Origin of the sequence: Pantoea sp. ICBG 1758 (assembly GCF_002928325.1) — a bacterium.
In the GTDB taxonomy this organism is placed as follows: Bacteria; Pseudomonadota; Gammaproteobacteria; order Enterobacterales; family Enterobacteriaceae; genus Pantoea; species Pantoea eucrina.
On record NZ_POWL01000003.1, the window covers coordinates 286,544 to 342,920 of the forward strand.

Annotated in this window: 53 protein-coding genes and 1 tRNA gene (2 of these 54 cut by a window edge); 31 read left to right on the forward strand and 23 right to left on the reverse strand. The window is 56.5% G+C overall.

Annotated features, from left to right (window positions below; translation table 11 throughout):
* Positions 1-150 carry the beginning of a phospholipid ABC transporter ATP-binding protein MlaF gene (gene mlaF / locus C1Y41_RS13070; protein ID WP_039382224.1) on the reverse strand. The gene continues 666 nt to the left of window position 1, outside the view, so only the first 150 of its 816 coding nucleotides appear in the window; its start codon is at positions 148-150; its stop codon lies beyond the left edge, outside the window.
* Positions 151-376: 226 nt separating this feature from the next.
* On the opposite strand from mlaF, the gene C1Y41_RS13075 reads away from it, so the two are divergent.
* The 11 genes from C1Y41_RS13075 (at position 377) to npr (ending at position 8,348) form a co-directional block, all read left to right on the forward strand.
* Complete coding sequence (locus tag C1Y41_RS13075) at positions 377-1,360, forward strand: calcium/sodium antiporter (protein ID WP_104085590.1); 984 nt, start codon at positions 377-379, stop codon at positions 1,358-1,360.
* A gap of 12 nt (positions 1,361-1,372) precedes the next feature.
* The gene (kdsD, locus tag C1Y41_RS13080; RefSeq protein ID WP_039382218.1) at positions 1,373-2,353 is read left to right on the forward strand and encodes an arabinose-5-phosphate isomerase KdsD; all 981 of its coding nucleotides are present in this window, start codon (positions 1,373-1,375) and stop codon (positions 2,351-2,353) included.
* A 13-nt stretch (positions 2,354-2,366) separates the two neighbouring features.
* Positions 2,367-2,933, forward strand: a complete 567-nt coding sequence (gene kdsC, locus C1Y41_RS13085) for a 3-deoxy-manno-octulosonate-8-phosphatase KdsC (RefSeq protein ID WP_039382215.1) — start codon at positions 2,367-2,369, stop codon at positions 2,931-2,933.
* Positions 2,930-3,502, forward strand: coding sequence for an LPS export ABC transporter periplasmic protein LptC (lptC, locus tag C1Y41_RS13090; protein ID WP_065650292.1), 573 nt, complete (start codon positions 2,930-2,932; stop codon positions 3,500-3,502). The genes kdsC and lptC overlap by 4 nt, the downstream gene beginning before the upstream one ends.
* Complete coding sequence (lptA, locus tag C1Y41_RS13095; protein WP_039382207.1) at positions 3,477-4,031, forward strand: lipopolysaccharide ABC transporter substrate-binding protein LptA; 555 nt, start codon at positions 3,477-3,479, stop codon at positions 4,029-4,031. The genes lptC and lptA overlap by 26 nt, the downstream gene beginning before the upstream one ends.
* Before the next feature lie 3 nt (positions 4,032-4,034).
* Positions 4,035-4,760 (forward strand): LPS export ABC transporter ATP-binding protein, encoded by a 726-nt coding sequence (gene lptB / locus C1Y41_RS13100; protein WP_039382204.1) that lies wholly within the window; start codon positions 4,035-4,037, stop codon positions 4,758-4,760.
* A 48-nt stretch (positions 4,761-4,808) separates the two neighbouring features.
* A complete protein-coding gene (gene rpoN / locus C1Y41_RS13105) occupies positions 4,809-6,242 on the forward strand; it encodes an RNA polymerase factor sigma-54 (protein ID WP_039382200.1) in 1,434 nt (477 codons plus the stop codon).
* Positions 6,243-6,263: 21 nt separating this feature from the next.
* Entirely contained in the window at positions 6,264-6,551 is a 288-nt protein-coding gene (hpf, locus tag C1Y41_RS13110; protein ID WP_039382198.1) for a ribosome hibernation promoting factor, read from the forward strand.
* Between the two features lie 137 nt (positions 6,552-6,688).
* Positions 6,689-7,171, forward strand: coding sequence for a PTS IIA-like nitrogen regulatory protein PtsN (ptsN, locus tag C1Y41_RS13115; RefSeq protein ID WP_039382195.1), 483 nt, complete (start codon positions 6,689-6,691; stop codon positions 7,169-7,171).
* Positions 7,172-7,224: 53 nt separating this feature from the next.
* Positions 7,225-8,079, forward strand: coding sequence for an RNase adapter RapZ (rapZ, locus tag C1Y41_RS13120; RefSeq protein ID WP_039382191.1), 855 nt, complete (start codon positions 7,225-7,227; stop codon positions 8,077-8,079).
* Complete coding sequence (gene npr, locus C1Y41_RS13125) at positions 8,076-8,348, forward strand: PTS phosphocarrier protein NPr (protein ID WP_039382188.1); 273 nt, start codon at positions 8,076-8,078, stop codon at positions 8,346-8,348. The genes rapZ and npr overlap by 4 nt, the downstream gene beginning before the upstream one ends.
* 5 nt (positions 8,349-8,353) lie before the next feature.
* Here npr and mtgA read toward each other — a convergent pair whose 3' ends face one another.
* Entirely contained in the window at positions 8,354-9,031 is a 678-nt protein-coding gene (gene mtgA / locus C1Y41_RS13130; RefSeq protein WP_369826812.1) for a monofunctional biosynthetic peptidoglycan transglycosylase, read from the reverse strand.
* Positions 9,032-9,960: 929 nt separating this feature from the next.
* Positions 9,961-12,303, reverse strand: a complete 2,343-nt coding sequence (arcB, locus tag C1Y41_RS13135) for an aerobic respiration two-component sensor histidine kinase ArcB (RefSeq protein WP_104085592.1) — start codon at positions 12,301-12,303, stop codon at positions 9,961-9,963.
* A gap of 887 nt (positions 12,304-13,190) precedes the next feature.
* Here arcB and C1Y41_RS13140 point away from each other — a divergent pair.
* Positions 13,191-18,722, forward strand: coding sequence for a glutamate synthase-related protein (locus tag C1Y41_RS13140; RefSeq protein WP_039382177.1), 5,532 nt, complete (start codon positions 13,191-13,193; stop codon positions 18,720-18,722).
* 64 nt (positions 18,723-18,786) lie between these two features.
* Positions 18,787-20,541, forward strand: a complete 1,755-nt coding sequence (locus C1Y41_RS13145) for a sulfite reductase subunit alpha (protein WP_039382173.1) — start codon at positions 18,787-18,789, stop codon at positions 20,539-20,541.
* Positions 20,542-20,593: 52 nt separating this feature from the next.
* On the opposite strand, the gene sspB is transcribed toward C1Y41_RS13145, so the two are convergent.
* From sspB to zapE, 5 genes are all read right to left on the reverse strand, one after another.
* Positions 20,594-21,079 carry a ClpXP protease specificity-enhancing factor gene (sspB, locus tag C1Y41_RS13150; RefSeq protein WP_039382169.1) on the reverse strand — a complete coding sequence of 162 codons (486 nt, stop codon included), beginning with the start codon at positions 21,077-21,079 and terminating at the stop codon, positions 20,594-20,596.
* 2 nt (positions 21,080-21,081) lie between these two features.
* A complete protein-coding gene (gene sspA, locus C1Y41_RS13155) occupies positions 21,082-21,723 on the reverse strand; it encodes a stringent starvation protein SspA (protein WP_039382163.1) in 642 nt (213 codons plus the stop codon).
* Between the two features lie 327 nt (positions 21,724-22,050).
* Positions 22,051-22,443 carry a 30S ribosomal protein S9 gene (gene rpsI, locus C1Y41_RS13160; RefSeq protein ID WP_039382160.1) on the reverse strand — a complete coding sequence of 131 codons (393 nt, stop codon included), beginning with the start codon at positions 22,441-22,443 and terminating at the stop codon, positions 22,051-22,053.
* A 15-nt stretch (positions 22,444-22,458) separates the two neighbouring features.
* Positions 22,459-22,887 (reverse strand): 50S ribosomal protein L13, encoded by a 429-nt coding sequence (gene rplM, locus C1Y41_RS13165; RefSeq protein WP_039382157.1) that lies wholly within the window; start codon positions 22,885-22,887, stop codon positions 22,459-22,461.
* Positions 22,888-23,125: 238 nt separating this feature from the next.
* A complete protein-coding gene (gene zapE / locus C1Y41_RS13175; protein ID WP_094110669.1) occupies positions 23,126-24,253 on the reverse strand; it encodes a cell division protein ZapE in 1,128 nt (375 codons plus the stop codon).
* A 189-nt stretch (positions 24,254-24,442) separates the two neighbouring features.
* On the opposite strand from zapE, the gene zapG reads away from it, so the two are divergent.
* The 3 genes from zapG to degS all read left to right on the forward strand — a co-directional run bounded on the left by zapG (position 24,443) and on the right by degS (position 27,499).
* The gene (gene zapG, locus C1Y41_RS13180) at positions 24,443-24,853 is read left to right on the forward strand and encodes a Z-ring associated protein ZapG (protein WP_094110668.1); all 411 of its coding nucleotides are present in this window, start codon (positions 24,443-24,445) and stop codon (positions 24,851-24,853) included.
* Positions 24,854-24,962: 109 nt separating this feature from the next.
* A complete protein-coding gene (gene degQ / locus C1Y41_RS13185; RefSeq protein ID WP_104085593.1) occupies positions 24,963-26,333 on the forward strand; it encodes a serine endoprotease DegQ in 1,371 nt (456 codons plus the stop codon).
* 86 nt (positions 26,334-26,419) lie between these two features.
* Entirely contained in the window at positions 26,420-27,499 is a 1,080-nt protein-coding gene (gene degS, locus C1Y41_RS13190) for an outer membrane-stress sensor serine endopeptidase DegS (protein WP_039382147.1), read from the forward strand.
* Positions 27,500-27,538: 39 nt separating this feature from the next.
* Here the strand turns inward: degS and epmA are convergent, their stop codons facing one another.
* From epmA to efp, 3 genes are all read right to left on the reverse strand, one after another.
* On the reverse strand, positions 27,539-28,516 hold the full coding sequence (gene epmA / locus C1Y41_RS13195) for an elongation factor P--(R)-beta-lysine ligase (RefSeq protein WP_039382145.1): 978 nt from the start codon (positions 28,514-28,516) through the stop codon (positions 27,539-27,541).
* A 136-nt stretch (positions 28,517-28,652) separates the two neighbouring features.
* A complete protein-coding gene (locus tag C1Y41_RS13200) occupies positions 28,653-28,787 on the reverse strand; it encodes an entericidin A/B family lipoprotein (RefSeq protein ID WP_039382142.1) in 135 nt (44 codons plus the stop codon).
* Positions 28,788-28,950: 163 nt separating this feature from the next.
* A complete protein-coding gene (gene efp / locus C1Y41_RS13205) occupies positions 28,951-29,517 on the reverse strand; it encodes an elongation factor P (RefSeq protein WP_039382139.1) in 567 nt (188 codons plus the stop codon).
* 40 nt (positions 29,518-29,557) lie between these two features.
* Here efp and epmB point away from each other — a divergent pair, with 40 nt between their 5' ends.
* Both epmB and C1Y41_RS13215 read left to right on the forward strand, forming a co-directional pair.
* A complete protein-coding gene (gene epmB / locus C1Y41_RS13210; protein ID WP_039382136.1) occupies positions 29,558-30,586 on the forward strand; it encodes an EF-P beta-lysylation protein EpmB in 1,029 nt (342 codons plus the stop codon).
* A 54-nt stretch (positions 30,587-30,640) separates the two neighbouring features.
* Positions 30,641-30,910 (forward strand): hypothetical protein, encoded by a 270-nt coding sequence (locus C1Y41_RS13215; RefSeq protein WP_104085594.1) that lies wholly within the window; start codon positions 30,641-30,643, stop codon positions 30,908-30,910.
* Here the strand turns inward: C1Y41_RS13215 and C1Y41_RS13220 are convergent.
* The 4 genes from C1Y41_RS13220 to C1Y41_RS13235 form a co-directional block, all read right to left on the reverse strand.
* Positions 30,895-31,242, reverse strand: a complete 348-nt coding sequence (locus C1Y41_RS13220) for a DUF4156 domain-containing protein (RefSeq protein ID WP_039385686.1) — start codon at positions 31,240-31,242, stop codon at positions 30,895-30,897. The genes C1Y41_RS13215 and C1Y41_RS13220 overlap by 16 nt on opposite strands.
* A gap of 198 nt (positions 31,243-31,440) precedes the next feature.
* On the reverse strand, positions 31,441-33,090 hold the full coding sequence (gene groL / locus C1Y41_RS13225; protein WP_104085595.1) for a chaperonin GroEL: 1,650 nt from the start codon (positions 33,088-33,090) through the stop codon (positions 31,441-31,443).
* Positions 33,091-33,136: 46 nt separating this feature from the next.
* Complete coding sequence (locus C1Y41_RS13230; protein WP_039382130.1) at positions 33,137-33,430, reverse strand: co-chaperone GroES; 294 nt, start codon at positions 33,428-33,430, stop codon at positions 33,137-33,139.
* Between the two features lie 194 nt (positions 33,431-33,624).
* A complete protein-coding gene (locus C1Y41_RS13235; protein ID WP_039382127.1) occupies positions 33,625-34,077 on the reverse strand; it encodes an FxsA family protein in 453 nt (150 codons plus the stop codon).
* Between the two features lie 376 nt (positions 34,078-34,453).
* Here C1Y41_RS13235 and aspA point away from each other — a divergent pair, with 376 nt between their 5' ends.
* The 5 genes from aspA (at position 34,454) to C1Y41_RS13260 (ending at position 39,900) form a co-directional block, all read left to right on the forward strand.
* Positions 34,454-35,890 (forward strand): aspartate ammonia-lyase, encoded by a 1,437-nt coding sequence (gene aspA, locus C1Y41_RS13240; RefSeq protein WP_039382126.1) that lies wholly within the window; start codon positions 34,454-34,456, stop codon positions 35,888-35,890.
* Positions 35,891-36,005: 115 nt separating this feature from the next.
* A complete protein-coding gene (locus C1Y41_RS13245; RefSeq protein WP_071669144.1) occupies positions 36,006-37,307 on the forward strand; it encodes an anaerobic C4-dicarboxylate transporter in 1,302 nt (433 codons plus the stop codon).
* Between the two features lie 82 nt (positions 37,308-37,389).
* Positions 37,390-39,075 (forward strand): protein-disulfide reductase DsbD, encoded by a 1,686-nt coding sequence (locus C1Y41_RS13250; protein WP_104085597.1) that lies wholly within the window; start codon positions 37,390-37,392, stop codon positions 39,073-39,075.
* A gap of 64 nt (positions 39,076-39,139) precedes the next feature.
* Positions 39,140-39,718: a transcriptional regulator gene (locus tag C1Y41_RS13255; protein ID WP_104085598.1), complete on the forward strand. Its 579-nt coding sequence runs from the start codon at positions 39,140-39,142 to the stop codon at positions 39,716-39,718.
* Positions 39,719-39,824: 106 nt separating this feature from the next.
* Positions 39,825-39,900: transfer RNA gene (locus tag C1Y41_RS13260), tRNA-Phe, on the forward strand.
* A gap of 48 nt (positions 39,901-39,948) precedes the next feature.
* On the opposite strand, the gene C1Y41_RS13265 is transcribed toward C1Y41_RS13260, so the two are convergent.
* The 3 genes from C1Y41_RS13265 to C1Y41_RS13275 all read right to left on the reverse strand — a co-directional run bounded on the left by C1Y41_RS13265 (position 39,949) and on the right by C1Y41_RS13275 (position 43,220).
* Positions 39,949-41,118, reverse strand: coding sequence for a Gfo/Idh/MocA family protein (locus C1Y41_RS13265; protein ID WP_104085599.1), 1,170 nt, complete (start codon positions 41,116-41,118; stop codon positions 39,949-39,951).
* Between the two features lie 10 nt (positions 41,119-41,128).
* Positions 41,129-42,052 (reverse strand): TIM barrel protein, encoded by a 924-nt coding sequence (locus C1Y41_RS13270; protein WP_104085600.1) that lies wholly within the window; start codon positions 42,050-42,052, stop codon positions 41,129-41,131.
* 145 nt (positions 42,053-42,197) lie between these two features.
* The gene (locus C1Y41_RS13275; protein ID WP_104085601.1) at positions 42,198-43,220 is read right to left on the reverse strand and encodes a LacI family DNA-binding transcriptional regulator; all 1,023 of its coding nucleotides are present in this window, start codon (positions 43,218-43,220) and stop codon (positions 42,198-42,200) included.
* A gap of 267 nt (positions 43,221-43,487) precedes the next feature.
* On the opposite strand from C1Y41_RS13275, the gene C1Y41_RS13285 reads away from it, so the two are divergent.
* Entirely contained in the window at positions 43,488-44,372 is an 885-nt protein-coding gene (locus tag C1Y41_RS13285; protein ID WP_039382117.1) for a sugar phosphate isomerase/epimerase family protein, read from the forward strand.
* Between the two features lie 54 nt (positions 44,373-44,426).
* Here C1Y41_RS13285 and C1Y41_RS20040 read toward each other — a convergent pair whose 3' ends face one another.
* On the reverse strand, positions 44,427-44,597 hold the full coding sequence (locus C1Y41_RS20040; RefSeq protein ID WP_158249869.1) for a hypothetical protein: 171 nt from the start codon (positions 44,595-44,597) through the stop codon (positions 44,427-44,429).
* Between the two features lie 4 nt (positions 44,598-44,601).
* Between C1Y41_RS20040 and C1Y41_RS13295 the strand changes: the two genes are divergently transcribed.
* The 3 genes from C1Y41_RS13295 (at position 44,602) to C1Y41_RS13305 (ending at position 46,894) form a co-directional block, all read left to right on the forward strand.
* On the forward strand, positions 44,602-45,621 hold the full coding sequence (locus tag C1Y41_RS13295; protein WP_104085603.1) for a LacI family DNA-binding transcriptional regulator: 1,020 nt from the start codon (positions 44,602-44,604) through the stop codon (positions 45,619-45,621).
* A 101-nt stretch (positions 45,622-45,722) separates the two neighbouring features.
* Positions 45,723-46,604, forward strand: coding sequence for a glutathione-dependent disulfide-bond oxidoreductase (gene yghU / locus C1Y41_RS13300; protein ID WP_104085604.1), 882 nt, complete (start codon positions 45,723-45,725; stop codon positions 46,602-46,604).
* The gene (locus tag C1Y41_RS13305) at positions 46,604-46,894 is read left to right on the forward strand and encodes a DUF1330 domain-containing protein (protein ID WP_039382107.1); all 291 of its coding nucleotides are present in this window, start codon (positions 46,604-46,606) and stop codon (positions 46,892-46,894) included. Before yghU ends, C1Y41_RS13305 begins: the two co-directional genes overlap by 1 nt.
* A 76-nt stretch (positions 46,895-46,970) precedes the next feature.
* Here C1Y41_RS13305 and C1Y41_RS13310 read toward each other — a convergent pair whose 3' ends face one another.
* Complete coding sequence (locus C1Y41_RS13310; protein WP_039382105.1) at positions 46,971-48,212, reverse strand: MFS transporter; 1,242 nt, start codon at positions 48,210-48,212, stop codon at positions 46,971-46,973.
* Positions 48,213-48,630: 418 nt separating this feature from the next.
* On the opposite strand from C1Y41_RS13310, the gene C1Y41_RS13315 reads away from it, so the two are divergent.
* Both C1Y41_RS13315 and C1Y41_RS13320 read left to right on the forward strand, forming a co-directional pair.
* Complete coding sequence (locus C1Y41_RS13315) at positions 48,631-49,224, forward strand: hypothetical protein (RefSeq protein WP_039382101.1); 594 nt, start codon at positions 48,631-48,633, stop codon at positions 49,222-49,224.
* Between the two features lie 289 nt (positions 49,225-49,513).
* On the forward strand, positions 49,514-51,892 hold the full coding sequence (locus C1Y41_RS13320; RefSeq protein WP_071669153.1) for a glucose/quinate/shikimate family membrane-bound PQQ-dependent dehydrogenase: 2,379 nt from the start codon (positions 49,514-49,516) through the stop codon (positions 51,890-51,892).
* A 48-nt stretch (positions 51,893-51,940) separates the two neighbouring features.
* Here the strand turns inward: C1Y41_RS13320 and C1Y41_RS13325 are convergent, their stop codons facing one another.
* From C1Y41_RS13325 to C1Y41_RS13335, 3 genes are all read right to left on the reverse strand, one after another.
* Complete coding sequence (locus tag C1Y41_RS13325; protein WP_104085605.1) at positions 51,941-53,161, reverse strand: MFS transporter; 1,221 nt, start codon at positions 53,159-53,161, stop codon at positions 51,941-51,943.
* A 108-nt stretch (positions 53,162-53,269) separates the two neighbouring features.
* Positions 53,270-54,160 (reverse strand): LysR family transcriptional regulator, encoded by an 891-nt coding sequence (locus C1Y41_RS13330; RefSeq protein WP_071669146.1) that lies wholly within the window; start codon positions 54,158-54,160, stop codon positions 53,270-53,272.
* An 85-nt stretch (positions 54,161-54,245) separates the two neighbouring features.
* Positions 54,246-54,614 carry a helix-turn-helix domain-containing protein gene (locus tag C1Y41_RS13335; RefSeq protein WP_039382095.1) on the reverse strand — a complete coding sequence of 123 codons (369 nt, stop codon included), beginning with the start codon at positions 54,612-54,614 and terminating at the stop codon, positions 54,246-54,248.
* 176 nt (positions 54,615-54,790) lie between these two features.
* On the opposite strand from C1Y41_RS13335, the gene C1Y41_RS13340 reads away from it, so the two are divergent.
* Positions 54,791-55,450: a response regulator gene (locus C1Y41_RS13340; RefSeq protein WP_039382093.1), complete on the forward strand. Its 660-nt coding sequence runs from the start codon at positions 54,791-54,793 to the stop codon at positions 55,448-55,450.
* Positions 55,447-56,377 carry the 5' portion of a HAMP domain-containing sensor histidine kinase gene (locus tag C1Y41_RS13345; RefSeq protein WP_071669147.1) on the forward strand. 428 nt of this gene lie beyond the right edge of the window, so only the first 931 of its 1,359 coding nucleotides appear in the window; it begins with the start codon at positions 55,447-55,449; its stop codon lies off the right edge, out of view. Before C1Y41_RS13340 ends, C1Y41_RS13345 begins: the two co-directional genes overlap by 4 nt.

The window sequence follows — 56,377 nt, forward strand, 5'->3', positions numbered from 1 at the left end:
CAGCGTTGTTTTTCCGATGCCGGAAGGTCCCATAATCGCGGTCACTTTGCCCGCCGGAACCGTAAGTGAAATATCATCGAATATCGTGCGATCGCCACGGGTGAAACTCACACCGCGCACCTCGACCAGATTCGTTTGCTGCTGAGTCATTATTACCTCGTTAAGCGGGTCGGGCGTACTAAATGGGGTGGATGGTAGCCTGGTAAACCGCAATTCACGATAGTTTTACAGAAACTTACCGGTTCAGTGTGGCGAAAACGGTCATTAAATTTACTTTTGTCGCTCAGAGAGTCAAAATCAGCGGCTGACTCTCCCCACATCTCAGGTTTTTTTGCCGGCCAGGGTCCGCCGGCACCGTATCCATCAAGGATTTTTCATGTTTGTAGCTACCGCCCTGTTGTTTATCGGATTGCTGTTACTGGCTTACGGGGCCGATCGACTGGTCTTCAGCGCCGCCATTCTGTGCCGCTCATTCGGTATTCCGCCGCTGATTATCGGCATGACGGTAGTCAGTATCGGCACATCGCTACCGGAGCTGATTATTTCGTTTTCAGCTGCGCAACATGGACAGATGGATTTGGCCGTAGGCACCGCGCTGGGCTCAAACATTACGAATATCCTGTTAATTCTGGGTGGCGCCGCGCTGCTTCATCCTTTAACCGTACACTCCAATTTGATTCGGCGCGAACTTCCGCTGCTGCTGCTGGTCTCTTTGCTGAGCGGCATTATGCTGTTTGATAATTACCTGAGCCGGCTGGATGGTGTCGCGCTGTTGCTGATGGCGCTGTTCTATCTGCTGATCGTGATCCGCATTGCCCGCCGCGCCGGACATGACAACAGCGATACACTCACCCGGGAACAGCTGGCAGAACTGCCGCGCGATGAAGCGGGTAACACGGTAGCCTTTCTCTGGCTGGCGGTCGCGCTGATTATATTGCCGATGTCGACCCGTATGGTCATCGACAATGCCACCGTCTTTGCTGATTACTTTGGCGTAAGCGAGCTGGTGATGGGGCTGACGCTTATCGCGGTAGGGACCAGCCTGCCGGAGCTGGCCACGGTTGTCGCGGGTGCGCTGAAAGGTGAAGATGATATGGCGATTGGTAATCTGATCGGCGCCAATATTTTCAACCTGGCGATTGTTCTTGGCCTGCCCGCGCTGTTTCATCCGGGCGAGGTCAATCCGCTCGCGTTTAGCCGTGATTACTGGGTCATGCTCGGCGTCAGCGTAGTGTTTGCCCTGTTTTGTCTGCTGCGTAAGCGGCGCGTCGGCCGGATAGCCGGCGCGCTGTTACTGAGCGGATTTCTTCTCTGGGTGCTATGGCTGTGGCTCAGCCCCACCCTTCTTACTGGCTATTAAGGATGCACTGATATGTCACAGCAGCATGCAGAGTTTGATTTTCAGCAGGCGGGTAAAAAGGTTCTGCGCATCGAACGTGAAGGACTTGAACAGCTTGATCAGTATATCAATGACGACTTCAGCCGCGCCTGCCAGCTGCTTTATGCCTGCCAGGGAAAAGTCGTGGTGATGGGCATGGGCAAGTCAGGACATATCGGTAAGAAAATGGCCGCGACCTTTGCCAGCACCGGCACCGCCTCCTTTTTTGTGCATCCGGGCGAGGCGAGCCATGGCGACCTCGGCATGGTGAGCGCCAGCGATGTGGTTATCGCCATCTCGAACAGCGGCGAGTCGGCAGAGATCCTGGCGCTGATCCCGGTGCTGAAGCGACAGAAAGTGCAGCTGATCTGTATGACCAGCCGCCCGGAGAGCGCCATGGGCCGCGCGGCAGATGTTCACCTGTGTGTGAAAGTGCCGCAGGAAGCGTGCCCGCTGGGACTGGCACCAACGTCCAGCACCACGGCAACGCTGGTGATGGGCGATGCGCTGGCGGTGGCGCTGCTTGAGGCGCGCGGTTTTACGCCAGAGGATTTTGCTCTGTCGCATCCTGGCGGCGCGCTGGGTCGTAAACTGCTGCTGCACGTCAGCGACATTATGCACAGCGGCGATGAAATTCCGCACGTCACGCGCGAGGCGTCGCTGCGTGATGCCCTGCTGGAGATCACGCGCAAAAACCTCGGTCTCACGGTGATCGTCGATGACTTAATGAAAATTGAAGGGATTTTTACCGATGGCGATCTGCGCCGTATTTTTGATATGGGCGTCGATTTTCAGTCAGCGCGTATTCAGGACGTCATGACGCGTGGCGGCATCCGCGTCCGGCCAAATATGCTGGCGGTAGAGGCCTTAAATCTGATGCAAAATAAAAATATCACTGCCGTCCTGGTAGCCGATGAAGATCGGCTGCTGGGCGTCGTCCACATGCATGACATGCTGCGCGCTGGCGTAGTCTGAACAGGAAATGTAAATGAACGCTGAAAATGCGCTGGTTGCCACCTGCTATGGTCCGGTATCAGCTGAAGTCATGGCACGGGCAGCGCAAATCCGCCTGCTGATTTGTGATGTCGATGGCGTCATGTCAGACGGCCTGATCTATATGGGAAACAGCGGTGAAGAGCTGAAGGCGTTTAATGTGCGGGATGGCTACGGCATACGTTGCCTGCTGACCTCCGGCATCGAAGTCGCTATTATAACCGGCCGTCGCGCTAAGCTGCTGGAAGATCGCTGTGAAACGCTGGGCATTACGCATCTTTACCAGGGACAATCAGATAAGCTTTTGGCGTGGCGCGAACTTCTGGATAAACTGTCACTGGACAGCACGCAGGTTGCCTATATTGGCGACGATCTGATCGACTGGCCGGTCATGGCGCAGGCGGGTCTGAGTGTTGCCGTAGCGGATGCACATCCGGTCTTGCTGCCGCGTGCAGACTATGTCACACGCATCGGCGGCGGACGCGGTGCGGTACGCGAAATATGCGACCTGATATTACTGGCGCAGAATAAATTTGAGGATGCCAGAGGGCAATCAGTATGAGTAAAAGCAGGCGTTGGATAACGCTGATTCTGGCTCTGGTCGCGCTGATATTGATCGGCTGGAACCTGACGAATCAGGATGAGAGTGCCACGCCGTTGGCTTCAAACGATCAGGAGCCAACCTACACCAGCGCGAACTCTAATACCGTGGTATACAACCCAACGGGTGCACTGGCCTACAAGCTTGTCTCCGATAAAGTGACCTATTTTTCAGCTGATGAAGTCAGCTGGTTTGATCGTCCCGTTATGACAACCTTTGATGAAAACAAAGTGCCAACCTGGTCAGTACGGGCGGACAAAGCAAAGCTAACGAAAGATCGTATGCTTTATCTGTATGGCCACGTTGAAGTGCATACGCTGACGCAGGATTCTCAGCTGGAACGCATTATCACTGATAACGCGCAGGTCAATCTGGTGACCCAGGATGTCATGTCTGACGACCAGGTGACGCTATTTGGCCGCAGTTTTAACTCCACGGGCATGAAGATGCGCGGCAATTTGCGGACAAAAAACGCCGAACTGCTTGAAAAGGTCAAAACCTCTTATGAAATTCAAAATGAACAAAAATAGCGTTAACGCGCTGCTGCTGGGATCGCTGCTGATTGGCAGCCTGCCCGCGCTGGCTGTCACCGGCGACTCAGAAAAACCGGTTAATATCGACTCCGTTAATCAGGCGCTGGATCTGCAGGGCAACGTGGCGACCTTTACCGGCAATGTTATTGTCACGCAGGGCACGATTAAAATTACAGCGGATAAAGTCGTGGTAACCCGTCCCGGCGGCGACAGCAACAAAACCATTGTTGATGCCTATGGCAATCCGGCTACGTTTTATCAGATGCAGGACAACGGCAAGCCGGTTAAAGGCCATGCCGCTAAGCTGCACTATGAGCTGGCCAACGATTTTGTCGAGCTGACCGGTAATGCTTTTATTGAACAGCAGGACAGCAACATCAAAGGCGATCGCATCACCTATCTGGTGAAAGAGCAGAAAATGCAGGCCTATAGTCAGGGTCAAAGCAAACGCGTCACCACGGTGCTGGTTCCTTCACAGCTGCAGGATAAAAACGGTTCCGCTGCGAGCCCTAAAAAGAGTAACTGACCGATGGCAACTTTAGTCGCTGAAAATCTGGCCAAAGCGTATAAAGGCCGCCGCGTAGTGGAAGATGTCAGCCTGCAGGTTAAATCGGGCGAGATTGTCGGACTGCTGGGTCCTAACGGCGCCGGTAAGACCACGACATTTTATATGGTGGTCGGCATTGTCCCGCGCGATGCGGGCCGCATTATTATCGATGATGAGGATATCAGTATCCTGCCCCTGCACGCCCGTGCGCGTCGTGGTATCGGATATCTGCCGCAGGAAGCCTCTATTTTCCGGCGGCTGAGCGTGTATGACAATCTGATGGGCGTGCTGCAGATCCGCGACGATCTGACCGAAGAGCAGCGCCAGGATCGCGCCAATGAGCTGATGGAAGAGTTCCATATTGAGCATCTGCGCAACAGCCTGGGCCAGGCGCTCTCCGGGGGAGAACGTCGCCGCGTTGAAATTGCACGCGCGCTGGCAGCGAATCCAAAGTTCATTCTGCTGGATGAGCCGTTCGCCGGGGTTGACCCCATCTCCGTTATCGATATCAAAAAGATCATCGAACATTTGCGCGACAGCGGCCTCGGTGTCCTGATCACCGACCATAACGTGCGTGAAACGCTGGCCGTCTGCGAACGCGCCTATATTGTCAGCCAGGGCAATCTGATTGCACACGGCACGCCGGATGAAATTCTGGCAGATGAGCAGGTTAAGCGGGTTTATTTGGGCGAAGAGTTCAGACTCTGATAAGGTGTCGATTAACCCGATATTCGCTTAGGACATTCAAGCCGGATTATGAAGCAAGGTTTGCAACTCAGGTTCAGCCAACAGCTGGCGATGACCCCCCAGCTGCAACAGGCCATTCGCCTGCTGCAGCTCTCTACGCTTGAACTCCAGCAGGAGCTCCAGCTGGCGCTGGAGAGCAATCCGCTGCTTGAGCAGACCGATATTCATGATGAAGTGGACGCACGCGAAACGCAGGAAAGCGATACGTTAGATACCCGTGAGGCGCTGGAACAGAAAGAGATGCCTGACGAGCTGCCGCTGGATGCGTCGTGGGATGAAATTTATACCGCCGGCACCCCTTCCGGCACCGGAACAGATTATCAGGATGATGAACTGCCGGTGTATCAGGGAGAAACCACGCAGTCGCTGCAGGATTACCTGATGTGGCAGGTGGAGCTGACCCCGTTTACCGATACCGATCGCGCTATTGCGACATCGATTGTTGATGCGATCGACACGACCGGTTATCTCACCGTGACGCTGCAGGAAATTTGCGACAGTATCGGCGACGATGAGCTGACGCTGGATGAGGTAGAGGCGGTTCTCAAGCGCGTCCAGCGGTTTGATCCGGTTGGCGTAGGCGCGCGCGATCTGCGCGACTGTCTGCTGGTTCAGCTATCGCAATATGCGGCTGACGCTCCTATGCTAAAAGAGGCGCGCCTGATTGTCAGTGAACATCTCGATCTGCTGGCTAATCACGACTTCCGCAGCCTGATGCGGGTGACCCGCCTGAAAGAAGAGGTGCTGAAAGAGGCGATGCTGTTGATACAGTCGCTCGATCCGCGCCCCGGACAATCGATTAATACGGGTGAACCGGAATACGTTATTCCGGATGTGCTGGTGCGCAAAGCGGGCGCACGCTGGATAGTGGAACTGAACGCTGAAAGCCTGCCGCGTCTGCGGATCAACCAGCACTATGCCGCCATGGGCGGTTCAGCGCGCAGCGATAGCGACAGCCAGTTTATTCGCAATAATCTGCAGGAAGCGCGCTGGCTCATTAAAAGCCTGGAGAGTCGTAATGACACTCTGCTCAAGGTTACCCGCTGTATCGTTGCGCAGCAGCAGGCGTTTTTTGAGCAGGGCGAAGAGTATATGCGTCCGATGGTGCTGGCAGATATCGCGCAACAGGTCGATATGCACGAGTCCACCATCTCACGCGTGACCACGCAAAAATATCTGCACAGTCCGCGTGGTATTTTTGAGCTGAAATATTTTTTCTCCAGCCATGTCAGCACGGAAGGCGGCGGCGAAGCCTCGTCTACGGCCATTCGTGCGCTGGTAAAAAAACTGGTCGCGGCAGAAAATCCCGCAAAGCCCTTGAGCGACAGCAAACTGACCGCCATGTTATCTGAACAGGGTATTATGGTAGCGCGACGTACGGTTGCGAAGTATCGCGAGTCTTTATCTATACCGCCATCAAACCAGCGTAAACAGCTGGTCTGACCGAACTCAGAAGGAAGACCTATGCAGCTAAACCTTACCGGACTCAATGTCGAAATCACTGACCCGCTGCGCGAATTTGTGAACAGCAAATTTGGCAAACTTGAACACTATTACGATCGCATCAATCAGGTTTATATTGTTCTGAAAGTGGAGAAAGTGACTCAGATTGCAGAGGCAACTCTGCACGTTAACGGCGGTGAGCTGCACGCCACAGCGGAAGCGGAAGATATGTACGCGGCCATTGACGGGCTGGTTGATAAGCTGGCACGTCAGCTGACCAAACATAAAGACAAACTGAAAAAACACTAACCTTCACGTTTGCAGAGCGCTGACCCGTTCAGCGCTCAGGGAAAAATGGGGCGGAAGAGCGCCCCGTTTTATCATCTGCGCAAGCGCCAGCAGGGCTTTTCGCTCTGTGGCTATGTGAACTCGCAAGTGAAACCACGATGAACAACGATCTGACACTGGAATTGAGCTCGGTTCTGACGCCTGACTGCACCCGCAGCGGCGTACACTGCCAGAGTAAAAAACGCGCGCTGGAGATTATCAGCGAACTGGCGGCTAAGCAGCTCAATCTGCCGCACCAGACGCTTTTCGAAGCGATTCTGACCCGCGAGCGTATGGGCAGTACCGGCATTGGCAACGGCATTGCTATTCCGCATGGCAAACTGGAAGAGGATACGCTGCGGGCGGTGGGGGTGTTTATCAGCCTCGATCAGCCTATTGCTTTTGACGCCGTGGATAATCAGCCGGTCGATCTGCTGTTCGCTCTGCTGGTGCCTGCCGATCAGTGTAAGACGCACCTTCATACCCTGTCGCTGGTCGCAAAACGCCTGGCAGATAAGACGGTTTGCCGTCGCCTGCGTGCGGCCCAGAGTGATCAAGAGCTCTACGCCATTATCACAGAAGCTCAGGAAGCGCATTCGTAATCAGTACATAGCGTTACCGGTCTGCGGGCCGGATAAAACAGGAGAGAATAGTGATGGTGCTGATGATCGTCAGTGGTCGATCAGGCTCAGGTAAATCAGTTGCGCTGCGTGCCCTGGAGGATATGGGCTTTTACTGTGTCGACAATCTGCCGGTAGTCCTGCTGCCTGAGCTGGCGAATACGCTGACAGAGCGGAATATTTCGGCGGCGGTAAGTATTGATGTACGCAACATGCCGGAGTCGCAGGAAGTCTTTGAGCTGGCGTTAAATAATCTGCCTGACTCTTTCTCTCCTCAGCTGCTGTTTCTGGATGCCGATCGCAATACGCTGATCCGGCGCTACAGCGACACCCGTCGTCTGCATCCGCTCTCCAGCAAAAACCTGTCGCTGGAAAGCGCCATTGATGAAGAGAACGATCTGCTGGAGCCGCTGCGCTCGCGTGCCGATCTGATTATTGATACCTCAGAAATGTCAGTGCATGAGCTGGCTGAGATGCTGCGCACCCGCCTGCTGGGCAAGCGCGAACGCGAACTCACGATGGTGTTTGAGTCGTTCGGTTTCAAACACGGTATCCCGATCGATGCCGACTACGTGTTTGACGTGCGCTTTTTGCCTAACCCGCACTGGGATCCCAAGCTGCGTCCGATGACGGGCCTAGATCGACCGGTGGCGGCGTTCCTGGATCGGCATACAGAAGTACATAATTTTATCTACCAGACGCGCAGCTATCTTGAGCTATGGCTGCCGATGCTGGAAACCAACAACCGCAGCTACCTTACTGTGGCGATCGGCTGTACCGGTGGCAAACATCGTTCCGTGTATATCGCCGAGCAGCTGGCTGACTATTTCCGTTCGCGCGGTAAAAACGTGCAGTCGCGTCATCGCACACTGGAAAAGCGTAAATCATGACCGTAAAGCAAACCGTCGAAATCCGTAACAAGCTGGGTATGCATGCGCGCCCGGCGATGAAGCTGTTTGAGCTGGTGCAGAGCTTTGACGCGGATGTTCTGCTGCGCAATGAAGCGGGCACCGAGGCTGAGGCGAGCAGCGTTATTGCGCTGCTGATGCTGGATTCAGCAAAAGGCGGTCATATTGAAATTGAAGCCAGCGGACCGCAGGAAACTGCGGCGCTGGCCGCCGTTATTGAGCTGTTTGAATCGGGCTTTGACGAAGAGTAAAGGTTTTAGTGTAGCCGGTAGCGATTCAGGAAACCCTCCCCTCCCAGCTGGCGCATCTGACGCATGATCCACTGCTGACGCTGGCGAACATAGCCTGAAGGCGCATCCGCGCGAAAACGGATCGGATTAGGCAATACTGCAGCCAGCAGGGCAGCCTCTGCGATAGTCAGGCGGCTGGCGGGCTTATGGAAATAGTGCTGCGCTGCAGCTTCAGCGCCAAAAACGCCGGGACCGAACTCAGCAATATTAAGGTAGACCGTCAGAATACGACGTTTACTCCAGACGGTTTCAATGCCAACCGTCATCCCCGCCTCCAGCCCTTTACGTAGCCAGCTACGTCCGTCCCACAAAAAGAGATTTTTCGCTGTCTGCTGAGAAAGCGTTGACGCGCCACGCATGCGCTCGCCGCTGCTGTTGTCGAGCACCTGCTGAATAGCGCCAACGTCAAAACCCCAGTGCTCAGGGAATTTCTGATCTTCGGCGGCAATCACGGCCAGCGCCATCCACGGGGAGATGTTATCCATGCTGACCCACTCTGAATGTGCGACATAACTGATATCTCCGTGCAGCCAGGCGCCTGCCTGACGTTCCGCCATAACCGCGGAAAAAGGCACGGGTAAAAAAGCGAAAACGGCAATTCCTCCGATCCAGAGTACTGCCCATGCCAGCAGACATTTAACCATCAGCGACCTGAAAAGGCTGAACCCTTTCCCTCTGTATTTTTTCATTACCTCTTCCTGTATCCCTTCCCTGTATTAATTAATCACTCTGGTCATGATTGCGTCCAGTGCTCATTGTTATACCTGCCTGCATGCTGCCAGCCGGTTTCCGGAGCTGAAAAAGCGTTCAGGCCAGCCGCGGCTCTTCTGCTGATACCCTGAAACATCAAAGACTTCCATCTTTAAGGAATCGGTTCCATGCATAAAAATCGCGCAAAGCAAACTTCAGACCGCCGTTAACCTGTACTAATAGTCATGTTAATAAGACTTTCATATAGCTTAACATTTGCAAAGAATAGCTTAGCGTTTCCTGACTATCGTCTGCTATGAGATCGGTTTCAGACACATATTATGCTGCCAGAAAGCCGAATCCCCCGGCAATTGTCCGTAAATCAAATTTTACACTCTGACCGGCCTGTTTTTCAGAACGACCGATCTGGAAGTTTAACCGCCTGCTTTCCAAAACGTTTCGGATAAATGTGATGCAATACGGCTATTTTTATTACAAAACAATAGCATAAAGAATATTTTCCTGATAACAATCCGTCCCCGGATAGCTATCCGGGCTTTCGCCGCTTCCCTCAATCCTGATGGCGAAAAATCAGCCAAAACCGGTTGATATTGGTTAAATAACAAACAAATCAGCGAGGAAATTGATTCCCCGCTTGACAGTGTTGTCAAATTAATGTTTTCTGTAGCGGAACGTTGTTCAACATCACACAATTTAATGAATCTTGTCGCGCAGGCTGGCAAATTTGCTAAGGTGATTTTGTAACGTTAACCAATACCTGACTGCTGCTTTTTACTTCAATTAACCATAACAGCAGCAGTCACTTTTTCCCTGGTGTTGGCGCAGTATTCGCGCACCCCGGTTTCGACCGGGGTCATTTTTTTTAGCGCTTCTGATTTTCCCGCCCGGCAACCCATTCACGCAGTACGGCAACATCCTGTCGCCACTCCTGCTTCAGTTCATCGATCCACTCCTGCACATTGTCCCACCAGGCCGGCAGTTCCGGTGACTGGATCTGTTTTGCCAGCTGCTGCAGATGCAGCAAGCCTACCGATCCCGCGGCACCTTTAATTTTGTGCCCCTCTTCGGCAATGCCTTTTTGATCGCGCGCCATCATGTTGGAATCGAGAACATCAAGATAACCAGGCATCATCTGCTCAAACATCGTCAGGCTCTGCGTGATCAGGCCAGGCCCGACCAGCTCGATATACTGCTCCAGCATCGCCACATCCAGTAGCATGCGCGACTGCGTATCCGCGACAGGCATATCTGTCTCTTCTGCCTCGCCCTGATAATCCCAGAATTTTTTGATCACCGCCGTCAGCGCCGGCACCGCCAGCGGTTTACTGAGTACTTCATCCATTCCGGCATCGAGATACTCTTTTTTATCTTTAAGTACGTTGGCCGTCAGCGCGACCAGCGGCGGCAGCTGCACGCCCTTATGCTGCTGATGGATAGCGCGCGCAACGTCCAGTCCGGTCATATCCGGCAGCTGAATATCCAGCAGCACCAGGTCAAACTCCTGCGGATCAAACAGGCTTAGCGCGTCATGGCCGTTCATGGCGACCTCAACGCTGCATCCGAGCTTCTCCAGCACCGAGCGGGCGACAATCACATTCAGTTCAATATCTTCCACCAGCAGTACGTGCAGCGCCGGCAGCGGCAGGCTGTCATCCAGGCCGGTATCTTCCACTTCGTCAGCCACGCGCGGCGCGTTAATCTCAACCACAAAGCAGGAGCCCTTACCCGGCGCGCTGCTGACTGTGATATCTCCGCCCATCGCCTGCGCCAGGCGGCGCGATACCGCCAGCCCGATACCGGTGCCGGTCGCGGGCTTGCCGCCGTGCTGATCTTTGACCTGATAATACATGGCAAAGATTTTGTCCTGCTCCTCCTGCGGAATACCCATTCCTGAATCCTGCACTTCAAAGCGCAGCGTTTCATTCGCGCTGTACGCGACCCGCACGACAATCTCTCCCTCGCGGGTGAATTTCACGGCGTTTCCAATCAGGTTCCACAGGATCTGCCGTAAGCGCGTGCCGTCAGCCAGAATTTTATGCGGCAGCGGCAGCGCGGGCTGCATAACAAACTTCAGATCTTTCGGCTGGGCCAGCAGGCCGGATAAGTTTTCGAGATCGGCAAGGAAACCGGTGAAATCAAGCGGCTGGTTATCCAGCTGAACTTTGCGCCGCTCGATTTTGTCCACTTCGATCACATCATTAAAGATATTGCCCAGCGTAATGGCTGAGACGTGAATCGTTTTCAGGTACTTCAGCTGCTCCTGGCTGAGCTCGGTATCCAGCAGAATACGGCTCAGACCCACGATGCCGTTCAGCGGCGTGCGCAGCTCGTGGCTGATCGTTGAAATAAAGGTGGTTTTCTCCCGGCTGGCGTTCTCCAGCGCATCCTGATAGCGCTTACGCTCCGTGATATCGCGTCCGAATCCCATCAGGCCGCTGCGCTTGCCCACCCGATCGTAATAGGGCACTTTACGGATTTCAAAACAGGCTTTGCGCCCGTCCGGATACTGCAGCCACTGCTCATAGGTGAGCGATACGTTATGGCGAAACACCTTTTCGTCTGTTTCCAGTACCTTGGTCGCTGCCTCATCATCATAAATATCGCGCGGCGTCAGTCCGATCAGCTGTTTTTCACTTAGGCCGGTCAGCAGCTCCATGGCGCGGTTGCAGCCGGAGAACTGTTTGTCGATATTACGGTAGAAGACCAGATCGGGCGATGCATCCAGAAATGAGCGCAGGAAAGAGGATTGCTGCTCCAGCTCAATCTGCGCCTGCTCGCGGCGCGCCATCTCTTCACGCAGCTTATCCATCACCTGTTTACGCGCCTCTTCTGCGCTGATGCGATCGCTGATCTCCTGATTCAGCTGCGTGATGGTCTGTTTCATCTGCTGATTAAGCTCGAGATCGCGCGTGCGCATCTCTTCCAGCTTATCAACCAGCTTCGTTAGCCGCTGACGCGACTCCTCCAGCTGATCGACCACGACTGACAGGAAATAGACCGCCCAGGGCGTAATCAGCAGACCAAAGAAAACCGAGCGCACCACGTCGATACTTTCCACGTGCCCGCGCAGTACCATAGTGACCGCCATCTGGACAATCATCGCCAGCACCACCAGCGCCGACGCCAGCAGCAGTGAAAAGCGCACCAGACCGAGTTTGACCATCAGGTCGACATAATATTGAGCTAACAGACGAATTTGTTTCATGGCAGATCCCCTGAACGAATGGCGCCATCATAACGTAATTAGCCTGCGTCTGCCCGGGCTGACCGGGATATTGCGCCCGCCTGACGCCCCATCATAGTGCATCCGCGCCCGGCTTGAACGTTATCTGGCTCGCGCTGAGTAAAGCACTTGACTAATTTGCACAGGTGAATAATCTGAAAGGCCGTCTGCGCGCAGCTAAGCGTCAGACCTTATTGCTCTCTTTCGCCTGTGGCAGCTGATTTCTCAGCATACTGCCACCCCTCCTTATTGCATACTGATTCACATTTAACGAAATTTTACTCAGTTACCTTCTGATTAGTTTTGCTTATACAGACCTATATTTAATTCAAAACAGACCCCATAAGAAAAACAGATACATGACATGCCGGTCTGCACAGCTACGATATTTTATGCTGCTATAAGCAGCACTGCCAGCAGGGTAAAGTAATATCGCCGCCTGCAGATAGTGAGACGGCTCACACTTAGCAGGGGTTTAAATCGGCGCTTATTGACATAAATTTACTGTTAAAAAACATAAAATTCATAAGGTTAACCTCTTTTTTCTGCAGATATAGGGCTCAGCGCTCTCTATTTGACCTCTGTGCGCTTTCCCGATAAGTTGAAATTCCGCTGGATGCTTTCCAGTCGGGACTGTGTCTCGACATATCTATGCAGCAAGAAGACTCCCTCTGGATGCAAGTTATCTCCCGTTAGAGACCGGATTGAAGAGCAACTCATCAAGGACGTTATACCCGGATCCTGAGAGTCATTGCTCGGTGTGGCGACGCCCGCGTACAGCGCGGAAAAAACCAGTGAAACAGCACGCGTCAGCGCTCTGTGCCTGAAACAGAACAGGCAATGTCTAAAGCAGTTTAAGGAGACTCTCAATGTCCACGCAAAAACCTCATTCCTATGGTTTGTACGACCCGGCCGCAGGCAGCGATAGCTGTGGTGTAGGTTTTATTACCCGCAAGGACGGCGAGCAGACACATGACATTCTGCAGATGGCGCACAGCGCACTCTGCACCGTGCCGCATCGCGGCGGGATGTCCGCAGAGGGTGTCGGTGATGGTGCCGGCGTTAACGTCGATCTCTCGCTTAACTTTTTCCGTAAATTAACCGGCCAGGCGCTGGAAGCTGGCCAGTTTGGCGTAGGCAACTTTTTTGTCCCGAAAGATGCCGCGCTGCGGGCTAATGCCGAACGTCTGGTTGAAGAGACGCTGGCCGCATGGAATTTCCCGGTGCTGCTGAAGCGCGATATGCCGCTGGATAATAGCGTAACCCGCCCTGCCGCCGTGGCGTTTCAGCTGCCGATTGTGCAGTGGGTGTTTGCCGCTCCGCCTGCGCTGACGAATCAGACTGACTTCGAACGTCAGATCTACCGGGCGCTGCTGGATATCGAAGCGCGCGCGTTCACCGAAAGTGAGTTTGGCGGCCTCTATCCGCTCTCACTCTCTTCCCGCACGCAGGTGTTTAAAGCGCGTCTGAACTCGAATGAAGTGATCCCTTACTTTAAAGACCTCACCGACAGCGATCACCAGGTGCGCGGACTCTTTTTCCATACCCGCTTCTCGACCAATACCGATCCCCATACCACTATGGCACAGCCGTTCCGCCTGATGGCGCATAACGGCGAGCTGAATACCGATCGTAAAAACCGCATTGCTGAAGCGGCGCTGATGCTGGCGCGCGGTAAAAAAATTGTCCGCCCTAAAGGCCAGTCTGACAGCTCGCGTCTTGACCAGAGCATCCACAGCCGCCTGATGGAAGACGATCTCGACCTGATCACCGCCGTGGTCTCCATGATGCCCCCGGCGTGGGAGAACGACAGTTCACTCTCCGCTGACGTGCGTGCGATGCTGGAGTACTTTTCGCTGTATGAAGAGAAAAATGATGGTCCGGCCGCGCTGATTTTCGGCAACGGCGAGGTCATCGGTGCCCGTCTGGATCGCCTGGGCCTGCGTCCGCTGCGTTCAGTGGAAACTGCCGACTATATCGGTGCCATGTCAGAAGCGGGCCAGATTGCCTTTCCGCCAGAAAGCGTACTGCGTCGCGGCCGCATCGAAGCGGGCGGTATGCTCTATTACGATCACAAAGAGAAGCGCGCCTATACCACGACCGAAGCGCTGGAAAAACTGGCGGCCGCAAAAGATTATCGTGCCCTGCTGCAGGCGGCGCGCGTCGAGCTGCATGAGCTGCCGGAAATTCCGGCTGAGAAGCTTGGCTCTCCGCTGCGCTATCGCGGCGATCTCAAAACCTACCAGCGTTTTGTCGCCTACTACTACAACCAGGAAAGCTTCAAGTTCATGATGGATCCGATGCTGCAGACCGGTGCGGAGAAGATCTCCGCAATGGGTTACGGCAACGCCATCAACGGCCTTTCCGATCATGAAGGCGGCATGGCGCACTACTTTTCGCAGCGCTTTGCGCAGGTGACCAACCCGCCGCTCGACTCTATCCGTGAAGCTGACGGCATGACGCTGCGCGTGGCGCTGGGCGCAAAACCCCATCTTGGCCGTAGCAAAGGGCAGCAGATTATTGTTCCCAGTCCGATCCTGACCCACCTTGATATGCTGCGCCTGCGCGAGCAGAACGTGGCACCTTACGCGCGCTTTGAAATGCTCTATGAGCCGGTGACCGGCAAAGATATCGTCAGCCGCGCCGCTAATGCCAGCGCGCTGGAAAAAGCGATAGATAATCTGGCTCAGCAGGTGGTGGATTTCGCCCGTACGCAGGGCGGCATTGCCGTGATCACCGATCGTCACGTATCAACCACTCATGCCGCCATGCCGATGCTGCTGGTGATCTCCGCCATTAACCAGCGTCTGGTGCAGGAAGGGCTGCGTCTGGATGTCTCTCTGGTGGTTGAGAGCGGTCAGAGCATCTCGTCGCACCATATCGCTGCCACGCTCGGCTTCGGTGCTTCCGCCGTCTATCCGCTGGGCGTACAGATGCGCGCAGAAGAGAAATTTGGTGAAGGCGAAGAGGGTAATAAGGCGTTCAGGCGCTATGCCAAAGCCGCTGAGAAAGCGCTGATGAAGACCATGGGTAAAGTGGGCCTCTGCACCGTCGAGAGCTACAGCTGCGGTGAGTTTTTTGAGCCTAATTTTCTCGATACTGAAGATCCGGTGCTGAAAAAATATTTTCCGAATATCAAAACCCCGGTGGGTGGCGCAGGCTTCCCGGCGATCGCCCAGATGGCAGTAGACTGGCATCAAAGCGCGCTGAAAATCCAGGGTGAAGCGGAAGTGCCGCTGCTTGGCCTGTTCAAAGAGCGTGCGGAAGGTGCCGGTCACTCCTACGGCACCATCGCCGTGCGAACCTTTATCGATATGACTGAACAGCCGATCCGCTTTGCCGATAAGGCGCGCGAAGAGGATAACTTTATCCGTCTGATGACGCTCGCCAGGCTGGAAAACGCGTTTGGTATTAAAGCGGACGCATTCAAAGAGAGCAGCTTTGAACGGATCCCGAATGCGGTCATCGATACCTTTGCCATTACGCCGGATTACCGTCAGTTCTCCAGCCTGATGCATGCCGAGCGCAAACGCCGTCCGGCAGCGCTGCGTGACATTCTTGCCCTGCCCTGCGATCTGACCCACGTTGACAGTGAAGCGGAGTTTGGCCGCAAGCTGGGCCGCTATTCGCTGGTGAACAATGGTTTCGCCATCCGTGGCCTGCAGTGTCAGACGGTGGCGGGCAGCCTGAACCAGTTTGAACTGCGCCTGATCGACGCGATTGCCGGTCTGAAACCGGAGCAGGAGCGTCTGGCGGCGCTGGCGCGTGCGCTCAGCACCCGCTTCCGGGATGACATTGAGAGCAGCAGCGTGGAAGAGAGCGTGCTGCGCATTACCGCCTATGGTAAGGCCGCAGAGTACCTGGCAAAAATTTTCACGGCGCAGCCTTCGCTGCCGCTGGAGGAGATTCAGCCGGCACACGAAATCACCCGCACCTTCGCTTCCGGTGCAATGAGCCACGGAGCGCTGGTTGCGCCTGCGCATGAAGCCGTCGCGCACGGCACCAATATGGTGGGCGGCATGAGTAACTGCGGTGAAGGCGGCGAGCACTATTCGCGTCACGGCACCATCCGCGCCTCGCGCATTAAACAGCTGGCTTCAGGACGTTTTGGTGTCTGGGCGGCCTACCTGGCCGATCCGATGCTGGAAGAGCTGGAGATCAAAATTGGTCAGGGTGCAAAACCTGGCGAAGGCGGTCAGCTGCCGGCGCCTAAAGTCACGGTAGAGATTGCTGCCGCACGCGGCGGCACGCCGGGTGTGGAGCTGGTGTCGCCTCCGCCTCACCATGACACCTACTCCATTGAGGATCTGGCACAGCTGATCCACGACTGCAAAGCCGCGCGCGTGCGCGTTATTGTCAAACTGGTCTCTTCAGAAGGTATCGGCACCATTGCGGTGGGCGTAGCCAAAGCCGGCGCCGACGTCATTAACGTGGCGGGCAACACCGGCGGAACCGGTGCGGCATCGGTAACCAGCCTGAAATATACCGGCCGCGTGGCAGAAATCGGTATTGCTGAAGTTCATCAGGCGCTGTGCGCCAATGGCCTGCGTGACAAAGTACAGCTCCGCTGCTCCGGCGCGCAGCAGACCGGCAGCGACGTGATTAAATCCGCGCTGCTGGGCGGCGATAGCTTTGAGTTTGGTACCACGGCACTGATGATGCTGAAGTGCGTGATGGCGAAAAACTGCAACGTGAAGTGCCCGGCGGGCTTAACCACCAATGCCGAAGCCTTTGATGGCGATCCGCGTCAGCTGGCGCAGTACTTCATCAACGTGGCGCAGGAAGTGCGCGAGTTTCTCGCCCGCCTCGGCCTGCGCTCGCTGCGTGAGGCGCGCGGCCGGGCCGATCTGCTGCACCTGATGGATCATCCGCTGGAAGTGGGCAAACTCGATCTGCGCGCCATGCTGACGGTAGTACCGGAACAGAAAATCGCGCATCCGGTCTATCTGGAAAAAGATTTTACGCTCGACGACGGCTGGGTAACGGAAGTGACGGCGCAGCTGGTTGAGCAGGCGGGCCGTGAGGTTACTCTGGGCAACGGCGTGACGCTGAATAACCGCAATAAAAGCGTTGGCGGACAGCTGGCTATCGATATCGAGCGCCTGCTGAACCATACGCTACCGGCTGAGCAGCGCCTCCTGCTGCCGGCGGTGCTGAAGGACGATCGCGGGCGCCACTACCTGGCGCCACGTACGGTGCAAATCCATACCCAGGGCGCAGCCGGACAATCATTCGGGGCGTTCTGTAACGACGGCATGCTGATGCAGCACTACGGCACCTGTAACGATGGCGTAGGCAAAGGTCAGTGCGGCGGTGAGCTGGTGGTGATGTCACCAGGCGGCGGCGCACAGGATAGCGATGGCAACGTGCTGATCGGCAACTTTGCGCTGTTTGGTGCCACCGGCGGCCGGCTGTTTGTGCAGGGCCAGGCGGGCGATCGCTTCGCGGTACGTAACTCCGGCGCCACCGCCGTGGTGGAAGGCGTGGGCGATTTCTGCTGTGAATATATGACCAACGGCGCCATCCTTAACCTCGGCACCTTTGGCAAAGGCTTTGGCAACGGCATGAGCGGCGGCTTCGCTTATCAGTATGACCCGTACGGCAACCTTGCCGGCCATGCGGCGGGAGACTCCGTACTCTTTGGTTCCATTGCGGATGATAACGAGATGGCGCGCGTGCATAAGCAGGCGGTACTGACCATGCTGAACTGGCATCTGGAAGCGACCCGCTCGCCACGCGCCGCCTGGCTGCTGGCGAACTGGGAGAGCGAATGTCAGCACTTTGTGTATGTTATGCCGCGTTCGCTGCTGCTCTACCAGGATGGTGGTGAGATCCTGAAAGCAAAATCGCGCAAAGATCTGCTGGAAGAGCTTTCAACCTCGCTGGCTGCGCACCAGGTAGCCAAATTTAAAGCGGCGTGGCGCAGCGGCAAAACCATTGCTGACGGGGCCGTACCCGCCTACGGTGCGACTGATACGCAGGAGATGTTTATCCTGCTTAACAACTACACCGTGCTGAGCTTTGCGCAGCAGCTGGCGCTGGGCAAGCTGCCGAAAGGCACCGCAGTGGAAGATCCGGCGGTTGAAAAAGCGGTACGCAATCTGCTGATGACCGAGGATTTTGCGCTGGTCAGTAAGCTGCAGCGGCACGCCCGCGCGGCAATTGAGAGCTACAGCGATGATGAGCTGGCAAGCCTGATCGCGGCAAAACGCATGGCTGATTACAAAGCGGCATTAACGCAGCGTAATATCCGCTCTATGGATAGCCTGGCGACCTATGGCTGGATCATCTATCAGGATGCGCGCCATCGCGAGGTGCTGGGCCACCTGCCGGACTTTGAAGAGCTGTTTGCGCGTGCGGCGCTGCCGGAAATTGCCGCTGCGGTCGGAAAACTGTCCTGATCGCGTCAGCCCGGCATTTGAGCCTTAAGAGTGAACATTACTAACAGGATTGAGTACCCGTATCATGAAGATTCCTTACATTCCTGAAGACGCACCGTTTAACGGTGAGCAGAAATACTGGCTGGCGGGTTTTCTCGCCGGTCTCCACTCGCGCCTGTTAGTGCTGGAAGATAAGCAGACGGCGCCTGCCGCTGGCGCCAGCGCAACTACGCAGCTGCACATTCTGTACGGCTCCCAGACCGGCAATGCCGAAGCGCTGGCCCAGACCGCGGCTAAAGCGGCTCGTGCCAAAGGTCTGGTCCCGGTGGTGCAGGCGCTGGGTGAGGTCGATCTCGAAGTCTTCACCACCATGCGTCATGTGCTGATTGTGACCTCAACCTATGGTGAAGGTGAGATGCCTGACAACGCGCAGCTGTTCTGGCAGGCGATTTCAGCCAGCACCGCACCGCGCCTGGAGCAGATGCACTTTGCCGTGCTGGCAATTGGCGATACCGGCTACGACGGTTTCTGCCAGGCGGGTAAATTCATCGATATGCGTCTTGAACAGCTGGGTGCGCGCCGCGTAGTGGATCGCATCGACTGCGATATCGATTTTGAAGAGCCATCCGATGCCTGGATTGGCAGCGCGATGCCGCAGTTTGCCGCCAGCGCCGGCAGCAGCGGCACCGTGCTGGAGAGCGCACCGGAAGCGCCGGTAATCCCCGGCAGCAATAAGCAGAATCCTTATGCGGCTGCGCTGACCACCAATAAACGCCTCTCCGGCGAACAGTCGGCCAAAGATATCCGCCACTTTGAATTTGATCTCAGCGGTAGCGGTCTGAAATATGAAGCGGGCGATGCGCTGGGGATTATTCCGGTCAACGACGCCGCGCTGGTCACGCTGCTGCTGACTGAGCTGAAAGCGGACTATGAAACACCGGTACCGGGCTTCGATCGTAATCTGGGCGATCTGCTAACCTATCAGTTTGAAATCGCCGAGCCGTCACGCAAGCTCATTGAGTGGATTGGCCAGCACACCGCCAACCAGGAGCTGCTGCATGTGCTGCAGCACGACGATAAAGATACGCTGGCCAACTGGCTGTGGGGCAAAGACAGCCTCGATCTGCTGCAGCTGGAGCTGAAGCGCAGCCTGTCGGTGCCGGAATTTGTGGCGATGCTGCGGCCGCTGCAGCACCGCGCTTACTCCATCTCCTCCAGCGCCAAAGCGCATCCCAATCAGGTACACCTGACCATCGCCTCTGTGCGCTATCACAGCGGCGGACGCGAGCGTAAAGGCGTCTGTTCCACTTATCTGGCAGAGCGCGTACGCCGTGGCGAGAAGCCGGCTATTTTTATTTCGCCTAATAAAGCGTTCCGCGTGCCGGCTGATGGCAATGCACCGCTGATCATGGTCGGACCGGGTACCGGTATTGCGCCGTTTCGCGCATTTCTGCAGGAGCGCCAGGCAACGGAAGCAAAAGGCAAAAACTGGCTCTTTTTCGGCGATCAGCATCAGGAGCATGACTATATCTACAGTGATGAGCTGCACGGCTGGCAGCAGAGCGGTCTGCTGACGCACCTCGATCTCGCCTTCTCGCGCGATCAGGAAGAGAAAATCTATGTTCAGAACCGGATGCTGGAGAAAGGCGCTGAGCTCTACGCCTGGCTGCAGGAAGGCGCATACTTTTACGTCTGCGGTGATGCATCGCGCATGGCGAAAGATGTCGACGCCGCGCTGTATGAAGTGGTACGCCAGGCTGGCGGTCTGTCCGGTGAACGTGCCGCAGCGTATATCGACCAGCTGAAGAAAGAAAAACGCTATCTGCGCGACGTCTACTGAGTGACAGCATAAAAAAACGGGCCATCAGGCCCGTTTTTTCTGCGCGAAAAGATTACTTAACGACGCGCAGTGAAGGACGTCCGCCGCGCGGCGGTGGCTCGTCATCAGGGGAATGATCCTCATCCTGAGCATCATCCGGACGATCGCCATCGATAACGGACATGACCGTCTCTTCCTGACCCGCTTCCTGATCGTCCATCGCCTGATCGTAGACCGGCTCCGGTTCGAACATGGTGCCCGCACCATTTTCACGCGCGTAGATTGCCATTACAGCAGCCATCGGCACGGAAACCTGACGCGGCACGCCGCCAAAGCGCGCGTTGAAGCGCACTTCGTCATTGGAGAGATCGAGATTGCCTACCGCACGCGGCGCAATATTCAGCACGATCTGTCCGTCGCGCGCATACTCCAGCGGGACCTGTACGCCAGGCAAATTGATATCCACCACCAGATGCGGCGTCAGCTGATTATCCAGCAGCCAGTCGTAAAATGCCCGCAGCAGATAGGGGCGACGCGCGGTGAGTTGCGACATTTCCATACTTAGCCCCGAGCCTGCAGGCGCATTTCCCGCTCAGCTTCCGTCAGTGAGGCGAGGAAGGAGTCGCGTTCAAATACGCGTGTCATATAACCTTTCAGCTCTTTCGAGCCGGCACCGCTCAGATCAACGCCCATCTGCGGCAGACGCCACAGCAGCGGCGCCAGGTAGCAATCCACCAGGCTGAACTCTTCGCTCATAAAGAACGGCGTGCGCGCAAACAGCGGCGCAATCGCCAGCAGCTCTTCACGCAGCTGTTTACGCGCGGCATCTGCCTCAGCGCCGCTGGTGGTTTCGATGGTACGCAGCAGGCTATACCAGTCCTGCTCAATGCGGTGCATCATCAGGCGGCTTTCACCACGCGCAACCGGATAAACCGGCATCAGCGGAGGATGCGGGAAACGCTCATCCAGGTACTCCATGATGATGCGTGATTCATACAACGTCAGTTCACGGTCAACCAGCGTAGGTACGGTGCGATACGGGTTGAGGTCAATCAGATCCTGCGGCAGATTATCTGGTTCAACCTGCTCGATCTCCACGCTGACGCCCTTTTCAGCCAGTACGATACGTACCTGATGGCTGAAAATGTCAGTCGGACCAGAAAACAGCGTCATTACCGAACGTTTGTTGGCAGCGACAGCCATGAAAACCTCCAAGTTTGTTCACAAAAATATACTGCGAATAGCCAACCACACGGCGACTCACCCGATCATCAGACTCGCACACTGCCGGGCAGCGCTGATATCCGGCTCATGTCCGGAGCGGAGCGTCAGTTCAGGCCGCGGCTCGCGGGCGCAAAGTGTCAGTGAGTTTACCAGATTTTAAGCAGCTTGTGGGGCGGGGTTGCGCATTTGCGGGCAAATAGCCGGGAAAGCTCGCGTTTTTACACTGCTTTACCGGGATAACAGCCAATAAAAAACCCGCCGAAGCGGGTTTTTTGAGCCAATTGACACTGCCGAAGCAGTAAGCAATTAACGCTTGGAGAACTGAGGACGACGACGTGCTTTACGCAGGCCGACTTTCTTACGTTCAACCTGACGAGCATCACGGGTAACAAAGCCCGCTTTGCGCAGTTCTGCACGCAGAGATTCGTCGTATTCCATCAGAGCGCGGGTGATACCGTGACGGATCGCACCAGCCTGACCAGAAATACCACCACCTTTAACGGTGATGTACAGATCCAGTTTACCAACCATATCAACCAGCTCCAGCGGCTGACGCACGACCATGCGTGCAGTCTCGCGACCGAAGTACTGCTCCAGAGAGCGCTGGTTAATTACGATGTTACCGCTACCCGGCTTGATAAAGACGCGAGCGGCAGAGCTTTTGCGGCGACCAGTGCCGTAGTTTTGAGTTTCAGCCATTGCCTATAATCCCGATTAAATGTCAAGAACTTGCGGTTGCTGCGCCGCGTGGTTGTGCTCGTTGCCTGCGTAAACTTTCAGTTTACGGTACATAGCACGACCCAGTGGGCCTTTTGGCAGCATGCCTTTAACCGCGATTTCAATCACACGCTCAGGACGGCGGGCAATCATCTCTTCGAAGGTCGCCTGCTTGATACCACCGATGTGACCAGTGTGGTGATAGTAAATCTTGTCGGTACGCTTGTTGCCGGTTACAGCAACTTTGTCCGCGTTCAGAACGATGATGTAATCACCGGTGTCAACGTGCGGAGTATATTCCGCTTTGTGCTTACCACGCAGACGGCGCGCCAGTTCAGTCGCCAGGCGACCCAAGGTTTTGCCAGTTGCGTCAACAACATACCAGTCACGCTGTACGGTTTCTGGTTTAGCTGTAAAAGTTTTCATTGAAAAGCTTACCCAAATAAAAGTTACACGTTGGTGAAATCCCAAACGCTAAGTTAACGATTGAGGCTCACGCGACCATTTCGCCCAGCAAGCCCACCCCCTCAGGTAGAGTTACCGGATCACACAGCTTTCCGGGAAAAGAAATGCTGTGCTGTAACGTGGGGTCGCAAGATTATAGAGAAGTCAGATTTAAAAATCGAACCTTTTTGCGACAAAATTCACGATTTCTGGCCGGGCGTCACGGCAGATGCGGCAGCCGGAGATACTCCTCGCTCTGCATCTCCTGCAGGCGTGACAGGCAGCGCTGATACTCGAACTTCAGCCGGGTTCCCTGATAAATTTCAAACAGCGAGGTTTCCGCTGCCACCACCAGTTTGACGTGGCGTTCGTAAAATTCATCCACCAGCGCCAGAAAGCGGCGCGCCTGATCTTCAGTTTTATAAATCATCACCGGCACATCAAACAGCAGCACGCTATGGAAACGCCGCGATAGCTCAATGTAGTCGTGCTGGCTGCGCCCCGCCCCGCACAGCGTCAGGAAATCAATGGCGAGCACGCCTTCATGTACTCCACGGGTGGGCATCTCCCGGTGATTGATCTCCAGCACCGGCGCATCATCGGGCGCTCCGCCCGCCAGCGCACGAAACATGCGCGTCATCTCCGCCTGTGTGGCGTCATTAAGCGGATGGTTCCACAGATGTGCTGACGTCAGCGTACGCAGGCGATAGTCGATGCCGGCATCCACGTTCATCACCTCACAGTGCTGTTTAATCTGCTCAATAGCGGGCAGGAAGCGCGCGCGCTGCAGACCGTTGCGGTAGAGATCGTCCGGCGGAATATTGGAGGTGGCGACCAGGGCGATACCGCGTGCGAACAGTGCCTCCATCAGCGTACCCAGCAGCATGGCATCGGTAATGTCGGAGACAAAAAACTCATCAAAGCAGAGGATATCGGTCTCTGCTTTAAAACGGTCAGCCACAATCTGCAGCGGATCGCTTTGTCCCTGCAGCTGCGTCAGCTCTTCATGTACCCGCAGCATAAAACGATGAAAGTGCAGCCGCAGTTTGCGATCGCCAGGAATTGACTGAAAAAACAGGTCCATGACCCAGGTTTTTCCCCGACCCACACCGCCCCACATATAGAGACCGCGTACCGGTGCTTCCGGCGCTGCCTTCTCTTTGCCGACCAGTCGGGAGAGGCGTCCCAGCAGGCCGCGACCGCTGTTTTCACGCGGCTGCTGACGGGCAATCAGCCCTTGCTGGATAGCGTCTAAGCGGGTTATAGCTTCACGTTGTACGTCGTCCGGGCGGAACTCGCCCTGCGACAGCGCCTGCTCATAGCGCGCAAGCGGAGATGAGGTTTGCATGGTTCTCTCAGAATCCCTGAAAAGTCCGATTCACGTGTCGGTTGCTGAAAATTAGGCCGCTCTACACTAAGCGATACAGTCCGATAGTTCCACTTCCTGCAGATTAACGGGTATAGTGACTTATAGTGAAGCTGAAGTTGAAGTTGAAGCAATGCCCTACGAAGCAACGGAAATTACACGGGAGTTATTATGACCTGGGAATACGGGCTGATTGGTTTAGTGATTGGCATTATTGTCGGCGCAGTCGCTATGCGTTTTGGCAACAAAAAATTGCGCGAACAGCGCAGCATGCAGTATGAACTGGAAAAATCAAAAGCGGAGCTGGCAGATTATCGCGAAGAGCTCACCAACCATTTTGCCCAGAGCGCAGAGCTGCTGGACAATATGGCGCGCGATTACCGCCAGCTTTATCAGCACATGGCAAAAGGATCCAACGATCTGCTGCCTAATCTGCCGGGTGAAAAAAATCCGTTCGCCTATCAGCTGACGGAAGCGGAAGCGGATAACGATCAGGCGCCGGTGCAGATCCCGCGCGACTACTCTGAAGGCGCTTCCGGGTTACTGCGCGGCAGCGATCGCACTACCCCGCCCCGCAGTTAATCTTTTCAGGGCACCGCCTCATGCGGTGCCCTTTTTGTTTCGAACACTTGCAGTAAACGATTGTCACACTTTCTGTACTCCCCTATTCGCAGCGAGAGCCTGATAACCCATGAAAAAACAAACAAAACTATTAAGCGCACTGGCGCTGAGTATCAGCATGAGCCTGGCCGCAACGTCAGGCGCGATGGCCGCGCTTCCGGCACAGATTCAGGGGCAGGCGCTGCCAAGCCTGGCACCGATGCTGGAGAAAGTGCTGCCGGCGGTGGTCAGCGTACACGTTGAGGGCAGCGACAGTGGTCAGCAGGCGCAGGAGATCCCGGAACCGCTGAAGCGTTTTTTCAGCCAGGCGCCAGGTCAGTCGCAGCCTCAGCCATTTGAAGGCCTCGGTTCCGGCGTCATTATCGATGCGGCAAAAGGCTATATTCTGACGAATAATCACGTTGTAAACGGCGCGGACAAAATCAGCGTCCAGCTCAGCGACGGCAACGAATATGATGCCAAACTGATTGGCCACGACGAGCAGACAGATATCGCTCTGATTCAGGTTGAAGGGGCTAAGAACCTGACGCAGGTGAAAATCGCCGATTCTGATGCGCTGAAAGTCGGCGACTTTGCGGTAGCCATCGGTAATCCGTTTGGTCTGGGTCAGACAGCCACCTCCGGGATCATCTCGGCACTCGGCCGCAGCGGCCTTAATCTTGAAGGACTGGAGAACTTTATTCAGACGGATGCGGCGATTAACCGCGGTAACTCCGGCGGCGCGCTGGTCAACCTGAACGGTGAGCTTATCGGTATTAATACCGCGATTCTGGCATCAAGCGGCGGCAATATTGGTATCGGCTTTGCCATCCCCAGTGATATGGCGATCAACCTGGCGCAGCAGCTGATTCAGTTCGGCGAAGTGAAGCGCGGTCAGCTAGGTATCAAAGGCACCGAGATGACGGCGGATATTGCGAAAGCGTTTAACGTTGACGCGCAGCGCGGCGCATTTGTCTCTGAAGTGTTGCCAAAATCGGCCGCGGAGAAAGCGGGGATAAAATCGGGCGATATCATCACCTCTATCAACGATAAGCCGATCGCCAGCTTCGCCGAGCTGCGCGTTAAAGTAGGCACCACGCCGCCAGGCCAGCAGGTGAAAATCGGTCTGCTGCGCGACGGTAAGCCGGTCAGCGTGACCGTTACGCTGGAGCAGAGCGCGCAGAGCACCGCCAGCGCGCAGCTGATGTCTCCTGCTTTGCAGGGCGCGCAGCTGAGCGACGGCACTACCAAAACAGGCGATAAAGGCATTAAAGTCGACGCCATCGAAAAAGGCACGCCGGCTGAGCAGGTCGGTCTGCAGAAAGATGATGTGATTGTGGGCGTAAACCGTACCCGGGTGCAGAGCCTTGCCGAGATGCGTAAAGTGCTGGAGGGCAAACCGCCGGTGCTGGCGCTGAATGTGGTACGCGGCGACGAGAGTATCTACCTGCTTCTGAGATAATCCCCCCGACAGGCGGACAAGCAGGTGTGTGTCCGCCTTTCTCATGTTATTCTGCCCTGCGATCTCACCTGGCTTGAAATAACACCATGTTTCTTAAACTTTTGCGTGCAGTGGTGATGGGCCTGATCGTAGCAGGCTTGCTGCTTGTTGCGATCCCGGCGCTGCGGATGGGCAGCGACGTCACTTTTGATCATGAAAGCAGCGCTGACGAAACCCCTTTCAGTTTTAATCCGGGGGTGCGCCGTGCCGTGCCCGCCGTAGTCAATGTCTACAACCGCAGCGCCCACGGTAACAATAATCGCGGTATCACCACGCTCGGCTCGGGTGTGATCATGAACGCGAAAGGGTACATCCTTACCAACAAACACGTTATCAATAACGCCGATCAGATCATCGTGGCGCTGCAGGATGGCCGCTTTTTTGAAGCGACCCTGGTGGGCTCCGACGCCATGACCGATTTAGCCGTGCTCAAAATCAGCGCCTCAGGCCTGCCGGTTATCCCGATTAACCCTGCGCGGCTGGCGCACATTGGTGACGTCGTGATGGCGATAGGCAACCCCTATAATCTCGGGCAGACGGTCACACAGGGCATTATCAGCGCGACCGGACGCGTCGGCCTGAGCTCTTCCGGCCGGCAAAATTTCCTGCAGACCGATGCCTCAATTAATCAGGGCAATTCAGGCGGCGCGCTGATCAATTCGCTGGGCGAGCTGATGGGTATCAACACGCTGACCTTTGATAAAAGCAACGACGGAGAAACACCGGAAGGCATCGGCTTCGCTATTCCTACCGCGCTGGCGGCCAAAATCATGGATAAGCTGATCCGCGACGGGCGGGTGATCCGCGGCTATATCGGCATTACCGGACGTGAACTGCCGCCGCTGCACGGCCAGGGCAGCAATCTCGATCGCGTACAGGGTATTATTGTTAACAGCGTCGCGCCGGGCGGTCCGGCCGATAGCGCCGGGATCCAGGCCAACGATGTGCTGCTGCAGGTTAATGGCAAGCCTGCGCTCTCCGCGCAGGAGACGATGGATCAGGTGGCGGAGATCCGCCCCGGTTCAGTGATTGATGTGCAGGTGCTGCGCAATGAGCAAAAAATGACGCTGCCGGTTACGATCCAGGAATTTCCGGAAGCTGCCGCCCCCGTCACCACCGCCCAGTAAGCCGCGGCGCCAGCCGGCGCCGCGCTTAACCTGACGTTCTCAGCTTCTGTCGACCGGAAACGCGATCACATCGCTCAGCGCGCTGGCTTTCAGCGCCAGCATAATCAGGCGATCCACGCCCAGCGCCACGCCGGAACAGGCTGGCATACCATGCGCCAGGGCATCCAGCAGATAGTGGTCAATCGGATGCTGCGGCAGCCCGCGCGCCGCACGACGACGGTTATCCTGTTCAAAACGCTGACGCTGCTCACGGCTGTCGGTCAGCTCGCGAAAACCGTTCGCCAGCTCAACCCCTTTGTAATAGACCTCGAAGCGTTCAGCAACGCGATGATCTTCCGTGCTGATCTCCGCCAGCGCAGCCTGACTTGCCGGGAAGTGATAGACAAAGCAGGGTTTGTCGTTGCCAATTTTCGGCTCTACGCCCAGCATAAACAGCAGCTGCAGCAGCGTATCGCGATCCTCTTCACGCTGCGCCAGCTCCCCCTCGCCGAGCTTTGTCGCGGCTTCGCGCAGCTGCGTTTTATCCGCAGAGAGCGGATCAATCTCCAGATGACGGATAAACGCCTGCTGATAGGAGAGGGATTCTGCAGTGTCGCACTCCAGCACCTGCTGCAGCAGATCGTCCACCTCGTTCATCAGGCGATACATATCGTAGTGCGGGCGGTACCACTCCAGCATGGTAAATTCAGGATTGTGATGACGCCCCGCCTCTTCATTACGGAAGCAGCGACCCATCTGGTAGATCGGCCCGCTGCCAGCGGCCAGCAGCCGTTTCATATGGTATTCCGGGCTGGTCATCAGCCAGAGATCGCGGCCTTCGCTGGCGCCGGGTCCGACAAAACGCGTCTGAAACGGCACCAGATGGATATCGGTAATGGTGGCCTGGCTCATCGCCGGGGTATCCACTTCCAGCACGCCGCGATCGGCAAAGAAACGCCTGATTTCCGCCAGAATCGCGGCGCGTTTCAACAAATTGGCAATGGGTGCGCTCGGCTGCCAGCTTGCCGTTTCGCTCATGGTGATGACTCCTCATACAAATAAGGGGTGGAAGTCTACCCGGAACAGAAGCAGCAAACAACGAGGCGTAGCGGAAGAGAAGCTGGCAGATCAGAGGAAAAGAAGAGCGGTGCGAAAGCTTTCGCACCGGCAGATTTTACTGGGTGCTGCGCTGAATTGCCTGACCACCCGCTTCGACATCCTCACCGACGCCGCGCGTGGTGTTACAGCCGCTCAGTACCGAAGAGAGCACCAGCACAGAGAAAATTGCGACAATACTTTTCTTAAACATAGCCATATCCTTGTTGGTTGCAGTAAAAGTACAGCTTTTAAAGCATAGTCTGCTTCTGCAACCCTGGTAGCTGCGCCCCGGAAAAATTCACGCCGCCATCGCGTTTCGCGGCCATAAAAAAAGGCGCATCACCGATGCGCCTGATTGAGTACTGATGTCGTGCTTATTTTACGCGGGAAACGTATTCACCCGAGCGGGTGTCAACTTTCACCACTTCGCCAATCTGAACGAAGAGTGGCACTTTGATCACTGCGCCGGTAGACAGGGTCGCTGGCTTGCCGCCGGTTCCGGCGGTATCGCCTTTCAGGCCCGGATCGGTTTCGGTGATTTCTGCTTCGATGAAGTTTGGCGGCTGAACGGCAATCGGTTTATCGTTCCACAGGGTTACGATACACTCTGCGTTGTCCTGCAGCCACTTGGTCACGTCATCCAGTACTTTGGCTTCAACCTGGTACTGTTCAAACGACTCAGGGTGCATGAAGTAGAAGAAGTCACCGTCGTTGTAAGAGTACTGCAGCGTCATATCACGAACGTCTGCGCCTTCGGCAGAGTCGGTAGATTTGAAGGTCTTCTCAACGCGAGAACCGGTCAGCAGACGACGCATTTTAACGCGTGCGAAAGCCTGGCCTTTACCCGGTTTTACGAATTCACTGGATTCGATGGCATACGGTTCGCCTTCGAACATGATTTTAAGACCGGAACGAAAATCGTTGCTAAGATAAGTCGCCATAAAGGCCCTCTGTAGATATTAACTGGTAATAGCCAAAAAAATGGCACACATTGTAACCCTAAATTCCCCTGTCAGAGAAGATTGGTTGCAGCAACTTGCTGATGTTGTCACCGATCCTGCTGAATTACTGCAACTTTTAGGCCTCGAACATCATCAGGAATTAGCTGCCGGCCACGCTGCACGCCAGCTTTTTGCCCTGCGCGTGCCGCGCGCCTTCATTCAGCGCATGCGCCACGGCGATGCCGGTGACCCTCTGCTGCTGCAGGTGCTGACCAGCCGCCAGGAGTTTACCGATGCGCCGGGCTACACTACCGATCCGCTCGATGAGCAGAGCAGCGTGGTGCCGGGCCTGCTGCACAAGTATAAAAACCGCGCGCTGCTGCTGGTCAAAGGGGGCTGTGCGGTAAACTGCCGCTACTGTTTCCGCCGTCACTTTCCTTATCAGGATAATCAGGGCAACAAGCGTAACTGGCAGGCGGCGATCGACTACATTGCCGCGCACCCGGAGCTGGATGAGATTATCTTTTCCGGCGGCGATCCGCTGATGGCTAAAGATCATGAGCTGGCCTGGCTGATTGCGGCGCTGGAGCAGATCCCGCATCTGAAGCGCCTGCGTATTCACAGCCGGCTGCCGGTGGTGATCCCGGCGCGCATTACGGAAACGCTGTGTCAGCTGCTGGCTGACACCCGCCTGCAGGTGCTGCTGGTAAGCCATATCAATCATGCGCAGGAGATTGATGAGGCGCTGCGCGCGCGTCTGCAGCTGCTGAAGCGATCGGGCGTGACGCTGCTGAATCAGAGCGTGCTGCTGCGCGGCGTTAATGATAATGCGGATGCGCTGGCTGAGCTAAGTAATGCGCTGTTTGATGCCGGCATTCTGCCCTACTATCTCCACGTGCTCGACAAAGTTCAGGGCGCTGCCCACTTCTTTGTTTCAGACGCCGAAGCGCGCGCGCTGATGCGTCAGCTGCTCAGCCGGGTCTCCGGCTATATGGTTCCCAGACTGGCGCGTGAGATTGGCGGTGAGCCGAGCAAAACCCCGCTGGACCTTCAGCTGCGTCAGGAGTAACGCTCGCTCTCCGGTGCGCATGAATGCGCACCCTACAAAGACGTGCCGCAATTGATGCGCACCCTGCAAACAGACGTGCCGCAATTGATGCGTACTCTGCAAGCAGACGTGCCGCAATTGATGTGCACCCTGCAAACAGACGTGCCGCAATTGATGCGCACCCTGCAAGCAGACGTGCCGCAACTGATGCGCACCCGGCGTGCTTATGTAGGGTCGCCATTAATGGCGACCACAGCGGCTCGTAACCCCCACATTCCGCTGCAAATAAAAAAAGCCGCTCTCGCGGCTTTTTTATTGCTGCTCTGCTATTACGGACACTTGTAAACCTGGCCGGTCATTTTGCTGTCGAGCGGCGCGAACGCAGAAAGCAGATTCTGCGTCGGGCTGGTGGCACCATAAATAACGTTGCCGCCCATTTCAGCCGCCCGGTTGCGCAGATCGTTGGCAGCACCGCGCAGCGCGCTATTTTCGCCGCCCGCCCCGCTCAGCCAGTTGCTCTGTGAGCCGGTGACGTTGCCCAGAAGCTGACATTGACTTGCTGGCTGCTCATCGACAAACGTGACGCGTTCGCCAGCGGCGCTCAGCTGATTTGAGCTGCTGCAACCCGCCAGCAGCATGATGCCCGCTGCCAGTCCGGGCAAGAGGTTAATCCGCATTGTAATCCCCATTTTATTATCATCAGTGTCGGGCGGCAGCGTAGCAGAAAAGCGCACTTTTTTTCTGAACATTCATTGCCCTGAACCCACAAAGCCGAAAGATCGCGTCCCTACTTATACCCTGTTCGCCAGCAAAAGAAAAACCCCCGACCGTTTCCGGTCGGGGGTTTCGCAGATAGCTTACGCTGTCGGGGACAATTACATCATGCCGCCCATACCGCCCATGCCACCCATACCGCCTGCGCCCGCGCCTAAATCAGGTGCGTCGCCTTTAGGCAGATCGGTAACCATGCACTCGGTAGTGATCATCAGACCAGCTACAGAGGCCGCGTACTGCAGCGCAGAACGGGTTACTTTGGTCGGGTCCAGGATACCGAAGTCGATCATGTTGCCGTACTCTTCGGTCTGCGCGTTGTAACCGTAGTTACCGTCGCCCGCTTTCACGTTGTTTGCCACAACGGAAGGCTCTTCACCGGCGTTGGAAACGATCTGACGCAGCGGAGCTTCCATTGCGCGCAGCGCAACTTTGATACCGACGTTCTGATCTTCGTTCTGACCACGCAGATCGGTCAGCTGAGCCGCAACGCGAACCAGCGCGACGCCGCCGCCTGCTACCACGCCTTCTTCTACCGCAGCACGGGTAGCGTGCAGGGCATCTTCAACGCGGGCTTTCTTCTCTTTCATTTCCACTTCAGTAGCGGCACCTACTTTCAGTACGGCTACGCCGCCTGCCAGTTTCGCTACGCGCTCCTGCAGCTTCTCTTTATCGTAATCTGAGGTCGCTTCTTCGATCTGCTGACGGATCTGCGATACGCGGCCAGAGATAGCACCCTGATCGCCCACGCCATCAATGATGGTGGTGGTATCTTTGTTGATCACAACGCGCTTCGCCTGACCCAGATCTTCCAGCGTGGATTTCTCCAGCTCCATACCGATCTCTTCAGAGATCACGGTACCGCCGGTCAGGATAGCGATATCCTGCAGCATCGCTTTACGACGGTCGCCAAAGCCTGGTGCTTTAACCGCAGCCACTTTCACGATACCGCGCATGGTGTTCACCACCAGCGTTGCCAGTGCTTCACCTTCCACATCTTCCGCGATGATCAGCAGTGGTTTGCCCGCTTTCGCAACGGCTTCCAGTACTGGCAGCATTTCACGGATGTTGGAGATTTTTTTGTCAGCCAGCAGAATGAACGGGCTTTCCAGCTCAACTGCGCCGGTTTCTGGCTTGTTGATGAAGTAAGGAGAGAGGTAGCCGCGATCGAACTGCATACCTTCCACTACGTCCAGCTCGTCCTGCAGGCCGGTGCCTTCTTCAACGGTGATAACGCCTTCTTTACCCACTTTTTCCATCGCCTGGGCGATCAGGGTACCAACGCTCTCATCGGAGTTAGCAGAAATCGTACCTACCTGCGCGATTGCACGGGTGTCCTGGCAAGGTACAGACAGCGCTTTCAGCTGCTCAACAGCAGCGATAACAGCTTTATCGATACCGCGCTTCAGATCCATCGGGTTCATGCCGGCCGCAACGGCTTTCAGGCCTTCGTTAACGATAGACTGTGCCAGTACGGTTGCGGTGGTGGTGCCGTCGCCTGCTGCATCGTTTGCTTTAGACGCGACTTCTTTCACCATCTGTGCACCCATGTTCTCGAACTTATCTTCCAGCTCGATTTCACGCGCAACAGAAACACCATCTTTAGTGATGGTCGGTGCACCAAAAGATTTATCCAGAACCACGTTACGGCCTTTCGGGCCCAGGGTAACTTTTACTGCATCTGCCAGTACGTTCACGCCACGCAGCATTTTTACGCGTGCGTCATTACCGAATTTTACGTCTTTAGCTGCCATTTCAAATTTCCCTTAAATTCGTTTCGTTCAGTGAATTACGCGTAAATTACGCTTCGACAATCGCCAGGATGTCGCTTTCAGAGATGATCAGAACTTCTTCGTTGTCGATTTTCTCGGTTTTTGCACCGTAGCCTTCGCTGAAAATCACCAGATCACCTACTTTCACGTCCAGCGGCTTGATCTCGCCGTTGTCCAGGATGCGGCCATTGCCAACAGCCAGAACTTCACCACGGGTTGATTTGCCAGCTGCAGAGCCGGTCAGGACGATACCGCCTGCTGATTTAGCTTCAACTTCTTTACGCTTGACGATAACGCGATCGTGCAACGGACGAATTTTCATTTGGTAGCTCTCCTTTGAGAAGTCCAATCATTCATTTTTGGGTTGAACGCCGGGCTTGAGGGTTCCGGCCTCGTGCAGGAAGAGATAGGGGCAGACAGGAGAGTTTCAAGGGGACAGAAATAAAAAAATTTTTGTTTGTGCTACAAACGCTTAAAAAGAATACAAATAAGGCGGCTTGCGCCGCCTCGCTTACCTCAGCGATCTTTATCGTGGCCGATGCGATCCTGATCTTTACGCTCAAATTCACCATCCATCGTTACGCCGCTGTCGGGTCCCTGTCCCGGACCGCGCCAGACGCGCAGATGCGGCATCAGCCTCAGCGTCAGGAGCTTTTGCACTGGCGGCAGCAGCAGCAGCAGGCCGAGAAAATCGGTAAAGAAGCCGGGCAGCAGCAGCAGCACACCGGCGATGATCAGCGAGACGCTTTTAATCATCTCCGCTGCCGGGCTTTCGTTACGCGCAAGCTTCTCCTGCATCAGCATAAAGTTTTTCATGCCCTGATTTTTCACCAGCGACACACCGATACAGGAGGTAAAAATTACCAGCAGCATCGTCAGCAGCACGCCCAGCGCATGTGCTACCTGGATAAACAGCGTGATCTCAATCCACGCCAGGACAAAAAAGAGTAAAAACGGTAACCAGCGCACCGGTGTCTCCTGTGAGTTGGGCCGCCCCGCGACAGGCCAGGCGGCAGAAACAGAGCGATCGTAACGATCATAGGTAGTGAGATGGGCACCCGCGCGGTGGATTTCAACCGCACCGGCCAAATAATTCCTTTTGACATAAAAGTGAGAGATACATCACATATCGTTATTACCACTTGCCGGGCAAATGTCCGTAAAGTGATCTGTGTACGAGCATTTCTGCCGTGACAGAATATGATCGTGCCCGCCAGCCCGAAGATGGATAAAATGTCGGCACTGGTATTCCACGACAATATAATTGCTTCACCTGCGTGTTATTCGCTCTCCATCCATGCCGGATGCGTGGCGGTATCAGAGCAGCAATAATAAGAAGGTAATCATGGCGAACAACATTCGTATCGAAGAAGACCTGTTAGGCATGCGCGAAGTGCCGGCGGATGCTTACTACGGTGTTCATACTCTGCGTGCGATTGAAAATTTCTATATCAGTAGCAGCAAAATCAGCGACATTCCTGAATTTGTCCGCGGCATGGTGATGGTTAAAAAAGCAGCCGCGCTGGCTAACAAAGAGCTGCAGACGATCCCGCGCAACATTGCGAATACCATTATTCAGGCCTGCGATGAGGTGCTGAACAACGGCAAATGCATGGATCAGTTCCCGGTAGATGTTTACCAGGGCGGCGCCGGCACCTCGGTGAACATGAATACCAACGAAGTGCTGGCAAACATCGGCCTGGAGCTGATGGGTCACCAGAAAGGTGAGTATCAGTATCTCAACCCCAACGACCACGTTAACAAATGCCAGTCAACCAATGATGCCTACCCGACCGGCTTCCGGATTGCGGTTTACGCCTCTATTCTCAAGCTGCTGGATGCGATTGCCCAGCTGAGCGAAGGCTTCCAGCGCAAAGCCGTGGAGTTTGAAAACATTCTGAAGATGGGCCGCACCCAGCTGCAGGATGCAGTGCCGATGTCGCTGGGCCAGGAGTTCCACGCGTTTAACGTGCTGCTGAATGAAGAGACCCGCAATATTCTGCGCACCGCCGAGCTGCTGCTGGAAGTGAACCTTGGCGCAACCGCAATCGGTACCCGCCTCAACACGCCGGATGGCTATCAGCAGCTGGCCGTGCAGCGCCTGGCGGAAGTCAGCAATCTGCCGGTGGTGCCGGCGGAAGATCTGATTGAAGCGACGTCCGACTGCGGCGCCTACGTCATGGTGCATTCAGCGCTGAAGCGTCTGGCGGTGAAGCTGTCAAAAATCTGCAACGACCTGCGTCTGCTCTCTTCCGGTCCGCGCGCCGGCCTGAACGAAATCAACCTGCCGGAACTGCAGGCGGGCTCCTCGATCATGCCAGCCAAAGTCAATCCGGTGGTGCCGGAAGTGGTTAATCAGGTCTGTTTTAAGGTTATCGGCAACGATACCACGGTGACCATGGCGTCTGAGGCCGGTCAGCTGCAGCTCAACGTGATGGAACCGGTGATTGGCCAGGCGCTGTTTGAATCCGTCAGCATCCTGACCAACGCCTGCTATAACCTGCTGGAAAAATGCGTTAACGGCATTACGGCGAACAAAGCAGTCTGCGAAGCGTACGTATTCAACTCTATCGGTATTGTCACCTATCTCAACCCCTACATCGGCCATCACAACGGCGATATCGTGGGTAAAGTCTGTGCTGAAACCGGCAAAAGCGTACGTGAAGTGGTGCTGGAACGCGGCCTGCTGACCGAAGCGGAGCTGGATGATATCTTCTCCGTCCAGAACCTGATGCATCCGACCTATAAAGCGAAACGCTATACCGACGAAAACGAACAGTAATCTGTTTCCGATCACGTCGTCCCGGGCACGCCTGTATACAATACGGCGTGCTTTTTTTATATGTGGCGACTACAACATTCAGGGGGCACGTTCTGCAGCCTGAGGAGAGAAACGGATGATAGCAGTGGAACTGGCAGTGGTATTCATGGCGATCTGGCTCGGTGCCCGTCTGGGCGGTATCGGAATCGGCTTTGCCGGCGGTCTGGGAGTGCTGATACTGACGCTGGTATGCGGCATGAAGCCCGGCGCAATCCCGTTTGATGTGATCGAAATTATTATGGCCGTTATCGCCGCGATTGCTGCCATGCAGGTCGCAGGCGGTATGGATTACCTGGTCGGGCTGGCGGAAAAGCTGCTGCGCCGCCATCCGCGCTACGTGACTTTTCTGGCGCCGCTGGTGACCTATCTGATGACGCTGCTGGCCGGCACCGGCCACACCGCTTTTTCCACGCTGCCGGTTATCGCTGAAGTTGCTAAAGAGCAGGGCGTCAGGCCATCGCGTCCGCTCTCTATCGCGGTGGTGGCCTCCCAGATTGCGATCACCGCCTCTCCGCTCTCTGCGGCAGTGGTATTTTTTGCCTCCATACTGGAACCCCGCGGCGTCAGCTATCTGGCGCTGCTGGGCGTGGCGCTGCCCTCAACGATGGCGGCAATCTTCTGCGCGGCAGTGATCACCAACTTTCTGGGTACAGAGCTGAAGGATGATGCAATCTATCAGGCGCGACTTGCCAGAGGCGACGTGACGCTGCGCGGTGAGAAAGTGTATACCACCCGACCCGGCGCGCGCCGCGCCGTATTGCTGTTTCTGACCGGCATTGTGGCAGTGGTGCTCTATGCCACCGCCATCAGCGACAGCGTGGGCCTGCTCGCCAGCCCGGTGCTGCCGCGTAACGAAGCGATCGTCGTGTTTATGCTCACGGTCGCTACGCTGATCTGTCTGACCTGCCGCGTGGACAGCAGTGAGATCCTCAGTGCCAGCACGTTTAAATCGGGCATGAGCGCCTGTATCTGCGTTATGGGCGTGGCGTGGCTGGGCGATACCTTTGTCAAAGCGCACCTGAGCGAGATCCAGACTCTGGCGGGTGACATGCTGCAGCGCTATCCCTGGATGCTGGCGCTGGTGCTGTTTTTTGCCGCCACCTTGCTTTATTCGCAGGCGGCAACCACCAAAGCATTGATGCCGGCAGCACTGATGCTCGGCGTCTCGCCGCTGGCGGCAGTAGCCTCGTTTGCTGCGGTATCAGCGCTCTTTGTCCTGCCTACCTATCCGACGCTGCTGGCCGCGGTGGAAATGGATGACACCGGTTCGACGCGAATCGGCAAGTTTGTCTTTAACCACTCCTTTATCATTCCGGGCATACTGGCCATCGCCTTTTCCGTGGCGTTTGGCTTTCTGTTTGGCAGTCTGATCCTCTGACGCCGTTACATTGTGAAATCCTGTGCAGAAGCGGTCGTGCTATGCTCACCGCTTCTGCACTACCGGAGTTGATTAATCTTTTATGGCTGCACCTCTTTCCCGCCTGCTGACGCTCTGCCTGACGCTGCTGCTTTGCCTGTCGGCTCAGGCCGATCTCTTTGCGCCGAAATCCACCAGCCGCTTTGTGCCGGTCGATCAGGCCTTTCAGTTTGATTTTTCTCAGCGGGGCTCAACGCTGACGCTGAACTGGCAGGTCAGGCCCGGCTACTATCTCTATCGTCAGCAGATGAAGATTACGGCTCAGCACGCGCAGCTGGCCCCGCTGACGCTGCCGGCTGGCGAAGCGCATGAAGATGAATTTTATGGCAAAAGCGAGATCTATCGTCAGGCGGTGACGCTGCCGGTGACGCTGCAGCGGGCGGATGCGGGCGCCACGCTGACGGTGACGTATCAGGGCTGCGCCGCGGCCGGATTCTGCTACCCGCCGGAGAGCCGTACCGTTCCGCTGAGCGCCGTCAGCAGCGGCAGCGCGCCGGTTACGGCGCAGCCTGCCGCCACGCCGCTGCCCTTCTCGCCGCTCTGGGCACTGCTGATCGGTATCGGCGTCGCCTTTACCCCCTGTGTCCTGCCGATGTACCCGCTGATTTCCGGCATTATCCTCGGCGGCGCACGCCGCTACAGCGTCGGCCGGCTGCTGGCGCTGGCGCTGGTCTATGTGCAGGGCATGGCGCTGACCTACACGCTTTTGGGCGTTGTGGTCGCGGCGGCCGGGCTGCGCTTTCAGGCGGCGCTGCAGCATCCATACGTCCTGGCGGGTCTGTCGCTGCTGTTTATTCTGCTGGCGCTGTCGATGTTTGGCCTGTTTTCGCTGCAGCTGCCCGCCAGCCTGCAGACGCGTCTTGCGCACTGGAGCAATCAGCAGCGCGGCGGCTCGCTGCCTGGCGTATTTGTCATGGGCGCGCTGGCCGGGCTTATCTGCTCCCCCTGCACCACGGCGCCGCTCAGCGCGATCCTGCTGTATATCGCACAGAGCGGAAACCTGTGGGCCGGCGCCGGCACGCTGTGGCTCTACGCCGTGGGAATGGGGCTGCCGCTGATCGCCGTGACGCTTTTTGGTCATCGGCTACTGCCCAAAAGCGGCCCGTGGATGCAGACGGTAAAAGAGGCGTTCGGGTTTGTTATCCTGGCGCTGCCGGTATTTCTGCTGGAGCGTATTCTCGGTGATATCTGGGGTTTGCGGCTCTGGAGCCTGCTGGGCGTAGCGTTTTTCAGCTGGGCATTTATTCACAGCATGCACGCGCGCGGCAGGTGGCGCGTTGTGCCGGTAGTGATGTTAGGGGCAGCGCTGATTATGGCGCGGCCGCTGCAGGAATGGGCGTTTGGCGCTACGGCAAGCCAGAGCGTGGCACACCTGCCCTTTAAGCGCATCAGCAGCAGCGCGGAGCTTGAGCAGGCGCTGCAGCAGGCACCGGGGCGCATCACCATGCTCGATCTCTATGCCGACTGGTGTGTCGCCTGCAAAGAGTTTGAAAAATATACCTTCAGCGATCCGGCAGTCGCCAGCGCGCTTGCTGACGTGCAGCTGCTGCAGGCGGATGTCACCGCAAACAGCGCGCAGGACAATGCCCTGCTGAAGCAGCTGCAGGTGGCGGGATTACCGACCATTCTGTTTTTTGACGCGCAGGGTCGCGAGATCCCCGATTCGCGTATCAGCGGCTTTCTGCGTGCGGCAGCGTTTCGCGCGCATTTGCAGAATCTGCCGCGTTAAACGACACTGGTTCAGCCACTGCCCGCTCATCGACGAGCGGGCCGATATTCCAGAGGAGAGTCATGTGCAACGCGAACAAATTCTGGAGCATGCGCTGAATGTGCTCGAACAACACGGCCTGGCGGCCACCCTGTCGCTGCCACAGCTGGCAGGTGAAACCGGCCTCAGCACCAGACAGCTGACCCGCTACTGGCCCGACTGCGATGCGCTGCTCTATGATGCACTGCGCTATCACGGTCAGCAGATCGACAGCTGGCGGCGTCAGGTACAGCTGGATGAGCGGCTCACTCCGGCGCAAAAGCTGATGGCGCGCTATGACGTGCTGGCAGAGTATGTCAGCAAAGGCCGGTTTCCCGGCTGCCTGTTTATTGCTGCCTGCAGCTTCTATCCGCAGCCTGACCAGCCGGTGCACCAGCTGGCGGAGCAGCAGAAGCGCCACTCATGGCAGTTTACCCATGAGATCCTGGTTGAGCTGGCGCTGGATAATCCCGCGATGGTGGCCGATCAGATGGAGCTGATCCTCGAGGGCTGCCTGAGCAAACTGCTGGTGAAACGCAACGTACAGGATGTGGCGACCGCCCGGCGCCTGGCGGAAGATGTATTCAGCATTGCGCTCTGTCGTCAGAACGGCGCACTCGCCTGAAAACGGGCTGACATGCCTGAAAAGCAGGCAGTCAGTCACGGATAGCGCGCTTTTTTGCTAAAACCCGTTGACGATCTGCGGCCATTAAGGTTTAATGCGCCCCGTTGCCCGAATAGCTCAGTCGGTAGAGCAGCGGATTGAAAATCCGCGTGTCCCTGGTTCGATTCCGGGTTCGGGCACCACAATTCAGAAAACCCGGCCTTATGGCCGGGTTTTTGCTTTTCTGCTTTTTACCAGCTGACCCACTCTGCGCCAGCGTCGGCAGATGCCACACAGCGCTCAATCCAGTAAACACCTGTCACGCCGGCATGCACGTCGGGATACCAGAAATCTGCCAGAAACGCTTTATCGCCGCGATCGGTTGCTGCCATCGCCAGGGCAAAACGGCGGTAGAGATTAGACCAGGCTTCAAACAACCCTTCCGGATGTCCGCCACCAATACGGTCATCTTCCCGTGCGCCTGAATGCAGGTAATCCATGCCGCGCTCCAGGATCCGAACTGGCTCCCCCTGGACTTCATAACGCAGCTGGTTGGGTTGCTCGTCCCACCACTCAAGGCTCGCTCTGGCGCCAATAATGCGGATTTTCTGTCCATGCATTGACCCGCAATTCACAGCAGAAGCCCAGAGCGTACCCACCGCGCCGTTATCATACTCCATCATGACAAAAGCGTTATCTTCCAGCGGCGCCCGGCTGGTCACAAAGCTTTGCCGGTTGCAGAGCAGCCGTTTAATGGTCAGCTGCGGCATCATGGTTTTCGCCAGAAACAGCGTATGCGTCGCCAGGTCACCCAGCACGTAGCTCGGTCCGACATATGCCGGATTGACGCGCCAGCGGGTACTTTCATTCTGCAGTTCCACTGCCTCGTGGTGAAAACCGTGGGCAAACTGCATATTAACAACCCGGATGTCGCCCAGCGCGCCGCCGGCAATCATCGCGCGCGCCTGATGAATCATCTGATGCCCGGCGTAGCCGTAGGTGACTCCCACAATTTTCTGCTGCTGCTGGCACAAGCGCGCGAGCTCCTGCGCTTCTTCTGAGGTAAAACATAGCGGCTTTTCGCACACCACGTGCAGTCCGGCATTCAGCGCCGCGCAGCAGATAGCAAAATGGGTGTGATTAGGCGTAGCGACAGAGACCGCCTCAATACCATCTTCCCTGCCCGCCTCTGCAGCAAATAGCGTCTGATAGTCAGGGTAGCAGCGATCGGGTGCCACGCCCAGCGCCAGCCCGAATGCCTGCCCCCGCGCCGCATCGCTGTCAAATGCACCGGCCAGCAGCGTGAAGTTACCGTCGCGCTGTGCTGCCGAGCGGTGGATATAGCCAATCTGGCTGGTAGCGCCGCCGCCAATCATGCCCCAGCGCAGTGAACGCCCGATAACCGGAATGCCAATGATCATATTATTCCCCTTAAAAACCTGTTGATTTCAGATAGCGCAGGCTGGCGGTGACATCCTGCAGGCTGGTCGCGGCGTGACGCGGATCGCGCTCCTGCTCAATCGTGATCCACCCCTGGTAATCCCACTTTGCGAGCAGCGTATGAATTGCCGGATAATCGATTGCTCCCTGCCCCAGCGGGCACATAACGCCTGCTGCACAGGCGCTGAAAAAGTCGAGGCCGCGAGTGGTGACATCGCGCCATACCGGTTCACTGACATCTTTAAAGTGCAGATAGTCAATGCGCTCCCGGTAAGCGTGCAATGTAGCTACCGGATCCATACCGGAGTAGTAAAGATGTCCGGTATCGAGACACAATCCTGCCGTCTCATAGGGAAGATCCTGTGCCAGCTGTGCCAGCTCGTCGGCAAATTCAATGCAGCCGCCTGCATGCGGATGAATCACCGCGCGTACGCCATACTCCTGCCAGGAGATCTGACTAAGCGTAGTGATATGCTGCATAAGACGCTGCCAGGCTGCGGGCGGCAAACGTGGCGCCCTGTCGGGCTGACCGGCATAGCGCGCACGCTGCGCATTACCAAAGTCGATAATCACCAGATAGGGTGCGGGATAGCGCGAGCCGGGCGTTGCCGCGGCAACGGGAACCTGTATCAGGGTGCGGCAAATGTTGTGCGTCAGGGCAACCATGGCAGGAAAGTTTTCTTCGCTGACCAGGTCATCAAACAGCGTCCCCGCGACCAGTGAAATCTGGTGCGCAGTAAGCTGCTCGCGCAACACCACAGGATCGACAGGCAGATAGCCCCACGGTCCCAGCTCAATTGCCGGATAGCCAGCCTGCACAGCCTCCTTCAGAACGGTTTGCCACGGGGGAAGAAAAGGATTGTTAGAATCGTCAACGCCCCAGCTGCAGGGCGCGTTAGCAATATGGATCATCATGATTGCTCCTGGCGCAGAAAGAGAGCACCAGTATCAGATTAAAACTTCATCATCAGCAATCGCATAACTTTCAAATATTGATAGTGATCAAATTATTTATCATCATTTTAATGATAGTTTTTTATCAAAAACTGCATTATGCACTTCAAAGGTTTTCCCGGGTGACAATGTCAAAAGGCAACGTGACGCGGGAAAAGTGGCGATCGCCTGCAATATTGCACTGCTGCAGAGTCTGCGTTATGCGCACTGCCATCTCATCCAGATCGTGCCGTAGCATTACGGTGATCTCTCCAGAAATCAGCGCCAGCTCTCCCTGCTCGACCGGACCGTGGCAAATCAGCGCGACTTTTCGTTTGGGCTGTTCACGCAGCGCCTGAATAACGCCTTCGATCCCGCCACAGGGTGCATAAATCAGAGCTAAATCGCGCTGCTGTGCCAGCAGCGTGCTGGCAGCCTGATAACCACCGGCGCGGGTCTCCTGCGTCTGCAGCGGTTCCGGCACCTGCAGCGCGCTCTGCTGCTCACGCAAATAGGAGCGAAAACTAATTTCACAGCTTTCCTGACAGGTAAAACGGTGATCTCCGGTTAGCACCGCGGCGATACCTCTGGCCTGCAGCAGGTGCGTTGCCAGCCAGCCAGCCGTACGCCCGGCTTTCTGATTATCCAGCCCAAAATAGCCGGCATGGCCGCAGGGAGAGAAATCGGAGAATAGCGCGTAGATGCGTATACCACGCAACGAAAGTTGTTCAATGGCGTGCCGAATCAGCGGATGATCCAGCGCCACCAGCGCAATCACATCCACCTGCTCAGCCAGCGTATATAGCGAGGCCACGACCGAGGTCACATCGTGGATATCGTGCGTATAAAACAGGGGTTCACTGCCGGGCGGATGCAGCGGCAGCGCATGCTGACGCAGCGCATCCTGTAAGGTCTGATAAAAAGAGTAGCCTGCCGGCAGCAGAATAAATCCCATGCGCAGCGTTGCGCTGGCTGACACTACGCCAGTGGCGTCTTCACAGATCAGACGATAGCCCAGTCGCTGCGCGGCGTTGCGCACCCGCAGTGCTGTTGCCGGACGTACCGGCGCGCGATTATTCAGTACCCGATCCACGGTTGCTACACCCACACCGGCAGCTGCAGCGACAGCCTGTAAAGTGACTTTGCTCATTCCGTTTGTCTCATTGATAAAAAGCTATCAAAATAATGAATATAATCGGATAAAAAATCGATGAAAAATTATCTTATTCTTGCGCTATCTCGCAAAATTCCTCGATAAAATTTAATACCATAAAAGTCGTACAGTTTCTGTACCGGGTAATATCCGGTTGATTGAAATCCATCAGCAAACGTATAGATCGCCACATACCGGTTCCCTATAGTGATTTCACTCTGCATATCAAGAGCGCGCGACAGGGCGCGCAGGAGAAGCGACAGCATGAAAATTGCTTTTGACGTGGACGTTATCCGGGATCTCGGCATTACCCGGATGGTGCATCAGGTGGCGGAATGGGGCTATAAATATATTGAGCAATCACCCCATCCGCAGATCAATCCCTTTTATAAACACCCCAAAGCCAGCCGCGAAATCCTGCGTGAATATAAAAATGCGCTGAACGCCACCGGCACCGAAATCTCTTCCTTCATCACGGTTTATCGCTGGTCGGGACCCGACGAGCTGCGGCGTCAGGCGGCGGTAAAAAACTGGAAGCGCATGATTGAGATTGCGGTTGAAATGGGCGTGCAGGTTATCAATACCGAACTCTCCGGCAACCCTAATGAGCCAGAGATCTGCGAAGAGATGTTCTACCGCTCTATGGAGGAGCTGCTGCCGATTGTCGAGCGTGAAGGGATCCGCATTGAAATCCAGGCGCACCCGTGGGATTTCTGCGAAGAGAACAATGAAACAGCGGATATCGTGAAGTCGTTTCGCAGCGATAACGTGAAGTATATCTATAGTGCGCCCCACACCTTCTATTATGACAAAGGCAAAGGGGATGTGAAAAACATGCTGCACTACGCTGGCGACGATCTGTCGCATATGCTGATCGCCGATACCATGAACCACACCAAACACTGCCGCTACATTGTGAATCCGCCCGGCGTGGACGCAACCATCCATCAGCACGTCGCGGTGGGAGAAGGGGAAGTCAACTTCGATGCGCTGTTTGAAGCGCTGCGCGAGATGGATTTTGCCCGGCGCAGCTTCAAAGTCGGCGGTGAGTCGATTATCTCAGCGGCGCTGTTCGGCTATCCGGAGAAGATGCGCTATCAGGCGGTAGAGACGCGCGAACTGATTGAGCGCGAACTGCTGAACCTCTGATTGCCGCATCGGGTAGTATTCTCCCCCTGGGCCCTGCAGGGGGAAACGCACCGCTTACATCGCGCCAGGCATCACCGCGCCCTTCTGCAGCGGCACTATTATCATCGCCATATCAACAGCAAAGCTGCGGATCTCCTCCTTTAGCTCACACTTCAGAATGCCCTGTCTTGTCAAAATATCCCGTTCTGGCAGGCTGTCAGAACGCAGTTTTTTGATGGAATTCACTCGAATGAAAGCAACCACGCTGGCCGGACTGGCTAAGCGCGCAGGCGTTGGCGTCGCAACCGTGGATCGGGTCCTGAACGATCGCGGGGGCGTCTCGCCCGCGATGACGCGAAAAGTGCTGCAGGCGGCCCGGGAGGCGGGCTTAAAACGTATTCTGCCGGAGGAGCATCGCCACAGCTGGCAGATAGAGGTCATCCTGAGCGGCAACGGCTCATTCTTCTTTCAGCAGCTGGCGCAGGAGTTTGCCCGTCTGGCAGATGCGCTGGGCTACCGGCGGGTCCGGCTGCATCGCACGCTTATCCCGGAAGATGCGCCGGAGAAGCTGGCGGCCCATATCGATGCCGGCAGTAAAAGAATGGACGGGCTGATTGTTTTTGCCCACGCCAGCCCGCTGATTTATCAGGCGCTGGCCAGCTGCCAGGCGCGGGGCGTGCCGGTCATCACGCTGGTGAGCGATCTGCCTGACGCGCCCCGGCTCTGCCATGTCGGTATCGATCAATACAAAGCGGGACGCACGGCGGGCCTGATGCTCGGCAGCATGGCGGCCAGTACAGGGGATGTGGTGCTGATCAGCGGTCGCGCTGACTACCTCGCGCACCAGCAGCGTATTGAAGGTTTTCAGCAGGTGCTGGCTGAGCGCTTTCCGCAGCTGCGACTGCGTGGGATCCTCGCCGGCCAGGACGATCGCGAACGCATCAGCCGGCTGCTGGAAAAAACGCTGGCGGGATCGCGCCAGATCGCCGGACTCTATAACACCGGCATGGGCAATACCCAGATTTATGAAGCGCTGGCGCGCCACCGGCTGTGCGGCAGCACGGTTTATGTGACGCATGAACTTTATGCAACTACGCGCCAGCTGCTGCAGCAGCGCATCCTGACCCTGACCCTCGATCAGAACACGCAGCGCCACGCTGAACTCGCTCTGACCCTGCTGCTGCGGCATCTGGAAGAGCGCGAGCAGCCTGATACTTACGCGCCGGGCAAAGTCGACTTTATGCTCTATACCCAGGAGAACTGTACCTGATCCCGCAAACCCGCTCACCGCCAGCGCGGTTAAATCGGCGCGGAATTGCGCTGCTACACTCAGTGGCAGCGCAACGCTCACGACCATAAGGTGAAATGACGATGTCAGATAATCAGTATCAGCCCGCAAAAGTCTGGACCTGGGAACCGGAAGCCAAAGGCAACGGCGCCAGCACGAACCGCCCTGCCGCTGGCGCCACGCATGAGCAGGCGCTGCCGGTCGGGAAGCATCCGCTGCAGCTCTACTCGCTCGGTACGCCAAATGGTCAGAAGGTCACTATTCTGCTGGAGGAGCTGCTGGCGGTGGGCGTAAAAGAGGCGGAGTATGACGCCTGGCTCATCCGCATTGGTGAAGGCGATCAGTTCTCCAGCGGTTTTGTTGATGTGAACCCTAACTCTAAAATTCCGGCGCTGAGCGACCACTCCGTGACGCCACCGCAGCGGGTGTTTGAATCAGGTAATATCCTGCTCTATCTGGCGGAGAAGTTTGGCTACTTTATTCCGGAAGATGTGGCGGGCCGCACTGAAACCCTGAACTGGCTCTTCTGGCTGCAGGGTTCTGCACCCTATCTTGGCGGCGGCTTTGGCCACTTCTACCACTATGCACCGGAGAAAATTGAATACGCCATCAACCGCTTTACGCTGGAAGCGAAGCGTCAGCTGGATGTGCTGGATCGCCAGCTGGCGGATCACCGTTTCCTCGCAGGTGACGCCTATACCATTGCGGATATCGCGACCTGGCCCTGGTATGGCAACCTGGTGCTGAATGGCCTGTATGGTGCAGCAGAGTTTCTGGATGTGCAGGCTTACACCAACGTGGTGCGCTGGGCGAAAGAGATCGCGGAGCGTCCGGCGGTAGTACGCGGACGTAAAGTTAATCGCGCCTTTGGCGCTGAGCCGCAGGATCAGCTGCTGGAGCGGCATGACGCCAGCGATTTTGAACACAACACCGAAGATAAACGTCAGGCACGGGGAGAGAAGTAATGACCGCTTACATGGTAATGATTAAGGATGAGACGCTGGACAAAGATGAGCTGGCAACCTACTCACAGAAAGCGGGCGACGCGCGTGGCGATCATCAGATCACGCCGCTGGCTTTTTATGGCGAGCAGGAAGTGCTGGAAGGCCGGGATGCCGAAGGCGTTGTCGTTCTGGCATTTGCCGATATGGACGCCGCGCGCGCCTGGTATCACAGTCCGGCTTATCAGGAAGCGAAAGCGCACCGCGTGAAAGGCGCTAACTACCGCGTTATCCTGGTCAACGGGGTCGCATAACGCGCCGACGCCAGGCAGACCGGCTGCCGGTCTGCTGATGTGCCCGGCGGCGTGATGCTGCGCCGGGCACCCTCATCTACACGCCGCTTTCATTCTCCAGCTTTTGCCGTTTGCGCAGATGCGGGAAAAGCGTCATCCAGACGGCGACCACTATCAGCGTACCTATTCCGCCCAGCGCGGCCGCCGGTACCGCCCCCAGCCATGCGGCCAGCAGGCCAGATTCAAACTCCCCCAGCTGATTGGACGTATTGATAAAAATAGCGTTCACGGCGTTGACGCGACCACGCATATCATCCGGCGTATCGAGCTGGACCAGCGCACCGCGGATCACCATACTGACCATATCAAATCCCCCCAGCGCAGCCAGCGCCAGCAGCGACAGCCAGAGCTGAGTGGAGAGCGCAAACAGCAGCGTCGCCAGACCAAAACCGGCTACCGAGCCAAACATAATCATACCGACGTGCTTCTCCAGCTTATTACGGCTGAGCCAGACGCCCACCACCAGCGCTCCGACTGACGGTGCGCCGCGCAGCATGCCCAGCCCCCACGGCCCGGTATGCAGAATATCCTGCGCAAAAATCGGCAGCAGCGCCGTGGCCCCGCCCAGCAGCACGGCAAACAGGTCAAGCGAGATCACGCCCAGCACATCTTTGCGCTCGCGAATAAAACGCACGCCAGCGAACATATTGGTCAGGTTCATCGGCATGCGCGACTGCGGCGGCCGCGCGTAGCGCAGGCGGCTAATCAGTACAATAGAGAAGAGATAGAACAGCGCGGAAACGCCATACACCACTTCAGGCCCGGCGACATAAAGCAGGCCGCCCAGCGTCGGGCCGACGATCACCGCCGCCTGACCGCCTACTGAACTGGCAGCCATCGCACGGGCCAGAACCGGCGGCGGCACCAGCGCCGGCAGCATAGAGGTGATAGCCGGCCACTCCAGCGCCTTTGCCACTGAGATCAGAAACACCAGTCCCCAGATCTCAACGCTTCCTGCCCAGTGCAGCAGCGTCAGCGCCACCAGCCCAAGCAGCGCTGCCCACTCAATCAGTTGTCCCACCAGAACAATGCGACGACGGTCGTGCTGATCGGCCAGATGACCAGCCGGCAGCGCCAGCAGTACCGAGGGTAAAAACTGCATTAAGCCGATCATACCCAGCGCCAGCGCACTGTGTGTCAGGGCATAGATTTGCCAGCTGACCGCCACTGAAAACATCTGAAAGCCGAATGACGAGCAGGTGCGCGCCAGCCAGAAAGCCACAAACGGTCGATGCCGCAGCAGAGAGTCTTCTGCAGCAGAGCTTTTTATACCTGTCATGCGATCCCATCCTGAAATGATTAACTGATTAGCGTCATTGCACTAATCTGGTCAGAAGCCAGGCAGTGACTTCTGTTATCGTTTTGTCTCTCTGAGCGTGCGTGATATCACTCTGGCAGGCAATGGCAGGTTGTGCGCTTTTGAAACAAAAACTTAACTGCCTGGCAGATAAACATTGGTCTCTATATATCAGGAGAGTGATTGTTATTGATTGAATACCGGTATTGATTTATTGATTACTGAATTAACAGCTTAATTATCCCTTTTAACGCCAGGAATATCTCTGTATCAGAGACAGGTAAAAAAAGGTGATTTAACACTCTCTTTCGATCTATATTAGCCGCCGGTAAATTTCAGTCATAACACGCATTTATAATAAAACATATCTTTCCGGTTAATAATTTTTTTGCAGAGATACATGAAAAACAGTACTTATAATCCTTATGTTACTGAGCGTATTCATCGCTTTGACAACACGCTGTGCGGCGTGTGTTATTCAGCACCCTTTATGCATTGCGAGCAGGACGCTGATACATTACTTAATGGACATAACATAATTGCTTTGCATAATCAGTTGCCTGATACCCCTGAACTAATAATTATTCCGCTGGCGGGAAATAGCCTGATGGAATTTTTACGTGCCCCGGAAAATTATCCGATGCTGCAGGCTGCCCACGTCCGTCTGGCAATTGATTATGCAGGGCTGCTACAGGGTGGTGCCCCTCTGCTTGCCGTTGCGCACCACTTCTCATTCTGGCTGTGCGATCTCGCGCCGCCGGGAACAGAGTGGAAAAAGATCGTGGCGTTTCCATTTAGCGGTGTGGTTTTATCCGAGGATTTTTTTAACGATAATTACCTCAAGTTCAGCTTTCCGTTTTTAATTGAGTCTCTGAGAGAAAGAGAAGCAGACGTTATATTACGCACCGCACAGCTGACGCTGAATAGCGAACATTACCAGCGCCTGCAGTTAAGCGGCTGGCAGCAGCAGCGCACACCCGGCACGCTTTTTTAGGGTAACCGTTTACACAATCTGCTACTTCGCGGCGCAGCCACCTGATTTGATCGGAATTAACGCCGCTATTCCGCCATAAAATGTCGTGTGATTTGGTCCGACAGAGTTAAAACCGCTAAAAAAAGCAAACTCGTTAACGTTTTTAAGATAAAATTTAACGCAAAGGGATCATCTGGCGTCACGGAAGAACGCTGCGTGAACATTTCTGCTCACTTCGTACTCTATGTCGGGAAACAGCCTGAAGCGTTGTTTCCTTTGTTTTTCTATGGCAAAGAAAGAGGTCAATATTATGGGGAAAGCTTCCTCATCTTTTGGCGTAATCCGCCTGCTCACGGTGCTGTTCGCACTGCTAACGGGCGCGTTTATGCTGGTTGGTGGCATTTGGTTAGCCACCATTGGAGGTTCCTGGTACTACGTTATTGGCGGTGTGATGATGCTGATCACCGCTGTTCTGCTCTGGCGTCGCAGCAGCGCCGCGCTGCTGCTGTATGCGCTGCTGCTGCTTGGCACGCTGATCTGGGGCGTATGGGAAGTCGGCTTTGACTTCTGGGCGCTGGCACCGCGCACCGATGTACTGGTGATTTTCGGTATCTGGCTGATCCTGCCTTTCGTCTATCGCACGTTCAATCCTGCCGGCAGAGGCGCGATGCTGGTGGCGCTGATTGCCAGCGTACTGGTTCTGGCGTGGGCTGTTTTCCACGATCCGCAGGAGCTGAATGGCGAGCTGCCCGCTGCAGCGACCACCCCGCAGACTCAGCCTATCAGCAATATTGCTGATGCTGACTGGCCGGCGTACGCGCGCGATCAGCAGGGTACCCGCTTTTCTCCGCTGAAGCAGATCAATGCCAGCAACGTCAAAGAGCTGCAGGTTGCCTGGCAGTTCCAGACCGGCGATCTGAAAAATGCTAACGATCCGGGTGAAATCACTGATGAAGTGACGCCGATTAAAATCCGCGACACGCTCTATCTCTGCTCACCGCATCAAATCCTCTTTGCGCTGGATGCTACAACCGGTAAACAGAAGTGGAAGTTTGATCCGGCTCTGAAGCAGAATCCGACCTTCCAGCACATCACCTGCCGCGGCGTTTCCTATCATGAAACCCCTGCAGCAGCGGATAGCGCGGCAACTCAGCCGGCACTCTGCGCACGTCGCATCTATCTGCCGGTCAATGATGGTCGTCTGTTTGCTCTGGATGCGGAAACCGGCGAACGCTGCCCGGCATTTGGTAACAACGGTGAGCTGGATCTGCAGCACAAGCAGCCGGTTACCACCCCTGGTCAGTATGAACCGACCTCACCACCGATTATCACCGATACCACTATCGTGATCGCCGGTGCCGTAACCGATAACTACTCTACCCGTGAGCCATCAGGTGTCATCCGCGGCTTTGACGTCAACACCGGCAAACTGCTGTGGGCATTCGATCCGGGCGCGAAAGATCCTAACGCGATTCCGGAAGATGAGCACACCTACACCCTGAATTCACCGAACTCATGGGCACCGGCGGTTTACGATCCGAAACTGGATATCGTTTATCTGCCAATGGGCGTCTCTACCCCGGATATCTGGGGCGGCAACCGTACGCCTGAGCAGGAGCGTTATGCGAACAGCGTTCTGGCGCTAAATGCCACCACCGGTAAGCTGGTCTGGTCTTATCAGACCGTGCATCACGACCTGTGGGATATGGACCTGCCTTCTCAGCCGACGCTGGCTGATATCACCGACAAAGATGGCAACACCGTTCCGGTGATCTACGCGCCGGCGAAAACCGGTAACATCTTTGTACTGGATCGCCGCAACGGCAAGCTGGTTGTACCGGCACCGGAAACCCCGGTTCCGCAGGGCGCAGCGAAAGGTGACCACGTATCACCGACGCAGCCTTACTCTGAGCTGACCTACCGTCCTAAGCAGAATCTGACTGACAAGGATATGTGGGGCGCGACGATGTTCGACCAGCTGGTGTGCCGCGTGATCTTCAAGCGCCTGCGCTATGACGGTCCGTTCACGCCGCCGTCTGAACAGGGTACGCTGGTCTTCCCGGGTAACCTCGGTATGTTTGAATGGGGTGGTATCGCCGTTGATCCACATCGTCAGATTGCCATCGCTAACCCAATGGCGCTGCCGTTTGTCTCGAAGCTGATCCCACGCGGACCGGGCAACCCGGCTGAGCCACCGAAAGGTGCGGAAGGCGGCTCCGGTACTGAAACCGGCGTGCAGCCGCAGTATGGCGTGCCGTTTGGCGTTGAGCTGAATCCATTCCTGTCACCTTTCGGCCTGCCGTGCAAACAGCCAGCCTGGGGTTACATTTCAGCGGTGGATCTGAAAACCAACGAAACCGTGTGGAAAAAACGCATTGGTACCGTGCGCGACAGCGCGCCACTGCCGCTGCCGTTTAAGATGGGTATGCCAATGCTGGGCGGCCCAATCACTACCGCGGGACACGTTGCCTTTATCGGCGCAACGGCAGATAACTATCTGCGTGCGTTTGATACCAACACCGGTGAAATGCTGTGGCAGGCGCGTCTGCCAGCCGGTGGTCAGGCAACGCCGATGACCTATGAAGCGAACGGCAAGCAGTACGTTGTCATTGCAGCTGGCGGTCACGGTTCGTTTGGCACCAAACTGGGCGACTACGTGGTTGCCTATGCGCTGCCTGATACGAAATAACCTTTCGTAACAGCAGAATAAATCAGGCGGGCCGGTGGCCCGCCTTTTTTATGCGCTCTGTCTCTCCTGCACCACGCCGCGTACCAGTAAAGCACACAGCGCCATCATCAGCGCGGTGAGCAGAAACACCGGCTGCATGCCAAACGCTCCGCTCACGATCCCGCCGCAGAGCGGTCCGGTCACCTGCCCGGCATACTGTGCCGAGGTCGCATAGCCCAGCATTTTTCCCGTCTGCTGCTGCGGGACGTGGTGGCGTATCAGCGTGGTAATGCAGGGCAGCAGTCCGCCCAGCGCCACGCCCATCAGAAAACGCAGGCCGGTAAGCTGCCATACGTGGCTGATAAACGCCTGCGGGATCAGCAGCAGCGCGCTGGCCGCGAGCCCGGCAAGCAATACTCGCCCGTGCCCGATGCGGTCCGCCAGCCGCCCGGCCAGCGGCGCAGCAAGAATACTTCCCAGCGCCGCCGCCGCCATCACAATCCCGGCGTTGACGGTTATCGCGTGCTCGCCCTGCACAAACTGCGCAATATAGAGCGTGATAATAGGTTCCACTGACATCGTGGCAAACATCATCAGCATGGCCGTGAGCCACATCAGTCGCACCACCCGAAGATTCGCCGGCGGCTCATCAGCGGCCTGCCCTGCCGTGGCTGCGCCTTTGGGCTGCCGCGGTGCCTCTTTCAGCAGACACGCCGTGCCGAGAAACGCGAGGAAGATCGCCGCGCCCGTCAGCCAGAAGGTGTGACGGATGCCAATCAGCGGCGGCAATATTCCGCCCAGCAGCGGCCCCGCGACGTTGCCCGCCATAATGCCTGCTGAGAGGATACCCAGCGCCCAGCCGGTGTGGGCTTTTGGCGTCTGCGCAGCGACCAAAATCGTGGATCCGGAAGCGTATCCCCCCAGCAGCCCGGCCAGCAGGCGCAGCGCCACCAGCTGCCAGGGTGCAGTGGCCATACCAATCAGCGACATGGCTATCGCCATGCCGAGGCTGGCGCGGATCAGCATCAGTTTGCGTCCGTAGCGATCTGCCAGCCGGCCCCACAGCGGCGCCGTCAGCGCGGCGCTCAGAAACGTGGCCGCATAGGCGGCACCCGACCAGCGGGCGATCGCCGCCGGCTCCTCAACCCCAAGCTGCTGAACATAGATCGGCAGAAACGGCAGCAGCAGCGTCATGGCGACGATAGTGGTAAATGACCCCAGAGTGCAGACCAGCAGGTTGCACTTCCAGTGTTGCTGTTCAGCTGTTAATGATACTGAAGCGTGTGACATACCCTCTCCCGGCGGTTGTTTTTATCAGGCTACCTGCGCGGAGAGAGAGAAAACAGAGGGTGCCGGAGAGTTACCTGCCAGCCTGCCACTGTTGCCAGCGAGCAACAGTCAGGGCACCTGCAGTGCGGTGATCAGCGCATCGCAAAGCTGTGTAACCGGAGAGGAGGGCTGCGGCTGCTCTTTCAGCAGCAGGTAGCTGTGAAAGCGGTCCATTTGCCAGTCGCTCAGCACCGGCTGGATATCGCCGCGCGCCAGCGCCTCACGCGTCATATAGGAGGGCAGATAGGCAATGCCGCCGCCGGCCAGCGCCGCGTTAAGCAACGCCATGCTGTTGTTAGCGCGGAAGCGGCTGCGCACCTCCAGCGCCAGCCGCTGCTTATCACGCCGGAACGGCAGAGCGGCGGTATGGGCCGGCCCGTGGAACAGCAGCAGGTTGTGGCGCGTCAGGGTACGGGGATGATCAATCAGCGGATGCGCGGCAAGGTAGCCGGGTGTAGCGTAAAGGCCCCAGTCGATGATACTGAGTTCGCGCCAGGCGCCTCCCTGCGGCGCGCGGCTGCGGACCACAATGGCGACATCGGCATCGGGGTGAGGGTCTTCGCTGGTGGTGAGATCCAGATCCACATGCAGATGAATATGCCGGCGAATAAAGGCGTCCACCACCGGCGCCACGCACTGGCAGCCAAAGGTTACCGGAGCCTGCAGGCGAAGATTGCCGGCCGGCAGCTGGTGCAGCTGCTGCACAAACGCATCCGCCTGATGCAGCTCATCCAGCATGCGCAGGCAGAATGGGTAGTACGCCTGCCCGTGGCCGGTCAGCGCAACATGACGTGTGGTACGCTGCAGCAGTTTGATCCCCAGCCGCACCTCCAGCCGGGCAATTTCACGGCTGACATAGGATTTAGAGACGCCGAGAATACGCGCGGCTTCGCTGAAACTTTGTTGCTCCGCCACGTGCGCAAACAGCAGCATGGCTGTCAGATTATCACCAGGGTTCATGGGTCCGGCTGTCAGAGAAACATGACCCGCAGCTTAAAAGGTATTGCGCCGTTCTGCACCCGATTTTCTTTCCGCTGCTGGCCGGTCATACGGCGACGGCAAAAGGCAGCAGCAGCCGCTCCGGCTCAACGCGACGCTGACGACGCAGCTGGCCTGGCGTAATGCGAAAATAATTTTTAAAGGTGCGGGTGTAGGCCTGCTGCGTATCAAAACCGTAGTTCATGGCGACCTGTAAAATGGCGTCGTCGCTGTTAAGCAGCGTTAATGCCGATTCAGTCAGACGGCGCTGGCGGATATACTCAGCCAGTGAAAAACCGGTGTGCTGACGAAACAGACGCTGCAGATGCCAGCGTGAATAGCCCGATCGACGCGCCACCTCATCCAGATGCAGATCGTGACCTAAGTTATCTTCAATCCACTCCAGTAAACTACGGATAAACTCTCGCTGATTCATCGCACCCTCCGGCTTAACAGACTGTTCCTGAAGAGCCACTGTAGCGCAGGAGATTTATCCCTTAATTAGCGAAGAATTAGCGCAGAATTAGCAAAGCGCGCAGCGGTAAAATTCAGCGGTGATAATTTTTCGCTAAGAATGCAGCGTTACACTGCCCACACTGATAAGGAGACTCCATGCGCGTGCTGCTGGTAGAAGATGATGAGATGATTGGTGCCAACCTGCAGCAGGCCCTGGAAGCCGCAGGCTGGTCGGTGGACTGGGTGCGCGACGGCCGGTTTGCCTCGCACGCCTGGTCGGAAAGCAATTACACCTGCGTGCTGCTCGATCTTGGCCTGCCGCGTGAGGATGGTATCGACGTATTGCGGCGTGCCCGCGCCCGCGGTGATATGACGCCGGTGCTGGTGCTGACCGCCAGGGACAGCGTTGCCCAGCGCATTCAGGGGCTGGATAGCGGCGCGGATGATTATCTGCTCAAGCCCTTTGATCTGCAGGAGGTGCTGGCACGTATGCGCGCTATCACCCGACGCCGCCACGGTGCCGCCGACTCGCTGCTCGGCAGCGGCGACGTGCAGCTGGATATGATGACGCGGGAAGTGCTCTATAAGGGCCAGCGTGAACAGCTTACCGCTCGCGAATATGCACTGCTCTATGCGCTGCTGGAGCGGCCCGGCGCGATCCTTTCACGCGAACAGCTGGAGAATCGCATCTATGGCTGGGGCGAAGAGGTCACCAGCAACGCCGTTGATGTGCTGATCCACGGCATGCGGCGTAAACTGGGCAACGAAGCGATTCGCAACGTGCGCGGCCTTGGCTGGCGGGTACCGGCACAATGAAAAATTTTACGTTTCTGCGCTCCCTGCGCAATAAGCTGCTGATGAGCCTGGTGCTGCTGCATCTGGCGATGATTGGTGGCGTGACCTGGTACTTTTTCCACTGCTACGGCGACATGATGGGCTCAATGAAGGACGATCAGCTCGCAAAAGTGGCCGACGTCTGGTCAGCCAGTCAGACCATGCCCGCGCTGATCCCGACGATCCTCGATCAGGACCGGCTCAAAAGCGCTTACATCGTCCAGCTGTGGGATACGCATAATCAGCTGCGTGCCAGCTCGTGGCCGGCGCTGAAAGCCCCGCTGCAGGCGGTGCACGGCTGGTCCGATTTACGCCTTGGCGACTGCGGTGACGATTGTGAATGGCGCGTCTATACCCGCCCTGGCGAAGCGGGCAGTGAAATCGGCACGGTTCAGGTGCTGCACAATATCGGCTATATGAAAAGCCTGATGGTAAAACGCGTGCTCTCGGCGGTGATCCCGCTGATCCTGATGATGCCGCTGTCGCTGCTGCTGATCTGGCTGATCGTACGCGCCATTACGCGCAATCTGCTGGTGGCATCCCGGCAGATCGCGGCGCAGGAGAGCCTGCACCCGCATACGGTATCGCCGGATGGCCTGCCTGACGAAGTGCTGCCGCTGGTCGCCGCCTATAATGCGCTGCTGGATAAACTGCGCGCCGCCTGGTCCGCCCAGCGGCAGTTTCTGGAGGATGCCGCGCATGAGCTGCGCACGCCGGTCACCGCCGTTACGCTGCAGCTGGAGAATCTGCGCCAGCATATTCAGCCCGGCGAGGCGCGCCGTCAGTTTGATCAGCTGGAAGCGGGCGTCAGCCGCACCCGTCATCTGGTGACGCAGCTGCTGGATGTGTCACGTCAGGAGGATCGGTCCGCGGTGCCGGTCGCGGAAACGATCGAACTCGACGATCTGC

What these genes read in the sequence shown, in the direction of transcription:
- C1Y41_RS13075 (WP_104085590.1), top strand. Translation starts at nt 377, where the DNA reads ATGTTTGTAGCTACCGCCCTGTTGTTTATCGGATTGCTGTTACTGGCT.
- kdsD (WP_039382218.1), top strand. Translation starts at nt 1,373, where the DNA reads ATGTCACAGCAGCATGCAGAGTTTGATTTTCAGCAGGCGGGTAAAAAG.
- kdsC (WP_039382215.1), top strand. Translation starts at nt 2,367, where the DNA reads ATGAACGCTGAAAATGCGCTGGTTGCCACCTGCTATGGTCCGGTATCA.
- lptC (WP_065650292.1), top strand. Translation starts at nt 2,930, where the DNA reads ATGAGTAAAAGCAGGCGTTGGATAACGCTGATTCTGGCTCTGGTCGCG.
- lptA (WP_039382207.1), top strand. Translation starts at nt 3,477, where the DNA reads ATGAAATTCAAAATGAACAAAAATAGCGTTAACGCGCTGCTGCTGGGA.
- lptB (WP_039382204.1), top strand. Translation starts at nt 4,035, where the DNA reads ATGGCAACTTTAGTCGCTGAAAATCTGGCCAAAGCGTATAAAGGCCGC.
- rpoN (WP_039382200.1), top strand. Translation starts at nt 4,809, where the DNA reads ATGAAGCAAGGTTTGCAACTCAGGTTCAGCCAACAGCTGGCGATGACC.
- hpf (WP_039382198.1), top strand. Translation starts at nt 6,264, where the DNA reads ATGCAGCTAAACCTTACCGGACTCAATGTCGAAATCACTGACCCGCTG.
- ptsN (WP_039382195.1), top strand. Translation starts at nt 6,689, where the DNA reads ATGAACAACGATCTGACACTGGAATTGAGCTCGGTTCTGACGCCTGAC.
- rapZ (WP_039382191.1), top strand. Translation starts at nt 7,225, where the DNA reads ATGGTGCTGATGATCGTCAGTGGTCGATCAGGCTCAGGTAAATCAGTT.
- npr (WP_039382188.1), top strand. Translation starts at nt 8,076, where the DNA reads ATGACCGTAAAGCAAACCGTCGAAATCCGTAACAAGCTGGGTATGCAT.
- mtgA (WP_369826812.1), bottom strand. Translation starts at nt 9,031, where the DNA reads ATGGTTAAATGTCTGCTGGCATGGGCAGTACTCTGGATCGGAGGAATT.
- arcB (WP_104085592.1), bottom strand. Translation starts at nt 12,303, where the DNA reads ATGAAACAAATTCGTCTGTTAGCTCAATATTATGTCGACCTGATGGTC.
- C1Y41_RS13140 (WP_039382177.1), top strand. Translation starts at nt 13,191, where the DNA reads ATGTCCACGCAAAAACCTCATTCCTATGGTTTGTACGACCCGGCCGCA.
- C1Y41_RS13145 (WP_039382173.1), top strand. Translation starts at nt 18,787, where the DNA reads ATGAAGATTCCTTACATTCCTGAAGACGCACCGTTTAACGGTGAGCAG.
- sspB (WP_039382169.1), bottom strand. Translation starts at nt 21,079, where the DNA reads ATGGAAATGTCGCAACTCACCGCGCGTCGCCCCTATCTGCTGCGGGCA.
- sspA (WP_039382163.1), bottom strand. Translation starts at nt 21,723, where the DNA reads ATGGCTGTCGCTGCCAACAAACGTTCGGTAATGACGCTGTTTTCTGGT.
- rpsI (WP_039382160.1), bottom strand. Translation starts at nt 22,443, where the DNA reads ATGGCTGAAACTCAAAACTACGGCACTGGTCGCCGCAAAAGCTCTGCC.
- rplM (WP_039382157.1), bottom strand. Translation starts at nt 22,887, where the DNA reads ATGAAAACTTTTACAGCTAAACCAGAAACCGTACAGCGTGACTGGTAT.
- zapE (WP_094110669.1), bottom strand. Translation starts at nt 24,253, where the DNA reads ATGCAAACCTCATCTCCGCTTGCGCGCTATGAGCAGGCGCTGTCGCAG.
- zapG (WP_094110668.1), top strand. Translation starts at nt 24,443, where the DNA reads ATGACCTGGGAATACGGGCTGATTGGTTTAGTGATTGGCATTATTGTC.
- degQ (WP_104085593.1), top strand. Translation starts at nt 24,963, where the DNA reads ATGAAAAAACAAACAAAACTATTAAGCGCACTGGCGCTGAGTATCAGC.
- degS (WP_039382147.1), top strand. Translation starts at nt 26,420, where the DNA reads ATGTTTCTTAAACTTTTGCGTGCAGTGGTGATGGGCCTGATCGTAGCA.
- epmA (WP_039382145.1), bottom strand. Translation starts at nt 28,516, where the DNA reads ATGAGCGAAACGGCAAGCTGGCAGCCGAGCGCACCCATTGCCAATTTG.
- C1Y41_RS13200 (WP_039382142.1), bottom strand. Translation starts at nt 28,787, where the DNA reads ATGTTTAAGAAAAGTATTGTCGCAATTTTCTCTGTGCTGGTGCTCTCT.
- efp (WP_039382139.1), bottom strand. Translation starts at nt 29,517, where the DNA reads ATGGCGACTTATCTTAGCAACGATTTTCGTTCCGGTCTTAAAATCATG.
- epmB (WP_039382136.1), top strand. Translation starts at nt 29,558, where the DNA reads ATGGCACACATTGTAACCCTAAATTCCCCTGTCAGAGAAGATTGGTTG.
- C1Y41_RS13215 (WP_104085594.1), top strand. Translation starts at nt 30,641, where the DNA reads ATGCGCACCCTGCAAACAGACGTGCCGCAATTGATGCGTACTCTGCAA.
- C1Y41_RS13220 (WP_039385686.1), bottom strand. Translation starts at nt 31,242, where the DNA reads ATGCGGATTAACCTCTTGCCCGGACTGGCAGCGGGCATCATGCTGCTG.
- groL (WP_104085595.1), bottom strand. Translation starts at nt 33,090, where the DNA reads ATGGCAGCTAAAGACGTAAAATTCGGTAATGACGCACGCGTAAAAATG.
- C1Y41_RS13230 (WP_039382130.1), bottom strand. Translation starts at nt 33,430, where the DNA reads ATGAAAATTCGTCCGTTGCACGATCGCGTTATCGTCAAGCGTAAAGAA.
- aspA (WP_039382126.1), top strand. Translation starts at nt 34,454, where the DNA reads ATGGCGAACAACATTCGTATCGAAGAAGACCTGTTAGGCATGCGCGAA.
- C1Y41_RS13245 (WP_071669144.1), top strand. Translation starts at nt 36,006, where the DNA reads ATGATAGCAGTGGAACTGGCAGTGGTATTCATGGCGATCTGGCTCGGT.
- C1Y41_RS13250 (WP_104085597.1), top strand. Translation starts at nt 37,390, where the DNA reads ATGGCTGCACCTCTTTCCCGCCTGCTGACGCTCTGCCTGACGCTGCTG.
- C1Y41_RS13265 (WP_104085599.1), bottom strand. Translation starts at nt 41,118, where the DNA reads ATGATCATTGGCATTCCGGTTATCGGGCGTTCACTGCGCTGGGGCATG.
- C1Y41_RS13270 (WP_104085600.1), bottom strand. Translation starts at nt 42,052, where the DNA reads ATGATGATCCATATTGCTAACGCGCCCTGCAGCTGGGGCGTTGACGAT.
- C1Y41_RS13275 (WP_104085601.1), bottom strand. Translation starts at nt 43,220, where the DNA reads ATGAGCAAAGTCACTTTACAGGCTGTCGCTGCAGCTGCCGGTGTGGGT.
- C1Y41_RS13285 (WP_039382117.1), top strand. Translation starts at nt 43,488, where the DNA reads ATGAAAATTGCTTTTGACGTGGACGTTATCCGGGATCTCGGCATTACC.
- C1Y41_RS13295 (WP_104085603.1), top strand. Translation starts at nt 44,602, where the DNA reads ATGAAAGCAACCACGCTGGCCGGACTGGCTAAGCGCGCAGGCGTTGGC.
- yghU (WP_104085604.1), top strand. Translation starts at nt 45,723, where the DNA reads ATGTCAGATAATCAGTATCAGCCCGCAAAAGTCTGGACCTGGGAACCG.
- C1Y41_RS13305 (WP_039382107.1), top strand. Translation starts at nt 46,604, where the DNA reads ATGACCGCTTACATGGTAATGATTAAGGATGAGACGCTGGACAAAGAT.
- C1Y41_RS13310 (WP_039382105.1), bottom strand. Translation starts at nt 48,212, where the DNA reads ATGACAGGTATAAAAAGCTCTGCTGCAGAAGACTCTCTGCTGCGGCAT.
- C1Y41_RS13315 (WP_039382101.1), top strand. Translation starts at nt 48,631, where the DNA reads ATGAAAAACAGTACTTATAATCCTTATGTTACTGAGCGTATTCATCGC.
- C1Y41_RS13320 (WP_071669153.1), top strand. Translation starts at nt 49,514, where the DNA reads ATGGGGAAAGCTTCCTCATCTTTTGGCGTAATCCGCCTGCTCACGGTG.
- C1Y41_RS13325 (WP_104085605.1), bottom strand. Translation starts at nt 53,161, where the DNA reads ATGTCACACGCTTCAGTATCATTAACAGCTGAACAGCAACACTGGAAG.
- C1Y41_RS13330 (WP_071669146.1), bottom strand. Translation starts at nt 54,160, where the DNA reads ATGAACCCTGGTGATAATCTGACAGCCATGCTGCTGTTTGCGCACGTG.
- C1Y41_RS13335 (WP_039382095.1), bottom strand. Translation starts at nt 54,614, where the DNA reads ATGAATCAGCGAGAGTTTATCCGTAGTTTACTGGAGTGGATTGAAGAT.
- C1Y41_RS13340 (WP_039382093.1), top strand. Translation starts at nt 54,791, where the DNA reads ATGCGCGTGCTGCTGGTAGAAGATGATGAGATGATTGGTGCCAACCTG.